The organism is Halobellus sp. LT62 (genome assembly GCF_037031285.1).
Classification (GTDB): Archaea; Halobacteriota; Halobacteria; order Halobacteriales; family Haloferacaceae; genus Haloquadratum; species Haloquadratum salinisoli.
In genome coordinates, this window is the sequence record NZ_JAYEZO010000001.1 from 1590422 (window position 1) to 1647050 (window position 56629).

Below are 56629 nucleotides of genomic sequence, written 5' to 3' on the forward strand. Positions count from 1 at the left end.
CCGCTTCGAGACGGTCACCGGATCAAAGTGGAGGGCAGCCGGGCTGACGGCGCTGACCGTGCTGATCCCGGTGCTGGTACTCGCGCTTTACGCAGGGATACGGATCCTTCTGCAGGTCAAGCAGCAGTTCGACGAGAGCGTGTTCTCGCTGCTCGTCTCCCGGGTCCTCGGTCTCGACGTCGAAGAGTCGAGTCCGGCGGCGCTGCTCAGGAATCCGCCGTCGCTCGATCGACTGACTGACCTGCTGTCCGGGGAGGCCCTCCAGCAGGGACTACAGGTCCTCGACCTGGTCTCCGGAACGATCCTCCTGTTGTCCCTCGCCGTGACACTGTCGTATGCCCTGCTCGTATACGACGAGGCGCTCTCGAGCGCGTTCGCGAAGCTAGTCGGCGGTCGGGAAGAGACCGTGTTCGCGTACGCCCTCACCGTGGACACCGACCTCGAGTCGATCTTCTTCGGGAATCTCCTATTCGTCCTCTTTATGTCCGTGGTGGCGACGACGGCGTACACGATCACGAACCTCGTCGCACCGCCCGAGATGCAGATCCCGATGGCGTTCACGCTGGGAGTGCTCACGGGACTCACCAGCCTCATCCCCATAGTCGTCAGCAAGGTAGTTTATATTCCGATCGTCGCGTACCTCGCCGTTCAGGCAGGAGGCCGGCAGTTTGTCTTCCTCGTCGCCCTCCCCGTCGTCTACTCCATCGTGCTCGATATCCTCCCGCAGTCGCTCGTCCAGCCCTATATCTCGGGTCGGCAATTGAACCCGATAGTCCTCCTCTTCGCCTACATTCTTGGTCCCATCCTGTTCGGGTGGTACGGGTTCTTCCTCTTGCCAATAATTTTCGTCCTAATGCTCGAGGTGATCCGGATCGCCCTTCCAGAACTCCTTCACGGCGAGCCCCTAGGACCGGAACCCGGACTCGCTGAAGAGACCGGTGCCGACGCGGAGGAAATGCAGGAAGACGATGCCGACACGGCTACGTCGGATACAGATGGAACGAGCACGACCCGGGGTTGACCACGTATCCTAGGGTCGCCGTCGTGAGTTCACTCCGTGGGATGCTCGCTACGATGTCCGGAGTGTATTCCACTAGCAGGCCCCACAGTCGGATATCGTGGTGAGGTACGCGACTGTCCAAGGATCGGAGGCTCCGACGTCTATCGCGAGCGGAATTCATCATCTCGCCCACCCGGAAGACGTGTCGCACCTAGCCTAGCGGAATTCGATACCACAGCGACTGCGAGGTCGTTGCCGTTGCGCCAGCGATGGGTGCCGGCGTACACGCGTTGGGGAGACCGATGTGGACTCGGAATTACCGCTGGTTCCTCCAGCGAGTCGAAAATATTAGCGGACCATACGAACACAATCGGATCGCACAGGTGTACCGACATTCTGACAACTCCCGGCGAGCATCCTCCAGAACCTCGCACAGCTAAAGGAATCTCGATGCGACCCGCGTTGTTGGCTATTTTATCTGGTGCTCGGATACTGGCTCGCGACGTTCTGCCGAGAAGCTCTACAAGATCTTCCTCCCGCATCCGTCCCTTGTCGATACCGTGGACCCCGGAGTTCTAAGAGCCGAACCGACGCCTGAAGAATCCCGCAAGCGGAACGAAGTACCTGGAGCCACCGACGGCCACGATCAGTCCGCCGACCGTGTTGAACACCATGTCTGTGACGATGTCGTCGACACCATAGACGACCAGCGGTGCCTCGATACCGAGTACCTGCGCTACCTGTCCGGACGAGAACTCGAGTAGTTCCCAGACGACGGAGACAGCGAGGACGAATACGACGATAAACACGGGCCGGAAGCTGGCCGGGACGTGAAGTTCCTCCGAGTGCTGTTCAAATCCGCGGAAGGTCGCGTATCCCAGCCCGGCGACTACAGTCGCTGAAACGGTGTGCGTCACGCTGTCGAACCAGGAGAACCACGAGTACGGCCCAAGCGAACCGACGCTATGGAGACCGATGGCGACGGTAATCCATAGGACCAGCGCGGGACTCATCGTGTAATCGTACTCCCGGCGGATCGCGGCCGGGATCAACGTAAGCGCCAGACCGAACGCCCCGTTGACTGCCATCCCCGGGCGTAGCGTGACTAGCCCGGCGAGGAAGACACCCGCCAGCACGAACTGCAGCAGCCGGGTCAGCAGGCGTTCTCTCCCCTCCGAGAGGCCGATAGACTCGGAGACTGTCATGATGCCTCCTCCGGGACGACTGGTCGGTGACGTGAACCGACGTGTTCGATACGGTCGAAGTACCACATAAAGAGTTCACCCATAACCAGACTGACAATTATGGCGGTGACGAGGCCCCACTGAAGGTCGGCCTGTGAGTGAATAAACGAGGTGCCGAACCACTGGTCCGAATAGTAGCCGGCGATCGTCCACCACGACTGGAAAGCGATAGTCGTCATAACGGCGAACAGCACTGCAAAGCGGCGACTCATCTCCACGTCGGTGAACGAGTCGAACTCGACGACAACCGCGAGCGCGACGGACGAGATGGCGACAAACCCGGTGACTTCCGGGGCGACGCCGAACGTCCGCGCGGTCACTCCGACGGCGACGACCAACCCGAGTGGCCACGGGAGCATCACCCGCCAGTCCCGCCGTAGCACCGCCGGAACCACGAGGATTCCGGCAGCGACCAGTGCGAGCAAACCCCAGAGTAGCGGCGTCATAAGGAGGCTAACGGCGGCAATCAGGATCACGACACCGACGAATACCCACCCAAGCGTTGCGTTCGTTGTCACGTTTTGTGCGAGCGAGTGTGTGATAGGCATTGGTAGCGGGGCCTTTTCTCACGTTCGACTAGTTCAGCGAAAAGATTCCACCCGACGCGGTCAGCCGCGCGACGGTGGAGAGCCGGAGCATATAGGCGGTCAACACGAGGTAGGGCGCGATGGAGACCGTGAACGCCACCGCCACGAACGGCTGTAGCAGCGGGATGCCGAACATCAACCCGCTTGGGAGGACCTGCCCGTTGACCGCGATAATCATCGAGGCGTTGAACAGGATGGCAGGGAGCGCGATAATCAGCAGCACCTGGGACAGCTTCGATACCTCCTTGGTATAATACAGCGTTTTGAAGTACTCCTTCCCGATGGCGAACAGTTCGAACGCATCGATCAGGTCCTCGAAACGCTCGGCTGAGGTATCACGAGAGGAAATAATCGTCCGGGATCCCTCGATATGTGAGCCGTAGTCGAATCCGAGTCCCTTCCAGAGGATGGCGAATTCGGCGCCGGACGTCTCATCGACTGCCCCGAGCTGGTCGGCGGCGTCCGAGACCAACCCCGAGTACTCGTCGATCTCGTCGACGAGTTTCTTATCGGCACCCTCCAACTCGTCCGCGAGCGCGTCCGCGCGGGTGCTGATGATCCTAGACATGACCTTGAGAAACGACCCGGGATCGGTCGGGTTCTCTCCGGGGACGGTCAATTCACTGAGGTCCCGGCGGAAGTTTATCGCGCCCTGAACGCGGTCCTCTTGATCGGTGACGGCACTCATGTCGTGTGAGAGCACGATCGAATTGATCGAGACGACGATGGAGACCAGGAGGATCATCCCGCTCAGGAATGTGTTGAGAATTGTCTGGATAGTAGAGGTGTCCATCAGCAGCGTCTGCATCTCGAAGGTCCACACCGTGGCGATACTCATGAAGGTCGCGAATACGAACGTAAGCAACGCTCCTGTCACTGCCAACCGGTCCCCCTCGAGCAAGAACCACCGCTTCAGGGCGAATCCGCTGCTCCGACTCGGGACCGGAAACCAGTTTCTCCAACGGCTGAACCTCTTGGCGATACTCATGACACCGGCCCCTGAGCGCTACGGCTGGGAGGACCGACCCGTGATCGATAATTCATACGATAAGGTACGGTCCACAGCCGCAAAATCTTGCGGGTATGTACTAAGGATGGCTGCGTACGTGGTGGCGTCGCAGGTCACGCGCCGCACCTCCCGTTCACCCGGCGGTGTCGAAGGTCTACGGCCTGTCACGGAAGAGCGCGAGATGCCGGAGCGCCATCCGATTTTCGGTACCGCCGGCGAGCGCGCCCGACAGCACACCGAGCGTGCTGATGAAGGCCCCGACACGGACGAGGTCGACGAGCCCGACCGTGGGCTCCTCGAGGCTCGGCCAGTTCGTCATCAGATTCGGCGGAAAGACGGCGAACTCGATCAGGAGCATAATCGACCCGACGAGGACGAAGAGCCCATCATCGCCGCGACGAGGATGAAGAACACAGTCACGTTCACCAGTGCCATATGCTCGGTGAACACCTGGCTGCGCTCTCGCGGGAACGTGAGGCGCTGAACGTACAGGAGATGGATTGCGGCAGCGATGACACTCCCTATCGCGAAGAGTGCGGCCGTGCGGTTGGTCAGGTTCAGCCCGACGTCCTATGCCTCGGCACTGAACACGAGGATCAGTGTCGGCGTCACGGCGGCCGTCGAGAGACGCGGGAGTGAGAACGGGAGCAGGGGGGCGCGACTCTGCAGCAGTGTCGCGGCGACGATACCCGGATTCCGCACGAGACTCACCGCGTGAAACGCCAGCCGTCGAAGCCGCCCTCGCGAGACGTCCGCTTGGGGAATGCGGGTCGCGATCCCTCTGAGGTGATCCGTGATGTCCGCATCGAACGGCGGGACGCTCCGTCGGGAGGGGTCGAACGAGAACGGAGCCATGACGCCGCCATCACCGTGGTCCGCACGAAACACGTGTCCCAGGAGGTGAACGAGGAGGGTCGCAGCGTTCCAGCGGACGGCCGGTGAACCGAGCGTCCTGACCGTCTCCCGGTCGTGGGTCCGAAGGAGTCGTCGTGTGGAGACGACAACGACGCGGGCGAGCGGGGAAGCGAGTCCCTCGACGGATCGCTCCTCCCGCGTGGTGAGGGGCACATCGGTCACGACGACGACCAGGTCGTACGGGCGTTTCGCCATGTGAAGCGCGGCTTCATCGAGGAACTCCGACGGCCGTCGGGGAGCACGGTCGGTGAGCGGGTCCGGATCGGCACAATGCACCCGCCAAGCTACGTCCGTGGCCGCCGCCAACTCGTCGACACCGTCGCGGGCCATCCGCTCGGCGAACGACCGGAGCGGCTCGACATCCCCACCAGGCGAGTGCGCAACGAGGATCCCCACGTCGATCGGTGACCCGGCCTCATCGTCGCTCCAATCATCCACAGTCGGCTGGTCGGGCTGATCCGCCTCATCGCCCCCAGGTACCGCACCGCCTGAGGAGTTCCGGTCGACGTCGGAGGACTCGTGATTCATCGCCTGAGTATCGTCCATTAACAGGCGATCTCAGAGATACGCATCGTCCCACTCGTCAGCCAGGTGAGCGTTGCCACAGTTCCCGCACTCGAGCCTGCCTTGTCCGTCGGCGGATACGTCAGTACTGCCGCACTGTGAACAGAAGTACCCGTACGCGTCCTCCTCGTCCTCTGTATGGGACACCGTGAAGAATGGGGCCTCCCTGCCGGGAACGCTCTCATCGCGATTGACGGACCGGGCAACTCCATCGACGGTAACGGATTCGGGGATCGGGACGGCGGGTTCGTTCGGCGTCTCTGTCCTTTGCCCCTCTGTGAACATAGTGACATCGAACTCCTCCCCGCCGAGCAGTATCTGGTCGTGGTCACTCTCTTTGAGGCCGAACCCTTTGAGGAAGTCGCCGCCCTCGACGGCTTCGTCGAGGACACACGCCGCAATCGACTTCTCGACAAACTCTTCGCGAACGCGATCGAGCAGCGCCGTGGCGATGCCCTTGCCCCGCGCCTTTGGATCCACGTGGAGCCACCGGATCGTCGCTTGTGTTCCGACTTCGACGGTGATGAACCCGTAAACAGTCTCCGTGCCGCCGATCGTCTCGTCGACGACGAGCACCGTCGTATCAGGATCGGTGAGCAGGTCGTTCAGTGACGTATCGTCGAATTCCTCTTCGAGTATCGTCTCGATCTGCTGTGGGCTGAGCGAGTACGACGATCGCAGCGAGTCGTCTGTGATCGCTTTGATCCGTTCCCTGTCGTCCGACTCTGCAGGGCGAACTTCCATGCAGTCTGTTATCGTTGAACAGGGATAAGTCGTCTGTTGTCTTCATCTTCCCGTCGAAAATATCGCGCTAAAAAGTGATCCGCAGGAGACGGATCGGTAACGTCCAGCGGGCGAGTTACCTACTCAGGTGAATCTCGTTGTCGGAGACGCTCTCGATCTTGGAGTTGTCGAGTCGGTAGCTCTCCTTGTCGCCCTCGCCCCACCCCAGTTTGGATCTGATTGTGTCCGTCAGCCCTGGATCGGGATCGACGTGTGCCTCGCCGTGTTCCACCTCGATGACGCGACCAATCTGCTCGCCGTTGTAATTTACCACGTTTTTCCCCTCGTCATCTTCTGTCAGCGTTACATCGTTCTGCATTGCGATCGAATCAATGGTGCTTCCGGACCTGAGGGTTCTGCTTGCCTGTGCCGGGTATCCATTAGGAATTAGCCTCCGGTCGGAATCTTCGGGATGAACCACGTTAGAAATCAGCCCTACCACCGCCGCCCACAGACAGAGCGGAGGAGCGAGGGGCAAGGAGAGAAATCAGATTCCACTGGAGCAGACGCGACGGCAGGGCTTTGACCGATTTTGTCTCAGTCGCGGCGTCCACTTCAGGGTCGTTTCCGCCCCGGTCGCTGTAATCTCTCTGCTTGATCGCCTCGTCGCCGACCATATTGAACACAGCCTGCCGGACACTCTCTGCGTCCTCATACTGGCGTTCCTGTTCCGGGGAGAGTACTTCACGGAGCGTGACCTGATCGCCGACGAGGTCAAGCACGCGGTCACCGCACCGAATGAGGAGCGTCTCGTGAGACAGCGGGTAGGACTCGTCCTCGAGGTCGCCAGTTAGCGCGCCGAATCCGATGCTATGCTCTCGGGTTTTGTCGGGTTCGTTCGCCAAAGTCGCCACTCGACAAGACGATGGGTAATGGTTTCTGCAGGCAGATGCAAGGTAGTATGGCTCGTTTCAGAGTCCAACACCCGTCATCGACCGGGAACCGTCCACTCCGTTTGCGGGAGGAACCACACAACGGTACCGGACCGAGATGTGACACCAGCTGCAGCCGACCAACCTTCACGCCCTGCGCCGATAGGAAGTGACCTCTGTTGTCCCCACCAGATTGAATACACGTTCGAACCTATTACACAGTGTGGACGATCAGGACCGAGTCCACAGTGTGTCGATCGAACCGGGAGAACTAGTGGACGACAGCAACAGGCGACTGGTGGGGCGCGTGAGTGGCCTCACCGACGGTGGGAACGAAGACCAGCACCTACCAAAGATCGCGTCTGCCGGATTCGTCAAGTACGACACTAAGAACGCGGTTGTCGATGCGACCGACGCGATAGAGTCCTGAGCTATGTACACACTCAGCACCGGCGTCGAAGTCGAACTGTGGGTTGTCGACGAGATAGGGCGACTGTGTGATGGGACTGACATAACCGATGCACACCGGCGGATAGAGCCCGAGTTCATCGACCCGCTCATCGAGGTGAAGACGGAACCGCATACCAGCGAGCTCGACCTGCGACGTGATCTCCGGTCGACGCTTCGGACAGGGATCCGAGCGGCGAAGGCCGTCGGTAAGCGTCTCGTTCCATTGGGGACGCCGTTGACTGCCTCAGACGCCGAAGCAAACTGCGACCGTGGACGGATCTTCGAGACCGTCTATGGCAGCGGCGTTCAGAGCGCGAAGAACTGTGCTGGGACGCACATCCACTTCGAGCAGGAGGCGGTCGTAGATCAGCTCAACCTCTTAACCGCGCTCGACCCGGCGCTTGCGTTAGTAAGTTCCTCACCCTACTACATCGGTGAGCGTGGAGCGAACTCCTCGCGCGCACTCGCATATCGGACGGGGTGTGGGGACGAATTCCGCTGTTTCACCGAACTGTGGGACTATGCGGATAGCCTCGAAGAATGGCGCGAGCGTGTCGACGAAAAGTACGATCGGTTCAAGCGGCTGGCGGCCGACCGGGGCGTGTCCCACGATACGGTCGAGACGCTGTTCGAGCCCGAGGATACGGTATTGAATCCCGTTCGGCTCCGAGAGTGTCAGCCAACAGTCGAGTGGCGGGCGCCTGACTCTACCCTTCCAAGTCAGATCTCACAACTCGCGTCTGACGTCGGGAACCTGATCTCGCACACTCGAACGGCCACCGTCGAGTACGGGACCCCGGAGGTCGGCGCTGACCGCATCCGACTCCCGGAGTTCGAGACCCTCCGTGACCTGAGTTGGCAAGCGATCAAGTCTGGACTCGAATCCCCGGACGTCAGGTCCTATCTCCGAAACTTGGACTTCGACCCTTCGGCGTACGAACCGCTCTCGACACGCTTGGACGGACCGCAACAGCTCAGTGACGCAGAGGCACGAGCGCGTCGGTTGCAACAGGCCGATCGACTGCAGGCGGACGTCCAGAAACTGACCCGCGGGGGGACCCGCTATTCGATGTACTCGGCCTGAGATGGCAGTAGTCGCGGCGACGGCGGTCGGATCGTCCCACCGGGACGTCTCCTTCTCGCCTAGCACCTGAGTCAACGCCTGCTCGGTACGGATCGTCTCGGTGAGTTCAGTCCTACGGCGTCGACATCTAGGGGTACGTCTGGAACTGCTCTTCCGATGGGTTGGCTAGGACGTGTCTGCTCCCGTTGAGGGGTGTGTTGCTTGGTCCCTCGTCGTTCGAAACGGAAGAACAACTGCGCGTCGAGTCCGGTCAGTACCTTCTGGAAGCCCTAGAACTTGCTGCGATGCGCGTCCTCGTCAGTGAGAATCGTCACGGCGATATCGAACGCGACGATCGGCTCCGAAAGTCCGCCTGAATCCAGTCATCACCTCGCGGTAAGCAAAGCCACACACCCACCGCGGGCTCGGATGGGGATATCCCGTGAAACAGTGCCGTTCCGGAAGCTGGCTCGATTTAATATCTCGATACAAAAAATATGATTACAGTATTCAACCGTAGGCTGCAGATCATAGATGGCGATTTTCCCCCCTTCGGCGACGTACGACTGGAGGCTCGCCTACGCTGATTATACTAAAGCACCCTCCAGACTGTGGATGTCTATGGAGACGATCGTAGACGCCAGGATCCCAACTGACCAGTTCGTCCTCGAGGAAGCCATCGAGCAGGTCCCAGACGTCGAATTCGAGTTTGTCCGTTTCGCCATCCACGGTTCGGCGTGTATGAAGTCGTTCCTCTGGGAATCGACGAGCCAGCCGGATCGACTGGACGCTGCCCTGCAGAACGATTCGTCCACAGAGCGCGTGAGTTGTGTATCCAGAGGTGACGGTCGGAGCCTGTACTCGATTGACTGGACGGAGCGTGCGGCATCCCTTATCGATGGTTTCGCCGGGACCGGCGGCTCGGTGCTCGACATCCGAGGCACGTCCGACTGGTGGATCTTCCAGATTCTGTTTCCCGATCGGGCGACGGCGTCTGAGACGTTTCAAGCTTGGTGTGACGACGGCATCAACCCGTCGCTATCCCGGGTAAGCAACCATTCGTGTCTGAGCGATAATCTACGGGGGCTGTCGTCGACACAACACAGCACCATCACCAAGGCGTTCCAGCGGGGTTACTACAACGTTCCACGGGGTACGACGCTGGAGGAGTTGGCCACGGACTTGGAGGTGTCGCACCAGGCCCTGTCCGAGCGCCTCCGCCGAGGCCACTCCCATCTCGTCGAACTGATGCTCTCGGAGTCGACGGTTGCAGTGGAACGTCGACCGTGAGCGTCCCGTCGTCCCGCCCCTGAAGCCGGCGGCAAGGTGGAACATCCAACGACGGGATCAGACGCGCCAGTGCGTTTCTCCGATGACCAGCCCGAGACTCGGGGCGGCAGAGTGGTGCCGGTATCGCTTACCCCGATCGAGATGACCCCAGCCTTGCTTTCGTTATGTGTACCGCCTGCGACCTCCTGTGGCGTGCCATCCAATGGCACACAATATCTCTCCACGACGAGTTAGGGATCCAAGAAATATGAGTTTCCAATACACTCACACGGCCGAAAACGTCGTCCGGATCGTGCGGGGCATCGTTCACGAAGCTCGAAATAAAAATCTCTCATTTATCGCAGGGAGTATTGCATATTCTGCGTTCGTCTCACTGCTACCCCTTGTGCTGCTATTGGTGATCGCGGCGTCTGCACTCGGTGGCGAACGTATGGCCAGCGACGTCCGAAGCGTCACGAAGAGTTATCTCACGCCGACTGGACAGTCCCTGTTGGCCGATAGTATCGGCCAGGCCGGCAGTCAAACTGGGCTCTCGATCCTCGGGATCGCCGTTCTCCTCTGGGGGGTGATGAGGCTTTTTCGTGCGCTCGATACGGCCTTCTCGGCAATTTATGGCACCCAGCGGAAGAACGACCTCCTCAATCAATTCAAAGACGGGCTTGTGGTACTGGTGGCTCTTGCTGTCGCGTTGCTAGCGGTGTTCGTGGCGGAGCTAGGCCTCCGTTTCGTCCCGAACCTTCCGTTTCCGAGGCTAGTGAGCGACGTGTTGTTGATTTTCGGCCTTTCGGTCGTGTTTGTTCCCATCTACTATGTGTTCCCTGACGTGGACCTCTCCCTCAAGATGGTTCTTCCGGGGGCTCTGGTTGCAGCTGTCGGATGGATATTACTTAAGGCTGGATTCGGCATCTACGTCGCATATTCATCGACACAGGACTTGTACGGTGTTATCGGTGGTGTTATTCTCCTGATCACATTTCTTTATTTCGGAGCACTAGTGATCTTGATTGGCGCCACTACGAACGTCGTCCTTATGGGCCGTCGCCCTAGTCTCTCCGTCGAGACGGCGACATCTCGTTGATAGTTCTCCAAGACGGACAACGACCGGCTGTTGCGATAGTGGACGTTGTCGCTGAACTTGAAGGAAAGCAAACAGACGAATCGACAACGATCTACGTCTGCATCGACGGGATGATCTCGGAGTTGTATTCGAGTCCGCCGTCACCAGCGGCACAGATGACAGTCGAATTCACGTACAGGAGAACCCATCGGACCATTCTACAGGACGGCCTGTCACGTCCGTCTTTGGTGTCCTCATCGCCGATCGTCTCGCTATCACGATTCGCAAATACGAACAAGAGACGGACCACGGAAATCAATTTACTACTCGAAGGCCAGTCTTATTATGTTTCGGGGGAGTCATAAGTTCGTGTTTAAACTGTTTCAGCCGCGTGCAGCCTGAAACCACGACCTAGGGGAGTTGGAAAAGAGCCTCATATGTCTCTGTGGGCACCGCCCCTAGACGAGCCGCGCCGTCGGCTCACCCAGTAGTGTCAGACTCCGACTCGCTCGCGTCGGACAGATCCTCGCCCTCGACCGGCGCCACCTCCGGGCTCGTCCCCTCGCTCTCGGCGATCAACGCCTCCGGTTGGATCGATTCTCCTCCAAGCAGTTCCGGTAGGACGATCCGAATGGCCTCGAGGACCAACACGAAGAGGATCGGCATCAGGAAGAAGCCGTACCAGCCGAACAAAATCGGACCCAGCAGGTACGCGAATACGAGCAGCACCGGATTGATCCGTCGCCCGGAGAGGTACGGTTGCAGGATCGACTGTGGCAGGATGTCCAAGACGAGCACGTAGACCCCAAGTACGATCGCGACGAACACCAAGCTCGCGTTGTCACCAGCACTGACAGCCTGGAACCCGAGAAGGGCGACAATGGGGACGTAGATGAGCTTGCCGACGACGATTGGGATCAGGCTCGCCAGCCCGGTCAGGAAGCCAGCCACCAGCACCATCGGGACCTCCAGATCCGCTGGCGCGACCAGGTTCGTCGCCGCGTAGGTCGCCGTCGCCAGAACAGCCATAGCGGCGCCGAACAGGAGGTTGCCGAAGAACACTGATTCCAAGTCGGCGTCGACAGCGATGGCATAGGCGTACGCCGTCGACTCCCGACCGCCAAGAAGCTCGACGAGTGTTTCAGAGACGCCAGCGTCGTTCGCAAGCAAGACGTACGCGAGCGTGGTCGCAAGGCCGAGCAGCAGCAGCCCCCCGATAACGCCTTGGAGCGCGGTCAGGGCCGTGCCGATGTTCGACCAGAAAGACCCGCCCATATCGAGGACCGACGTCGGGTTCACGAGCAGCGATATCAGCCACTCGCGCTGGGCCTCCGGGAGCGCGTCTATGCCGATGATCCGGACAATGAGTGATCCGATGAGTCCCCCCCCGTCGAACCGCTGCTGAACGGACTGCAACAGGCGGAGTCCGGCGAAGACGAATATCGCCAGAATCGGCACTAGGACGGCGAGCGCCGTGAGTACCGCCGCGAGTTGACGCGAGTTCACGACCGACCGGAGCCGGACGCAGATCGGCCGGGTGGCGTAGTAGCCGAACAGCCCGAGGACGATGAGTCCCACGAACGAGCTGACGACGTACGCGACCGCCACACCGAGAACCAAGACGAACCCCCACCAGCCGACCCGGCTCCGGGACGGCAAGCGCGCGGCGAGCTCGTCGCTCAGACTGCGATCCACGTCACCACCTCGGCGAGTTCGACAGCTACCGACGATCGGTCACCGTCACCGTCCTCGCGGAAGCCGATATGGCGGGTGACCGGGACCACGAGCGCGAGCCTGACGGCGACGCCCATCGTGGGAGAGAAGAATCGCCGTCGTAGTGGGCGCTCGGGCATTGATTCCCGGGATCGAGCGGTTTCCCACCCCCGCGACAGAAGGGGCGCGTCCCGCATCAGTCCTCTTGGACCTCCGCAAGCGCCTCGCGGGGGGCGCCACAGTCCGGGCACGACTCCGGAAACCCGTCCTCTAGCTCGCCCATCGTCCCGCACTCCGAGCAGCGCCACATCAGGTAGGCCTCGCCGAAGTCCCCATCCGGGATCGACTCTCCGTCGGCGTCGGCATCGGGATCGATCGCCTCGACCTCGAAGCCCTCCTCGCTCAGGCTGACAACCCGGCCCAGCAGCCGGCCGTCGTCGTCGTACACCTGTTCACCGGGACCGATAGACTCGAGAATGACTCGATCATCCGTCATATGGAAGATGACAACGCCAGCGTTCTTGAATTTATCGCGAAACGAGCCGCGCCTACGCCCTCGCTGTCTAGACCGGCCCCACGCCTGCGCGGACCGCATCCACACACTGGGTAGGTACCTGGCAGGTGCCTGCACAGAGGGTAAGTGGTTCCGGCACGATTCCGCGAGTGTGACAAGCGATCAGAACGACGACAGCCGGGAGCAGGGCGTGGAATTCGGCCCGCTCGCAGGCGAGATTGAGGACGAGACGTACCCGATCAACAAGGAGACCTTGCTGGAGCGGTACGGCGACCGTGAGTTGGATCTGGAGGGCGATACGACGACGCTCCGGGAAGTGTTGGAGCCGATGGGTGAGACCACCTACGAGTCCGCCGACGATGTGCGCCAGAGCGTCATCGGGATGGTCAGCGACGAAGCGGTCGGCCGGAAGAACTACTCGGACCGTGGTGGCAGCACGGACACCGAGGAGGGCGACGAGGCGTCGGTGTGAGTGGCTGGCTGGTCGCCCGCTTCGGCCTCCGTTCTCGAGATGACTGGCATCGACCACGACCCCAGCCCTAGGCGGGATCATCATAGGCGACCCCGGCTCGTACCTCGACCACACAACCGATGTCGTCGCCTTGGGCGTTCACCGCGTGTTCCCCCTCGTCGTCTATGAGGTTCGTGCTAGTCTGCATCGGGACCCGATGAAGGTGCCCCGGTCGTAGCATAATTCACCCTGTAGGTGCCGGGGACACGTAGCCCCACCGGGGCTCACCGTCGGCCGCCGGAGCACAGAGTCGACAGTTGCGCAAGCTTGCGCTTGCAAGCTGCCCGATTATGTTCGTCCGGCACCTATTTCGGCTGAGTTATGATCAAGCGCCTACTCAAGATCGCGTACTACGTGTCCAGCGTCGCCACCACCCTCCGCCTTCTACGGAAACTGTTCCGATCGGTCCGCGGTCGACCCAGCTAAGCGGCGCTCGATGGTCGAATCGAACTCTCACGCGGTTCGACACCCGTACGGCGTTCGGTCGGGGCGGACGAGAACCCACTCCGCTTTCGATCCGTCGGAAGCGCAGCCCCTCCAAGGACTTCCTGAGGCTGGGTCGTGTGTTTCCTCAGCGAATCCGACCGTAACGGGGTACTCGGGGACCTCATCGCATCGTTCAACGTCGCTGGCGGCGTACGCTTCCGGGGTTGGCGTCCGGAAGTGCTCGTCGTTCATACCACCGTCGTGGGGGTAGTGGGCCGGTAACCAAGTGAGTCCGAAACGTGGTATGAGCGGCTGTAACAGACACCGGCGGATACTGGACAGAGGTGGGCTCGCGTGAAGGGTTAGGAGAGCCACTAGGCGCTGGACATCGTCCAGCTGTTCGAGCCGATCACGAAGTGGAACACACAGATCACAGACGCCGACATCATCGCCGAACCCGTCCGGAAGGCGTTCAAACTCGCCGAATACGAGAAACCCGGCGCGACCCACCTCGAATTCCCCGAGGACGTCGCCGGGTCGGAGGCCGACGCCACCCCGATGGACTCTCGTGAGCGTGTCCGACTCGCGTCGCCGGACTCGGAACTGCTTCAACGAGCCCAGTCGTTCCTCGAAGAAGCCGAGCGGCCGCTGATCATTGCGGGGAACGGAGCAGTACGGACGGATGCCACGGCACGGCTCCGCGAGTTCGTCGAGACGACTGCTATCCCTGTCGCGTCGACGTATATTGGGAAAAGGGGCGATTTCGGATCGTTCGCCACAGTCGTTGCTCAGACAGTTGTGGCACGTTATTCGTGTCGCCGCCGACATTCGGAAGCGTACATAGCGGTTCGACTCCTAGAAAAACTCCGTCACGGACTACGTGCGCAACCGGCGTAGTATGCGTTTGAATCTGGTAGTCGGTTAGCTCAGAATGAGTGGTCCCATCGAGAGCGTCTGTTTGGCGAGCGTCGCGAGCCGTAGGATATAGGATGTGAACAGCAGAAATGGCAGCGCCGAGATGGCAAACGCGGCGCTAACAATCCAAAGAATGCTCTCGATGCCGAGGAACGTGCCGGTGAACGTTGTCGGGTCGACGAAGACGACCATTCCCCCCGCGACGGTGAGTGCAATCACTGCGGCGTACAGGATGGCTCGTGAGAGTTTCACCAGCGCCCACTGGATGTAGAGGTCTTTGACGTACTCGCGGACCACCCCGTACATCGTGAGCACCTCGAGCAAATTTCTGAACGCGCTCCGTTCCTCGTCGGTGAGGGAGTCTTCGTACTCCATCCCGAGCCAGCGAACGTCGTGCATCTTCCGATCGTAGTTATAATCGAGCGCGGGCGATAAGACGTCGAAGGTGCCGAAATCTGTGTCTTCGAGATGGTTACGTGCGTGGTCAGCGTTCTCCAACAGATCGGTGACGTACTCGTTTACCTTCTTGTAGAGCGTCTGGTTTTCAGTCTCGGAGAGTGTGTCTCGCAGAGTCTGTGCTCGCTGTTCGCTCGTTTCGATAAGCGCATAGAGGTAGGCCGCAGGGTCGGCGGGCGTCGTCATCCCGAGGAGGCTATCGGTGTTCTGGCGGAAATCCATCGTCACGTCCATCCGACTACGCTGGCTCCCGAGCGAGCCGATCTCTTGGGAAAGGACGAGCTGATTGATCGTGACGACGAGCGTCGTTCCTGTGATGATCGCGCCGACGAGACTGGCGAATACCGTCTCAACCATATCGCTCGACTGCATAGTCGAGAGCAACGACACCGGCTTCAGCACGCCCCAGATCATAAACACGAGGAAGATCAGGAACGCGAGCGCGCCAGCGACGACCCACCGGTTAGCCCCGAGCAGCAACCAGAACCAGTACTTGTTGACGCCCGTCCGTTCACGTAGCGTGCTGTCCGTCGAGAGGTCATTCATGAGAGACTGGGCGTTTGAACAGCAGTAGTTTCGTGCCGCCACCGTCGTAGCTGATCGTCCCCACAAACTCCCAGCCCTCTGCACCGAGGCGGTTGAGTTCGTCTGTTGGATCGACCGTCTCTCGCTTGGTCAATCCTTTTGGCGGATCGAGTGTCTTGTATTCCCATTGCTGATGCATTTCGGTACCCATAAGGTATTATCGGCTCTCACGGTGAAGACTCTGATGACAGGTTGTTTCCCGCCGTGTACTGATTGAGAACGGAGCGGTGTGCTCGTGCATCGTTGGCTATCATAATCATAATCGAGATTATCCTTGGATCGTCAGTGCCGCGTTCACCATCTTCAAACCGATCAATTCTCCGGTTTACTTCGTGCATCCGGCGGTTCTCGATGCTCTCGAAACAGACGCTCTCGATGGGACCACTCATTCTCAATTGAGCCGGCTCTGGTATTCGAGACTCGGGACGGGAACAATAGATCAAGATCCCAGACGAGCACCAAGCGGAGCTGTAACGCCTCAGCGTTGTGATCCGCGGAGGATCAGCGGCTCGATGGCAAGTGTCCGTTTCGCTATGGTGAGGATGCGAAGGACATACGAGACAAACAGCATGAATGGAACGAGCGTCACCGCAAACGCACCGCCCACGACGAGGATGATGTGATCGAAACCGAGTGTGCTTCCCGGGAACGTCCCCACATCGACGATTGCGACCATGATACCCGCAACGGCCACTGCCGGGACTGCAGCATAGAGAATCATCTGAGACAAGTTGATGAGTGCCCACTGGAAGTACAGCGTCTTGATGTGTTCGCGCGCCGGACCAAAAAGAGACAGCGCTGTTTTGAGGTCGTCAAGCAAACCGTGTTCTTCCTCACCGAGGCTCTCTTCGTATTCGTTCGCGAGTCGTTCAACTTGGAAAATTTTCCAGCTATAATTGAAATTCAGTGCGGCGAATACCACCTCGAACGAGCCGAACTGCGCACCCTCAAGTTGGTCACGTACCGTGTCAGCGTTCCCAGTGACGCTTTCAGCAAACTCCTCGACCTCTTCTCGGAGGTTCTCGTCATCATTCTTGCCAATAGACTCTCGAAGAGCCGTAGTCCGTTGTGCCGCGATTCCGATAATCTGCCGAAGGAATTCGGATGGATCGGCCGGACTCGGAGCCCCGATTAACTCTTCAGTGAAGTCCCGGAAATCCATCGAACTGGCCATACGCTCGCGTTGATCGCCGAGCGGGCCGTTCTCCTGAGTGAGGACGAGCTGACCGATCGTGACGACGAGTGTCGTCCCAGTCACGATAACCGTGATCATCGTCGAGAACATCGTGTCGATCATATCGCCGGACTCGATTTGCCGTGAAAACGGTGGATGGAGGACAGCAACGGCGATCACGAATGCGACGAACACGGCACTGGTCAGGACACTGGAGACGAGGAGGCGGTTCGCGTGAAGCAGCACCCACAGTTTTATCCGACTCTCTCCCGCGCGCTCACGCATCGTGTTGGCCGTACTGATGTCGGTCTCGTCAGTCATTCTGGGTCACTCGATTGGGCAGGTCGCTTGAAAACGAGGTACTTGGTGCCGCCCCCCTCATAGTCGATCGTTTCCACAAACTCCCAGCCCTCTGCACCGAGTTGGTTCAACTCCGCTTTCGGATCCTCTGCTTCTTTTTGGGTCTCATCGCGCGGCGGTCGAAGCGTCTCGTACTCCCAGTGGGCCGCTTCTGGTTCGGACATCACTACTAATAGGTACTGCAACCCTCTATATCCCGCCCACCATCGGCATGGGGAGAGAGAACATTTCTGATCGGAAATCTGAAGTAAGCAGACGACTACCGGTGAGAACGAACTTTTTTAGACAGGATTACGCGGGAGCAACCGGCCGCTGGCAACATCGAAGCCCTCGGAAGACTCCGGCTTCGACTCGGTGACCTCCTCTTTCGGGCGCACCGCGGGGACGGTAGGCCCGTAGTCGTGGACCTCTCTGACTACGCAGTGGGCCGCCACGGTCACATATTCGCGAACGTCGTCAGGTCCGGCGTGATGCCGTACTTCCTTGGGCACACCCCTGCCCGCCGACGCGAAAGCAAGCGATCACCTCGTCGAAGATCAGCAGGGTCCCGTGGTCATCGCACGGTGCTCGAAGGCTACCGCGGCAGCGCTAATGTACTTGGTTCGGAGCCACGTGCCGGATTCCCCGCGAGCGCAACGTACTGACGACTCAGATTTATGGTCGCGGTCGACGAACGTTGAGGTATGGCGGTCGACATTGACATTCCGGACCCGCCGGATCTCACGAACCGTCGGGTTCCCTCGGATCTCGACGCGGAATCTCTCGACAGTCCGAGCGACCTCCGCCGGGAGGAACTGGAGGGATTACTTCGCGACGGTGCGTGGGACGAGGCGTTCGCCGAGTGGTTCGAGTACACTGACCTCGCCGCGGCGGACGTCGCGACGCTCGACGAGCACGGCGTCTTCGAACAACTCGATTTCTACTGGGACCCGGTCGAGGACCACCTCCGTTTCGTGGTGCCTAGGGTACCGGAGTCGTTGGCGGGAACCGACCTCGAAGACGTCCTGCGGACTGAACTGAGCGACCTCGGGCAGACGGTGATCGAACTGCTCTTGGACGCCTACGTCGAATGGGACGAAACGGGTTCCCCGGCGGACTCGTGGCAGAACGACCCCGTTGACGGCGAGTCCCCATTCGAGCAGTAACTGACGAGTCGGCGTCGACGCCACCAAATTACTGGCAACGCAACACGATGTTGATTCACGTCGATATCCCGCTGTAACGGAATCGGTGGAACGGGTTGGCGGCGGAGAGGATCGATCAGTGCCGGGGTACCGGCCACTCCGGTCGATATGTCACCTCCCGCGGGTGAGGTTTTATCATCCTGTGCTTCGATCTCACACGTGATGGGAACGACAATCGAACTTAGTGATGAGCTCGCAGATCGCATCGAAGGACACCTCGAAGACGACGAGACGATTCCGGAATTCATCGAGGAATTAGTGTCCATCTACGAGCAGGAAGGTCGATTTCTGCAGGAGGGTCCGTAGCGCTCGTCGGCCGTGTCAATGCCACCGCACACGAGAAACTCCCGGCTTACTATCTCCTCTGCATTCGATATTCGGATATGAGTCAGTCGTCGACAGAGGTGTCTCGTCGCGGATTCATCCGCGCGGGAGCGATTGCGACTGCCGCGAGTCTCGGAGCCGGCGCGGCAACGGCACAGGAGGGGGCACGCCACACCATCGAGATGACCGACGATTTGGTGTTCGACCCTGAGGAGGTTACCCTCGCGCCGGGAGACACCGTCATCTGGGAGAACGTGGGCCAAGTCGGTCACTCGGTGACGGCCTACGAGGACGAGATCCCCGAGGACGCCGCGTACTTCGCCTCCGGCGGGTTCGACCAAGAGTCGGCGGCTCGCAGCGCGTACCAAGCTGGCGATCCCGATAGCGGTGACATCCTCGAAGGCGATACGTACGAGCACACCTTCGAGGTCGAAGGCACGTACGAGTACTTCTGTATCCCTCACGAGACAGCGGGAATGGTCGGGGCTCTCGAGGTCACGCCGGGCGGCGACTCCGACGACGGTGGCGGCGCTGCGGTCCCGACCGTCCCCGACGTGGCGAAGACCATCCTCATCGCGACGACCGGTGCATTGGTCGCCGTCGTCTCGCTGGCGTACTTCTTCTTGAAGTACGGCGGCGACTACGAACCGATCGATGAGGAAGGATAGCGTAGGTAGCACAGACTCGGGCGTACGGCGTTTCGCAGCGAGCACGACGCACAGCGTAATGTATCGGTTCTCTCTCAGAGATGGCGAGTCACTCTCGGAACATCGGTCGACAGTGTTAGTGTCGCCTGCCCCGTACGTTTCGATCCGGCCCCTCGATGACACTGACTCGGATGTGCACGCCGAGGGTCGCACAGCGTGTTAGTGAAACCAGCCGGAGGGAACTACGATGCCAGACACCAAAGACGGCCGGGACAAGAAAGGCAACGACGAGGAGGAACGCCAACGCCAGCGAGCGCTCGAAGAGGAGCTCGAATACGCGGAATCAGCCGCCGAGCGCCGCGAAAAACGGGATGAAGAGCTCACAGAGGAGGAACTCGCAAGCGACGAGTGAGAAGCGGACGCGGCTCACTCGTATCGAACGCTACTCCGGAGGAACGAACGCTCGAGCGGGTCGAACCGGCGATCGTCTCTCGCTACTGGGCGACTGTCTCAGATTTTTCATCCTCTGATCTCACTCTTCGGTCCGGAGGTACGTCTTCGCTCGCTCGTCGCTCACCTGCTCGAACGACTCGTAGAACTGCCCGACTGCGCCGAAGTGACTCGGAACCTCCACGCAGACGATTTCGTCTACTTCCGATCGGAGCCGTTCGATCGCCCCGCGCGGTGCGACCGGGACAGCGAGGATTACCCGTTCGGCCCCCGCCTCGGCCACTTGACGAATGCACGCGGTCGTTGTCGCACCCGTGGCGACCCCGTCGTCGACGATGAGCACGCGCTTGCCGTCGAGTTCGAGCGGCGCGCGGTCGTCACGGTACCGCTTCAGCTTCGCACCTGCGGCTTGGCGCTCCCGCTCGATCTGCTCGTCGAGGTACTCCTCGTCGACGCCGAGATCGTCGATCAGCGGATCGTTCAACCAGAGCGTTCCGTCGCTTGCGACGGCACCGATCGCGAGCTCGGGATTGTGGGGCGCACTGATCTTTCGCGCGACGACGATGTCGAGGGGGACGCCGAGGCGGTCGGCGACGACTCGTCCGACGGGGAGGCCGCCGCGCGGCACCGCGAGGACGATGTCGCCCGTGATACCGTCGTCCACGATCGCGTCGGCGAGTCGCGATCCGGCGTTCGTGCGGTCTTTGAACATTTCTCGATCGATTTCGCTCGATCCGTCACTCCACGTCGATATCGACGGTTCGGGCTTCTTCAACGTCGATCTTCGGAAGCGTCACGGTCAGGACGCCGTTTTTCATCCGTGCGGTGACTTCGTCTTTTTCCACCTCGTCGGGCAGGCGGATCGATCGGTGCATCGACTTCTCACGTCGCTCCTGTCGGAGGTAATTTTCCTCCGCTGTTTCAGTTTCCATATCGCGGTTCGCTTCGATTCGGAGGGCGTGATCCGTCACGTTGAGGACGACGTCCTCGCGCTCGAACCCGGGTAGATCGACGGTCACGACGAACTCGTCGTCGTGTTCGACGATGTCGACTGCCATCGACTCGAACTCCGTCGACCACCGTCCGAACGGGCCGTCCGATTCCCAGAACCGACCCGAATCTTCGAACTGTCTGCTCATCCGATCGAACAATTTTTCCAACTCTTCGAATGGGTTACTTCGTGCGCTCATAGTTGGGGACTCTCCCGATAATACTACGGCGACCAACCGCAAATATTCTCGGGTCACTACGATCCGTTCTTGGGATACTGTGACCCGTTGTCGGGACCTCCGCGATCAGTACGGTGGCGATTCACTTTCGATAACTCCGGCGAGGTTGTCGAGTTCGTTGGCAAGCAACACCACGAGGTCGTCAAGCGTCACGATTCCGGTGCGTCCATCGCTCTCGTCGGTACCGGCATTCGACGTACCGCGTGTTCGTGCATCTGTCTGATCGTCTCGAACATCTCGGCATCGTCCTCCGTCGACGGTTCGTCAGATGAACTGCTAATTTCATGTGCTAGACACTGCGGTTCCGACCCCTCCTTCCTCGATGCTGCCGCGATAGTATTCCTACTATCCATATGGAGCGATTACCGTTCAGATACGGCTCTCTTACTGGTAACAAAAGTACGTTTGTTATGGAAATAAGCGAGGGCTTCCATTCACTTCGATCGCACACGCTCTTGTTACTGGTACATCGTCGGTCCCCGAGGTTCTTCGAGTTCCGACTGTTGCGCCGCGGCGATCTGTTGGTAGTGGCGTGCGACCTCTTCCATCTGGGTCCGAATCTGATCGGCCTGCGCTTCCAGTTCCGTCGTGTCGATGTCGAACTCCACCAGCGGTTCGAGCGCGTTCTCGATTACCGAACGAGCGGCGGCGGGGTCAGGAAGGTACGGGTTCGACTTCACGATTAGAACTGCGGCCGGAACGCCGGCCTGATTGCACTCGGAGACGAGCGCGCCGGTTATCCCTCCGAGTAGTCCGAGGCCCGGCGCGGGTTCGATGTCGGCGTCTCGGAGCTGAGACTCGACGGCGTCTGTGGTGGCGATGCCCACGACATCGCCGATTTGCGCTTCCGTTTCCGCGGGCGCGCCGGCGAGAAAGACCGCCCGTTCGAACTCCTGTGCGAGGTCGTCGAGGATGCACCGACTCAACGCTCTGAACGACTGGCCGGGGAGTGCTACGTCACTCCGTAGGGTCATTACGTCCGGACCCTCGCCCGCATACACTCTAACGAGGTCTCGGACGCGGCCGTCTTTGAACGAGGTGATCGGCGGGAAATCCGCGGAGATGACGTTTCCGTGGTGTTCGAGATCGAGCTGTCTGGTGATGACGTCCGCGGCGATTGCTGCCACTAATCCGTGGCCGGGAAGGCCCTCGATCAACGTCGGTTTCGATGCGTTGAGCTGTGTGATTCTCTCGAATCTGACCGAACTGTTTTCCTTCGACATCGTATCAACGAAATCGGATTACTTCGTATTCAGTGTATCCGTCGTCTGAGCGATACTGTTTAGTTGAAGTGAAAGTGGAGGGTCGATACGGAGAAGACTGCGGAAGCCCCCGCTGTCTCGGTTTCTAGGGCTCGCTGTCACCGAGGGCCGAAGTTTTCCGAGATGATGAGAGCGCGGCCTCTTCCAATCCCACCCAGCAGCGGTTCTTCGGCCGGCTATCGCGTAACTAAACGCGACCGCCGTATCCGGAACCACAAGCTAGTGCTGTCGGTTTCGCATCGGAGAGTGGTTCCTACTGGTCGGGGGCGTATCGGAATCCACCGACGTCGCTATATGCCGAATAGCTCCCGAGCGTTTGTCTCGAATATCTTTTGCTTCTGTTCATCACTCAGACCTTCGACATTATCGACTGCAGCCGGGGCGTCGAAGTCTTGGTGCGGGCGATCCGAACAGTATATCACTTGATCTTCGAGGTCGGCGCGTTCGATGAGGTCGACGACGTCGACCATTTTGGTCGCCTCCTCGGGAAGCGGTTGGGTGCCGTAGTAGAACTCAGAGAGATACTCGCTCGGGAGTTGTGAAAGCTCGGCGAACTCGCTGGACCGTTCGAGGTACTCACGGTCTAGCCGCTCGCCCAGCGCGGGAATCCACGAGAGGCCGCCCTCCCAGAACCCGAAGTCGACGTCGTACTTTTCGGCGATCCCGCGTAGGATCAGGCTGTTCGCGTGCCACATCTTCGGGATCGTGTGCCCGAGCGTGTGGAACTCCGCGAAATTCTTCGGCTGCATTCCGGCGATCGGGAACCCGGCGACGATGCCCGTCGTCGAGTGCAGAATGATCGGCAGGTCGTGTTTCTCTGCGGCCTCGTAGATCGGTTCGTAGCTTTCGTGCCCCATCGGGAACGTGGGGCCGACGTCGGTGATCATCGCGCCGACGATGCCGTCTTCGTCGCCGTAGCGTTCGATTTCCTCGGCGCTTTCTTCGGGGTGGTTGCCGAATATGTAGAGCTTCGCGTAGTAGGTGCCGTCCCCGCGGGCGAACCGGTCGACGGTGAGGTCGTTGAACGCGCGCATATACATTACCTGCTTGTCCTGTGCGGGAATCGTCGTCATCCGGAACTGCCCGGGCGAAAAGACGACGGTATCGATTCCGAGCTGCTCACGAATGGAATCTACGTCCTCAGCTTGGGTGATATCCGGCGAGTGAATGTTGATTTCAGTCCGACCACCGGCGCTGCGGTCCCAGCCGTCCCACTGAATCGGACCCCAGTCTTTCGGACCGGCGAGATAGCCCTGTTTCTCGTTTTCGCGCATTTCATCGTCCGCGATGTACTCGCGGATGTCCGCTCCGGACTCGGCACTGTGCCATTCGCCATCAATCACCGTGTGACCCATACCCCTTCCCAAGGGGGTTCACAACTTAATATCCTCGGTTTCGAGTATTTCCACCGGGCATTCCAAGTTCTACTGCTTTCAGCCACCGCGTCGTGACACAGTGTCGCCCGCAGAACTCACACGCGGACGTGAATCTGATCGCCTTCGACGACCACGTCGTACGTTCCGACTGCGTCGTCTCCTTGGACGTGTTCTCCCGTTTCGACGTCGAACTGCCACCCGTGCCAAGGGCAGTACACGCAGTCGTCCTCGATGCGGCCCTGTCCGAGTGGACCGCCTTGGTGGGGGCAAACGTTGCTCAGGGCGAAGTACTCGTCATCGACGTGAAACAGCGCGATCTGTTCTCCCTCGACTTCGACTACCGTAGAGGTCCCGGGTTCTAGTTCGGCTACGGTCGCAACCTGATGGAGTGCGGTGTCGTCTGCGGTCTCCGTCATACACCCCCGTTGGAATCCATATATATTAGATTTTCTTTTGTGCTAATCGACGCCTCGAACGCTTCGTCACTCGATGGGTCCATATTTTCCGATTCTATCGGATAGTACTTCCACTGAAACAGATCTCTTCTTTTATCTGTCATCCTCTGACAGCAGCTATAGTGCCCGTATATCCCTTTGAAACTTTGATTCTCTCGGCTACTCTCTGGTTTTGCGCTGGGTTTGTTTACGATACTATCGGAACAATTTCGCTACGTCAGTGACAACAAGATATTACAAAAATAGAGATGTAAAGACGATAACGGTACCTGTGTCTCTCGGTATTCTCGTCCCGGTCCTATCCTGCTCGTGTTTGGTATCGAACGAACACACTGAATGATACGCTGCCCCCCAATGATACTGCCACGAAGTCACGTACTCACGCATTCGGCATTGTCGGATTATTCTTGGCAATCGCAGCCGCCGCGGTCGAGCAGCGCTGTGATCGAATAGCTGGCACCACAGTCCTCACAGAGTATCTGCACGTCGACGAGGACGTTGAAATCGCCGAGCGTGAGTCGGTCGGTCGCACGGAGTTGTTCGAGGTTGTTCTCGATGACGGCGACGAGACGACTCTGCAGGCGTTGGACCGTCGTACGGACCTTTTCGACCCGGTTTCCGGACGACCGCTCCTTCGAGGCCTCTCTGAACTCGGTGAGGTACGTGTAGACCGCTTGGTGAGACACGAACTCGGTTCGGGCCGTCTCGGGGTCGATCCCGTTACGTTCGAGGGTCGCTTCCGCGTCGATGCGCATACCCGCAGTCACGTCATCTTCGGTGAGTAGGCGATACAGATTCGCGACCTCACCATCGATCGGGTTCTCACCCGCTTGTTCCAACTTCGCGGCGAGTAACCGCCGGTTGAACCAGTCAGCGAGCGATCTGAGGCTTTGGCTCTCGTAGCCCTCGCCGATCCATCGGTCTTCGAGTTCTTGGCCGATGTTCTCCATCCCGTAGGTGTCGATGAGGCGGCCGACTTTCGAGCGAGTGGGGTCGGGCGTTTCACTCATACGTGGGCGTTGCTCCGAGCCTATGTAAATGTGCGAGTGATCTGCCGTGGGTACTGTATCGTTAGGCGTGAAATCGGCAACGTAGTTCGGAAAAAACCGTGAAATCCCCACTCAACGGCGGTTGTGTGGTACAATCGCGTAGCTATACGTGATCCTGTCGTGTGCCCCGTCGCCGTTTCAATACCTCCCAAAAACATAAAATAAAATTTGTATCTCTATAATTGATAATAAACGCGACGAGGGAATCAGCGTATTCGCTCTGTGATCTCCCTTCGACTTTTCTAACGGTACGCCGGTTGATCCCAATGTGCCGCTCTTCGCTTCACTTGTTAACGTACAAATCACGGTTTTCCCGTCCGAGGACGACTCTTTGGCTCGCGTTCGGGACCGTTCCCACACACGACGGGTAGGGTTTACTTTGGGGCGTCGAACCGGGCAGCAAATGCTTGGAGTCAATTTTCGGCAGTTTGCGGTCAACTAATCACGACCTAGATCACATCTAGGACGGGTTTGTACTGGTCTCACAGAGATGCCGGAGTTCGGAGACGGACTGTGCCTCGAAATCCCGATGGCTACGGTTAGCACTGCAGCAGTGTGATCTTTCGAAGTCGGTATGTACATTTCGACCCCGATCTGTTCCGATAAATAGTCAGAACCACATACGTTCGACTCGAATTTCCCCGTATATTGTTTATATAGTGGCTAACAACCCCTGCCCGGTTACCCGCTCTGTCCGTAGTCGCTGAACCGGTCGAACAGGTGCTCTAGTTCCGCGTCGGGCAGATGGACGGGTTCGCCGATGTTGCTTCCTTGGTAGTGGACGCGTGCACAGTATTCGACCATCAGTGCGACCTCGAAGGCGGCTTCGGCGTCCTCGCCGACGGTGATGACGCCGTGGTTCCCCAAGAGGCAGGCGTTGTGGTCGTCGCCCAGCGCTTCGACGGCCGCAGCCCCGAGTTCCTCGCTGCCCGGTTTGGCATACGGCGTGACCGGAACTTCCTTGCCGGCGAAGGCGATGAGGTAGTGCGTGGCCGGAATCGGCTCGTGGAGGCTCGCGAACGTGCTCGCGTACGGCGAGTGGGTGTGAACGACCGCGCCGACGTCGTCACGCTCGCGCATAATCTGCAAGTGCATCGGCTTCTCGGAGGACGCCCCCAGTTCGCCAGCGATCTGCTCGCCGTCGATATGAACGAGGGGGACGTCCTCGGAATCGATCTCTTGGTAGGGGATTCCGGAGGGGTTGATCGCGACGCGGTCGCCGTTTCGCGTGCTGATGTTGCCGCCGGTTCCCTCGGTGAGTCCTTGGGCCAACATCTCCCGGCCCAAGTCTGCGACGGCCTCCCGTTCGGTCTGGAGGTCGGTCGCCGGCTCCGCAATCGCCGTCTCGGTGTCGCCGCTCTGGCCGTACCCCTCGAAGATCTCGATGAGGTCGGCGACTTCCTCGTCCGCGAGGTACTCCGGATCGCCGGCGTTCAGCGCCTGGTAATGAACGCGAGAAACGTACTCGACCATCAGCGCGACCTCGTATGCGGCCTCGGCGTCCTCGCCGGTGGCGATGACGCCGTGGCTCTGCAGCAAACAGGCATTGTACTCGTCGCCGAGCGTATCCAGCGCCGCCTCCGCCAACTCGGCGGTTCCGTAGGTCTCGTACGGCGCGACAGGAATCTCGTCGCCGACGAAAGCGATGAGATAGTGCGACGGCAACACCGGTTCGTCGAGGCTCGCAAACGTGCTCGCGTACGGCGAGTGGGTGTGGACGACCGCGCCCACGTCGTCGCGCTCGCGGATGATCCCGGCGTGCATCCGGGACTCGCTCGATGGATCGGTATCGCCGGCGACCTGCTCGCCGTCGATGCCGATCACCGGGACATCCTCGGGGTCGATCTCGTCGTACGGGATCCCGGAGGGACTGATCGCGATCTGATCACCCTCCCGGACGCTGATATTGCCGCCAGTGCCTTTGGTGAGCCCCTGCTGGAGCATCCTGCGCCCGAGTTCGCTGACTGTTCGCCGTTTGTCGTCGAGTTGTGTGTTGTGTGCCATTCGTGGAATCTCGCGTTTATGCGTATCTCTTCGTCTACTGTTGTCCGACCGGAACGGATTCGTCGGCTCCCCTGTGGAACGATTCCTCACTCACGCCCTGTGATTTGAGCGTGTCGCCGGTTTCATCAAACAGGTGGACCACGCTCTCGTCAAACGCGACCGCCACCTGCGTTCCGACCTCAGGCGCGTACGCCGAATCGACGCGGGCGTCCCACATTTCGCCGGCCCCGTTCACGTCGAGCGTGAGGAAGTTGTCGCTGCCCATCGGTTCGACCACCTTGATCGTCGCGTCGAACAGTTCCGCCTGTTCCCACCCTTCGGGGTCCCGAACGACCTGCAGGTCCTCGGGGCGCACGCCGATCCGAATTCGGTCGCCGGGGGCGGCGTCGATCTGTTCGTCGATCCGTTTCGCCAACGGATATTCGGTCTGTTCGTCAGTGCTGACTAGCGTCGCGGTTCCGGCGTCGCTCTCGTAGGTCGCCGAGAGAAAGTTCATCGACGGCGACCCGATGAACCCGGCGACGAATTCGTTGGCCGGGTGATTGTACACCTCGTCCGGCGGGGCCGCCTGCTGGAGCCTCCCGTCGTTCATCACGGCGACGATGTCGCCCATCGTCATCGCTTCCGCCTGATCGTGTGTGACGTAGATCGAGGTGATTCCGAGTTCGTTTTGGAGCTGTGAGATCTCGGTCCGCATCTTGGTCCGGAGCTTCGCGTCTAGATTCGATAGCGGCTCGTCGAACAGGAACACCTGCGGTTGGCGCACGATGGCGCGGCCTAACGCGACCCGCTGGCGCTGTCCGCCGGACATCTGGTCCGGCTTCTCCGAGAGCTGGTCGCCGATGCCCATCATCTCTGCGGTCTCGCGAACCCGTTCGTTGATCTCCTGTTTCGAGAAATCACTGGAGTACTTCAGCCCAAACGCCATATTCTCTTGGACGGTCTTGTGCGGGTACAACGCGTAGTTCTGGAACACCATCGCGATGTCGCGCTCCCGGGGCTCCAGTCCATTGACGACGGTGTCGCCGATGGAGATGGTCCCCTCGGTGATCGTCTCAAGACCTGCGACCATCCGCAGCGTCGTCGACTTCCCGCAGCCGGAGGGGCCGACGAGGACGAGGAAGTCGCCGTTGTCGATCGAGAGGTTCAGGTCCTCGACCGCGACGATATGCTCGTTGTTATCATTGTACACTTTCTTCACGTCATCGAACGTGACCCCCGCCATCAGTCACCATCCCCACTGGCCTCGGCCGTGAGCACCTCGTCATTTGCGATGTACTTCGGCGTGCCCTCGTTCAGAAGTGCTTCGATATCGTCCGTCACCATCTTCGAGTGGCGGTCGATGACTTCCTCGGCAGCTCCGGCGAGGTGCGGCGTCGTGACGACATTCGAGAGTTCGAGCAACGGGTGGTCGTCGGGGAGCGGCTCCTCGTCGTACACGTCGAGCGCCGCACCGCGGAGCGTGCCCGCTTCCAGTTCAGCGAGGAGAGCATCTTGATCGATGATCGCCCCCCGCGCGGTGTTGATGAAGTACGTCGAATCGGCCATCAGATCGAACTCCTCGGCACCGATCAGCCCGCGGGTCGAGTCGGTAACCGGCGTGTGAACGGTGACCACGTCGGCCCCGCGGCAGAGATCGTCGATACCGACCTTCTCGACGCCCCACTCGGCCATCTGTTCGGCGTCGACGTAGGGATCGAACCCGAGAAGGTCCATATCGAACCCGGCCGCGCGCTGGGCTACTCGCTTGCCGATTGCGCCTAGGCCGACTATGCCGAGGGTCTTGTTCGCGAGTTCGGGGCCTTTGAGTTCGACGTACGGCGATCCCTTGGCGATGCCCCAAGTCACGTCTTCGCGTTCGCCACCGGACGCGGAGTCCGACTGTGGTTCGCCGGTGTAACTTCCCGTGTGAAGCAGGTGGTGGGAGTGTGCAATGTGCCGGGCGGCCGCCAAGATGAGCCCGAGCGTGAAATCTGCGACGCTGACCGCGTTGCGTCCCGGCGCGTACAGCACCGGGATCCCGCGTTCGGTCGCCGCGTTGATGTTCACGTTCGCGTCCGGACCGCCGCGGGGACACGCGATGATCCGTAGATCGTCGACCGCGTCGAGGACCTCCTCGGAGACGCCCTCGAAGCCGACGATGAGGATTTCGACGCCGTCGAGTCGGTCGATGAACTCCTCCGGCGGGAATCGGCCATCACGCTCCGCGATCGGGTGGTACTCGACGTCGAGTCCGATGTCGTTTTCGAGCCGGTACAAGCTGTCGTCGTTCATATTCGAGGTTATCAGCGTCTTCATAGATTTAGTGTCGTATCGTAGCGTAGCGTTCATTGTTTGACTGCTCCCATTGTGAGTCCCTCGACCAAGTGGTTCCGCAGAGCGAGGCTAATCAGAACGACAGGTAGGACGGTGACTGTGCCGGCGGCACCGAGCATCCCCCAGTTGATGGAGAGGTACCCCATCGACGACTGGATGACGAGCGGTGCCGTCCGCGTGCCGCCGCCGGTCAGCACCAGCGCCAAGAGGAAGTTGTTCCAAGAGAAAATGAACGAGATGAACGCCGCGGCGGCGATGCCGGGCATCACCAGCGGCACGACGATCTCGCGGAACGCTTGGATGCGGTTACATCCGTCAACCATCGCCGACTCCTCGAGCGATTGCGGCAACTCGTCGATGAACCCCTTCACGATCCAGATGATCATCGGGAGCGTGATGAGGAAGTGGACGATCATCAGTCCGACCAAGCTTCGATTGAGCCCGACGTCGCTGAAGAAGATGAAAAGCGGCACCATAATCGAGAGCGGCGGGATCATCCGGGTCGAGAGAATCCAGAAGCCGATGTGGTGACCGCCGTACACGTCCATCCGCGAGAGACTGTACGCCGCCGGAACGCCGATGACGATGCTGATCGACACCGCCCCGGCCGCGACCACGAAGCTGTTGAACAGGTACCGACCGAAGTTCTGCTCGGTGAAGAGCGTCACGTAATTCTCGATAACCGGCGTGAAGAACAGGAACCGCGGCGGCCAGTTCATAATGACCTCCTGCGGCTGGATGCTTACTGTCACCATCCAGTAGATGGGAAACAGCATCCAGAGGGCGACAATAATGCCCGCGCCGTACTTGATCGCGGTCGCGAGTGCCGCCCAGGGGTTCTCGGTCGCGAACGTCACTGTCGAGCCGATGTCCGGAAGGTTTCTCATACTCATTGCATACCCAGCCCCCTGATGATGCCCATCGTGATTGCGATCGTCACGACGAGCAGGATGATTCCGAGCGCGGCCGCTTGGCCGCCTTGGAGGTTGACGAACGCGACCCGGTAGAGGTAGATGTTCAGGATCTCCGTCGCGGTCCCGGGACCGCCGTTCGTCACCAGCCAGATGATGTCAAAGCTACGGAAGCTTCGCATCAGCCGGAAGACCACTGCGATTCCGATCATATATTTGATCTGCGGCAGCGTGATGTGTCGGAACACCGCGAGCCGGGGTGCCCCGTCGACGCGAGCCGCTTCGTACATCGTCTCGGGGATGGACAACAGCCCCGCGTACACGATCATCACGATGAGCGGCGTCCACTGCCAGATGTCTATCATAATGACCGTTGCCATCGCGACCGTCGGCGACGACGTCCAAGAGGGCGGCGACATCCCTAGGAAGTTAATGAGCATCCAGTTCACGACACCGATCTGACCGTTGAGCAGCAGCCGCCACATCAGTCCGGTCGCGATCGGCGTCATCACCATCGGGAGGATGAAGATCGTCCTGAATATCGGCCGCCAGTTGCTGGAGAGCGACCGCAAGTACAGCGCCAACGCGATGCCGAGGATCAGCTCGAGCGTTACCGAGACGCCGGTGAATACGACGGTCGCTCTGGCGGATCCGAGGAAACGATCGGACTCCACGAGCGCCTCGTAGTTGGCGAGCCCGACCCACGTCCGCGTGTCAGCCGCGAGCGGCCACTCGTGGAAACTCATCCAGATGCCCTGAATGAACGGATAGATCGCGAGGAAGGCCAAGATTGCGACCGAGGGGAGCAGAAACAGCCATTTGAGCGTCCGGTCGGAGATGTCGATCCGGTTCAGCAGTGGCTCTCGAGCGCCGGCTCTCCCCAACCGCGAACGCACGTATTTTGTTCCGAGCATAGTTGTGAGTGGAACCTAGTCGGATGCGTCCCCTCGAAGGGGGTTACAGGTACTCCTCCGGGATTTCCTTCGCGTACTCCGTAATCGGCGGAGCCGCGTCGTTGAGCGCCTCGGAGGCACTCTTGCTGTCGGTCACGGCACTGTTCATCGCGATCGCCCCCTCGGTCATCATATCCATATTCTGCGGCGTGTGGAGCGGAACCGGCGGCGGATCCGAGGGCACCATCTCCATACCCTGTCTGTGTGCCTCGTTCCAAGATTCCTTTGGACCCAGCTCTTGGTACTCGTCCTGCTCGAACAGCCAGTTGGAGCGAGCAGGACCGTAGACGGCCTGTCCCTCCCACTGCTGGGTGTTCGTGAGCAGCATCATCGGTCGCGAGAGCGCCCACTGCATAAAGAGCCACGCAGCACCGGGGTTTCCGGTGTACTCGCTGATTCCGAGCCCCCACTCCCAGGTACTCGCGAGTTGCGTCCCGTCGGGACCGGGAAGCGGCGGGAGCCACTCCGTCCGGTCGATCTGTTCCTGCGTCCAAGGACCGATCGCCGACGGGGTGTGCAGCGCCATTCCGACATCCCCGTTGCCCATCGCTTGGTTCGAGCGGTACCAATCGAAGTTTCCGATGTCGGCCGGGCCGTAATCGCCCATCATTTCCGCGAAGATCTCCAGCGACGCGATCCCCCGATCCGAGTTCAGTGCCGCCTCACGAGCGTCGTAATCGAGCCACTCGGCGTCGTACGATTTGAACACTGTCGCCCAGTTTGCCGACGACAGCGTCGTCGAACTCGCCCGCGATGCGATCCCCGCGCGGTCGATCTCGTCGGATTCGTGGATTGCCTGTGCGAGGTCACGGAGCTCCGGATAGCTGGACGGCGGCTCCATACCGACCGCCTCCACGGACGGTACGTCGTACGCCACTGCACCGTATGCCTCGACGCCGAACGGTAGCGATACCAAGTCGTCGTCGCCATACGTGAACGCGTTCAGCGCCGACTCCGGCCAATCTCCCGTCGCGAGCCAGTCCTGATCGGTCAGGCTCGAATCATTGATGTACTGGTTGAGGTCCTTGACCCAGCCCGCATTGTGGTAGCGGGCGCTAGGCCACAGCCCGAGGAAGAAGCCGTCGAAGACACCACTCTCGTTGTTGAGGTCGAGTGTGAGCTTCTGCCAGAGCTGGTCCTCCGGGAAGGTGTTATACGTGACTGAGATCCCCGTCAATTCCTCGAAGTACGGAAGCAGCGGTTCGGTGACTGAGGTGAACGGATGTACGTTCATCCCGAAGATCAGCGACGTGCCCTCGAACTGCTGCCAGTCTATCCCCGACTGCCGCGCGTATTCATTGATTCGCTGCCCCCACTCCTCGACAGCTTCCGACTGCGACGGGAGGCCGCTATCGCCGCCACCGCTGCCGGAGTCACCGCCGCCTTCGCTACTGTCCGTATCTGTCGACGTTGACCCGCCGCCTCTGCCGCCACAGCCGGCAAGCCCGGCCGCGGCGGAGACGCCGAGTGCCTGAAGCATTCTACGACGCGAGACTCGCTTGCGATTGTTGTCTACCATGTTTTCGACTCCTAAACAGGAATCTTGTCCCCGCTGATCGACTTCGCAGTCGTAGCGGTGCCTGTTCCTGCCTCGTCACCACCCGATGTAAGCAACCATAATAAATATTGCCCCAAAATAGGGATCGAATTTCGGATCGGGACCAGTCGGCCGGTAGCGACCGTGTGAGAGCGAACTTACACTGCATTTCGATTGTTCGTCAACTCCGAACAATTATGTGGGTTGGGCACAAGGCACAGACATATGAACGAGAACCCACCAGTCAAGGCGACAGCCACCAGTGCGCGCGTCATCGACGCCTTGCTCGACTTGGAGGGAGCAACAGTCACAGAGCTCACCGATTACCTCTCGCTGTCGAAAAGCTCCGTCCACAACCACCTCCAGACGCTCGTGGACCTCGGATACGTCGAACGGGACGAGTGGGAGTACAATGCGAGTCTCAGATTCCTCGAGGTGGGAACGACCGTCCGACACCGATACCGGATCTACCAAGCGGGGGCCGACGAGGTTCGGGCACTCGCGAGTGCGGGGTTCGCCGCAAACCTTGTCGTGGTACAGGACGAAGCGGCCGTCTGTATCGAGACCGCCACGCACAGTGACAGGGAACGGATCGTCGAGATCGGCGATCGGCTCCCGCTACACTGTTCAGCGGGCGGGAAGGCGATGTTGGCAGCGATGGACCACGAGGAACGCACGGCGGTCCTAGACGACATCCCGTTGGAATACCACACCGAAAGCACGCTGACCGACAGGTCGAAGCTGTTGAGCCACCTCAACGAGGTTCGGAGCCGGGGGCTCGCGCTGAACAGAGAGGAGTGGCGCGACGGCGTCCGAGGCATCGCCTCCGCGGTTTCCGCCCCCGATGACACGTTGCTCGGCGCTGTCTGCGTGACTGGAAGCGACGAACACCTCTCGGGCAAGACGCTCCAGCAGGACGCGTCGGGGCTCGTTCTCAGCTCGGCCAATCGGATTCGACGACGAATACGGCAGGAGTAGCGTCGTCTCGTTGCCTCCCCGACATTGATTATTCACTAATTCGGAATTTTTTGAGAGCCCAGAGTCGGACCAAAATAGACAATATGATTATTAATGATAATATGGCCGGATGGGCTCTTATTCTTCGGAATAAGTGAACAAATTCTCCAGTGCTACGGATCAAAGTGCAGGAGTTGGAATAGTACAGCGCACACGAGAGAAGCCGATGAAGAAATAACGAATGTACGTCCGTTAGTATACGTGTGAATATCCCTCCCAGAAGGGAGAAATATGAAACCGGATCTCACTCGTTTCGACAGAGAACGACGTGTGGCAGATTCACACGGGAGGTAATCGGGAGGAACAGTCGACAGGACAGTCCTGTTTGCGTGTGAGTCACATCAGTAATAATTATTCAGTAATAGTGAATAATTTTGGGTAGTGGACTCGAAGTGTCCGTTTGAGCTACCACTCGGCGACGCTACCGTCGTGGTGATACCAGATCGGGTTCTGCCAGTCGAGTCCGGGTTGGGATCGTTCTCGGACTGCGTCTCCGTCGATTTCGATGCCCAGTCCCGGCGCATTCGGGACCGTCACGTACCCGTTCTCGAAGCCGAAGACGTCCGGATCGTCGAGGTACGCGAGATGCTCGTTTTCGTACGGTGCGTGGATGTCGAGATTCTGCGCCTGCGCGATCGCGTTGTGAATCGACATATCGAGCTGGACGCAGGTCGCAAACGCAATCGGTCCCAACGGGCAGTGGAGTGCGACTTGGATGTCCGCCGCCTCGGCCGCGCTGGCGATCTTTTTCGTCTCCGAGATGCCCCCGGCGTGTGAGGGATCCGGCTGGACGATATCCACGAGCCCCTCGTCGATCGTGCGTTTGAACTCCCACCGGGAGTACATCCGTTCGCCCGACGCCAGCGGCGTCTTACTGTGGGCGGCAACGTCGGGGAGCGCGTCGAAGTGTTCGGGCAGCAACGGTTCCTCGTAGAACATCGCGTCGTACTCGTCCATCTCGGCCGCTGTCCACTTGGCCATCCCTTTCGTGACTCGACCGCGGAAGTCGACTGCGATGTCGATGTCGTCACCAACAGCGTCGCGCACGGCGCCGACACGCTCGCAGGCCTTCGAGACCGTCGCCGGGGAATCGATCCGCCGGAACTGTCCGATCGGTGCCATCTTGAGCGTGTTGTATCCGTTTTCGACTGCCATAATCGCCGCATCCGCCAGCTCGGCGGGGGTGTCGCCGCCGATCCACTGGTAGACCTCGATCCTATCGCGGGTACGTCCGCCGATCAGATCGTAGATAGGCGCGCCGTAGTGTTTGCCTTTGATGTCCCACAGCGCTTGGTCGATACCCGCGATTGAGCTCATCAGGATCGGTCCTCCGCGGAAGTGCCGACCGCGATACATCGCCTGCCAGTGCCGCTCGATATCCAGCGGGTCCTTGCCGATGAGGTAGTTGTCGATGATCTCAGAGACGGCGGTAACCGTGGTCCGGGCGTGCCCTTCTACGATCGGTTCCCCCCAGCCGACCAGTCCGGTGTCGGTTTCGAGCCGGAGGAAGACCCACCGGGGCGGAACCTCGAACAGTTCGTAGTTGCTGACTTCCATACGCCGTCAACGGCCAGAGCCGTCATATACATTTGGTCGTTATCCCGCTCCGAGCCCGAGAAATCCGACCGCATGCCCCCGGCATCGACAGCGTCGTTGCAGTCACGCCTCGTAGGAGAGCCCCGTCTCCTCCCGAAGCCGGTCGACAGTTCGCGCCCGCTGATGCCATACAGATCTCATTTGTTCGTATGTCTTATGGTAGGTGCCGTACCACTCGTCGTAAATCCGGACGTACCGGTCGCGCGGTTTCCACACCTGTTCGTACGTCGTCGTCTCCCGAACGGTCGACGCCAGATCATCAATCTCGCCGGCCCCGACGCCGGCCAAGAGCGCGACGCCCCGAGCGCCAAACTCATCGCCGGTCGGCACGGTAATCTCCGCGTCGATGCAGTCCGCAAACAGCTGGCACCACAGGTCCGATCGCGCGCCGCCGCCACTCATCCTAATCCGATCGGCGTCGGTCTCGATGTGCTCGTAGCAGTCCCGCATCGCGAGTGCGACTCCCTCGTAGACGGCTCGGAGCACATCCGCTCGGCTGTGGTTCGGCGACAGGCCGACGAACTGCCCGCGAGCGTCCGGATCGTTGAATGGACTCCGCTCGCCCGCTGCGCTCAGGTACGGATGATACAGGAGCCCTTTCGCCGTCGCAGGGACATCCTTCGCCGCGCGCTCGGCGTCCGCGAAGTCCCAGTCTGGCGTCAGTTCCGACAGCACCCAATCGAGGTTCGGGGTCCCCGCCATCGACGCCATCGCCCGGCAGTAGAGGCCCTCAGACAGCGCCAGCGTGAACCCGTGGCCCGTCAGTTCCTCGGGAACCGACGAAAGAAACGTCTGGTTGAGCGACGTGGTCCCGACCACCGAGGAGCTGTCCCCGGGCTCGACCACACCGCAGCCGATCGCGCTCGCCGCGACGTCGATCAACCCGGAAACGACGGGAGTTCCAACCGGGAGTCCCGTCCGGTCAGCCGCAACGTCGGTTACGGTTCCGATAACTTCGCTGCCGGGTGCCAGCGGGGGGAGCATCTCGGCTAATCCGGGAACGTCGACGAGGTCCGGGACCGTAGAGGAGTATTCCAACTGGTCGATGTCGAGGAACGGCAGCGACGCGTCGCTGTAGTCCATCACGCGTTCGCCCGTACATCGGTATTTGATCCAGTCTTTGCAGAACAACACCGTGTCGGCGTCGGTGATCGCCTCCGGTTCGTTGTCCGCGAGCCACTGGAGGATGGGCAGCGCGGCCCCCGCAAACAGGTCGCTGCCGGTGATCTGTCGGATCCGATCGGCCGTGCCGTCATCCTTCCAGTCGTTGAGATACCCCGCTGCTCGGCCGTCGGACCAGAGGATGGCGTCCCTGACCGGATCACCGTCGTCGTCAAGCAGCCAGCAGCCGTCGCCCTGCGCAGTCACGCCCAGGGCGACCACCTCGGCGTCGGCGAGGGATTCGACAACCTCACGGATCGTCGCGGCGGTCCGATCCCAAGTCGCTGCCATATCCTGTTCGATCCACCCGTCCCGCGGCGCTTCGAGCGGTGTTTTGCGCGTCGCTTGGGTGATCTCCTCCCCGTCGAGGGTAAACGCCGCGGTCTTGATGTTCGTAGTGCCCGCGTCGACACCCACCAGTACTGGCTCCATAGCCCTACAGTGAGCAAGTATTTACTATAAACTTTCCTTACGGACGAGGATCGACCGACGCTCACAGATCAACTAGCGATTGGGTTTCGGTACGAGGTTGTCGCCCGTGAACTGGACAAATTTTAAATACCATCTCGCGGCACAGGGGACCGTGTCGACACGAAAGCCAGTCATCGGCGTGACGATGGGCGATCCCGCCGGAATCGGTCCCGAAGTGACGCTCAAAGCCGTCGCGAGCGACCGCGTCCGGGAGGCCGCGACCGTCGTCGTCCTAGGCGATTACGACCACCTTGAGACGCTCGCAGAACGGTACGGGATCGACGTCGGTCTCCACCGGACCGACGGTAGCAACGAGATAACGGACGACGGCTTCGTCGACGTCATCGATTTCGACAACGTCGACGAGTTCGAGTTCGGCGATCTCCGCGCTGAGAACGGACGGGTGAGTCTCGAATACGTGGACAGAAGCATCGACCTCGCGATCTCCGGTGAGGTCGACGGACTGTGCAACGGGCCGATTCACAAACGGGCGATCGGAATGGCGGGCAGCGAGTACGCCGGGCACACCGATATGATGGTCGATCGAACCAACACGGAGAGCCACACCGCGCTCCTGACCGATGGCGAGATTTACGTGACCCACCTCAGCATTCACGTTCCACTGTCGGAGGCGATCGAGCGCGTCACCACCGAAAACGTCCTCGAATCCATCCGGGTCACTCACGAGAAGCTGCCCGAAGCCGGGATCAAGGACCCCTTGCTCGGCGTCGTCGGTATCAACCCCCACGCGGGCGACGGCGGCGTGATCGGAACACTCGACGACGAGGAGATCGCCCCCGCGGTCGAAGCGGCCCTTGAAGAGGGAATCGACGCGTCGGGACCGCTCCCGCCCGACAGCGCGTTCAACCGGGCACTCGATGACGACTACGACTGTCTGGTCGCGATGTACCACGACCAGGGGCACATTCCGCTCTTCGTCAATAGCCACGTCGACGGCGGCGGCGTCGGCGCGACGGTCCTCATCCTCGGACTCCCGTTCGTTAGGGCCACGACGCTTCACGGGACCGCCTACGACATCGCCGGTCGGGGAATCGCGGAGCCCGAAAGTATGATCACCGGAATCACGCTCGCCGCGGATGCGATCCGACAACGGTCCTGAGAGCCTCCTCCAGCGGCGCAACTGTTATAACACAGTCCATAATCAACGACGGTTATGGACGAGTGTCTGCTCGGCTTCGACATCGGGACCACAAACTCGAAGGGGCTCCTGATCGATCCCGATCTCAACGTGATCGAGTCGGCGTCGATCCCGCACGGGGTGTCGACGCCGGAGCCGGGGTGGGTCGAACACGACCCGACCGAGGTCTGGTGGGGTGAGTTCATCGACGTAACCCGGAAACTGCTGACGGAGTCGGAAATCACTCCCGAGCAGATCGCCGGGGTCGGGATCAGCGGGTTGGCACCGAGCGTGTTACCGCTCGACGAGTCGGGCGCTCCGCTTCGGCCCGGAATGCTATACGGCGTCGACACACGCGCCGGGGAAGAGATCAAACTCCTCAACGAGTGGATCGGTGAGGACCGAATCTTCGAGGTGTGCGGCAACTCGCTTTCGTTTCAGTCGGCTGGGGCGAAGATCCTCTGGTTGAAACGCAACGAACCGGAGATTTTCGAGCGGACGGAGACCATCGTCGACGCGGTCGGGTACGTCGTTTCCCAACTCGCCGACGAGCACGTGATGGACAACGCCGTGGCCTCTTTTTTCAGCCCTCTCTACAATCTCAGGGAACTGGAGTGGGATACAGAGATGTTCGAGCTGGCCGGGCTCGACCCCGAACTGCTGCCCGAGACGAAATGGTCGGCGGAGATCGCCGGCGCGGTCACGCCCGACGCCGCCGAACAGACCGGACTCGCGGTCGGGACCCCAGTCGTGACCGGCGCGGTCGACGCGATCGCGTCGCTGCTGAGCGTCGGCGGCGTCGATCCCGGCGACACCGTGTTTATGTACGGGACGACCGGCGTCGTCTACTCCACGTTCGCCGAACCGCGGACGGTTCCCGGATTATGGTCGACGCCGCACAGCGTGGAAGGCAAGTACGCGGTCGGTGGCGGGATGGCGACATCGGGTGCGATCACGGAGTGGTTCGCGGACCGGTTCGCGGGCGACGCGGTGCTCGACGATGGGGTCGGAAAGGCGAAATACGACCACCTCACCGAGGAGGCGGCGAAGATCGATCCCGGCTCGGAGGGACTCGTCGTGCTCCCGTACTTCAGCGGATCCCGAACCCCGCTCAACGACGATCAGGCTCGGGGGACGATCGCCGGGCTGACGCTCTCACACACGAAATACCACGTGTATCGAGCGATCCTCGAAGGAGTGGGGTACGGGTTCAGACACAACCTCGAAATGATGGAGCAGGGCGACGTGTCGATCGGACGGACTTTCGCTATCGGCGGCGGCGCACAGAGCGACCTCTGGCGACAGATCGTCAGCGACATCACGGGGTACGAACAGGAATATGTCAGCAATCCGCTGGGCGCGCCGCTGGGCAGCGCGTATCTCGCAGGGATCGGAAGCGGCGTGTTCGACGGATATGATATGCTCAAAACGTCGACGACGGTGGCGACCACGACGACACCAAATCCCGAGCGGACGGCGACGTACGACGAGTATTACGACGTGTACCGGGATCTGTATCCGGCGATGAAAGGCGAGATGCACCGGCTGGCGTCGCTAAGCAACAAATAACCCAGACCGGACTTCCGGTCGGTGGTAAGTTGAGAACGAGCGGAGCGATCTTCTCGTTTCTATCCAGAAATCACCCGCCTCATTTATTCGTCCGAGTGGATTGACACGGTGGTTGTGGAGCGAGAGCGGACACCCTGCGATCTCATTGTCAGCCCTATCTTGATGATATCGGTTTCGAATACTGTTTCTCAGCTTTAGAAATTCGGTATCAAACGGAGTCGAGCAGCAGTTCCTATTGAGTTCAGAAGACTGACTTACAGCCAGTAGGCGGTGCGATCACGGATCGCGTTGCTGTCGATCGAAAGGCGATCCGAGTCAACGATAAGAGTGCAGGCTGTACGCTGCTGTCGACCCTGAAACCAACAGAACTCTCCGCTCTCGACTCCCTCCGTGTACTAATCCCAATTGCACGAGAAATCCCCATTGAGCTAGCTGAGAAACACGATGTCGAAGATACCGTGTTTCTCGTCGATGATTCTGACGATCCTCACGGAGCACTCCACCGAGAAAACCTCCGTTTTATGTCGAGATCTACGGCGATCGAAGTAGTATTAGAAAACACATTTTATGAGATATAATAACGATCTTCCTCGATTCCAAACCATTTCAGTCACGTCACCCACCGACCGCGGAAACGTGGTTACAAGCCCAAGTTGGCTGGTGGGACCGTGCTTCAGTAGACACAACTCTCGATGTCCCGCGACCGCGCGAGATTCCGTCTCGTGGCCCTCGTTCGCTCCGCTCACGATGACGCCGCTGCAACCCTCCCGTCGCTCGCAAGCGCGAGTTCAGCCGCGTGATGGAGACTTTGACTGTGTGTTCGCCGCCGTCAACGGGGAGAAGAGCCGAACCGCATATGTCGCGAGCGGCTGCTACGACGAACTCCACCGAGCGTCGAATCGGATTCTCGAAGAAGCCCGCGACCACGACTGTACGCACGTCGCGTTTGAGAATCTGACCGACATTCGCAAGCGACTGGCTAGTGCAAAGCGATTCCACATATGGGCATTTCGACGCCTCTACCAGTACACCGAATACAAAGCCGAGATGTTCGGTATCGAGGTCGAGCAGGTGAGTCCTGCGTACACGTCTCAGCGGTGTTCGTCGTGCGGATTTACGCACGAGAACAATCGGCAGTCGAAGCACCAGTTCGTGTGTCAGAAGTGTGAGTACGAACTGAACGCGGACTATAATGCGAGCAAGAACATCGCTCGTAAACTTCTCAAACGTCTCCACTCGGGGCAGACGTCTTCGAGTGGAGGCGCACCCTGTCAGTGTGCGCTGAAGTCAGGGACGCTGAACCTGAACGGCGATTACACCGCCTCCGATTTTGCGTCGGCAGAAGGGGAGTCCACTGACAAGCCCACGACTTCAGTCGTGGGTCACTGACAAAGCGGTTCCCACGGCACGTACCTCGCCGGGTGCCGATGGACGCCACCTGAGTTCGGCGACAGAGCGGCGAGAACCGTACTACTATGTGGGCCCCACTAGGATCCATACACAGTTGATTCGGTGACGAAGCCACTACACGAACTCGCACTGGCGACGCCGACACTCCTCCAGCAGCTCCCGGTAGAGCTGCCTGTTTCTCCCGACGTGTTCGTCGTGCTCGCCGTCGTCGCCGTCGCACTCGCCCTGTTCGTTCTCCAGCCGGTCTCGATCGACACGACTGCCATCGCGTTGATGGTCGCGCTCATCCTCCTCGGTCCGTGGACGGGCGTCTCCCCGGAGGAGGGCGTGTCAGGCTTCTCGAACCCCGCGACGCTCACCGTGTTGGCGATGTTTATCCTCAGCGAGGGCGTTCGACAGACCGGCGTCATCCAGATCCTCACCCAGAAGATGGAGTCGTTCGCGGGCGACAGCGAATTCCGACAGCTCCTCGCGACGGTCGGGCTGTCCGGTCCGTCGGCGGGCTTCGTCAACAACACGCCCATCGTCGCAGTGCTCATCCCCGCCGTCACGAACCTCGCCCGGAAGACTGGGACCTCGCCGTCGAAGCTGCTGATTCCGCTGTCGTTCGCCTCGATGATGGGCGGGACGCTCACCGTCATCGGGACGTCGACAAACCTGCTTGCGAGCGATATCTGGGCGCAGATCGGCCCGACCGGCGAGCCGTTCTCCCTGTTCGAGTTCACACAACTGGGGGCCGTCGTACTGGCCGTCGGTATCGTCTATCTGCTGACCGTTGGGCGATACCTCACGCCCGCCCGGATCACCGCGGAGGGGTCCCCTACAGACCAGTTCGGGATGGCCGACTACCTGACCGACGTCGTCGTGCACGAGGACTCCGATCTCGTCGGATCGCAGGTGCGAGAGCTGCGTCGCGGCGACCTCGACTTGGACGTGTTCCAGATCGTGCGCAACGGCCGCAGCATCGTCCGCGGCCTCCCGAGCGAGCGGATCCGCGCCGGCGACGTCCTCTCGGTGAGAGCGAGCCAAGAGACGCTCGAACAGGTCATCGAGAACGAACACCTCGTCCTCCTTCCGGAACTCCGCGACGCCGCAGCCGACGAGGACGAACCGCTCCCCGAGGGGTTCGCGCCGGAACACCACGCGTGGAACCAGCCACCGGCAGTAGCCGGTGTCAGCCCGACGGCCGATGAGAACGATGAAGAAGCCGAAGGGGACGGAAACGGGAAAGCGGATGATACCGAGGTGGAGACTTCGCTCACGGAGGTTGTGTTACTCCCCGGACCGTGGTCGAACAGGCGAGATGGCGTCGCCGGCTTCGAGCGTGAGTTCGACGCGACAGTCCTCGCGATCCGCCGGGGCAACGAGGTGATCCGCCAGCGCCTCCGAGACGTCGACCTACAGGCCGGAGACGTGTTGCTCGTGCAGACGAGCGCAGACGTCCGAGACCGGCTTCGGGCCGACACCAACGTCGTCGTCTCCAGTGACGAGCGCTGGGAGGAGTTCGATCGGCGGCAGATCCCCATCGCGCTGGGGATCGTCGCCGGCGTCGTCGGACTGGCCGCCCTCGAGTACCTCCCCATTATGGTCAGCGCCCTCGCCGGTGTGGTGGCGATGCTCTTCTCGGGCATCCTCCGCCCTGCGGATGCCTACGAAGCCGTCGACTGGGACGTCATTTTCCTGCTGGCAGGGGTCATCCCCCTGGGCATCGCGTTCGAGGCCTCCGGGACGGCGGACCTGATCGCGACGGGAATCGTCGCCGGGAGCGCCGTGCTCCCTCCAATCGCGATGCTCGCGACGTTCTATCTCGGCACCGCGATCATCACGGAGATGGTGAGCAACAACGCCAGCGTCGTGCTGATGCTTCCCATCGCCGTCGAGGTCGCGGAACAACTCGGCGTCAACGCCTTCGCGTTCGCCCTCGCGGTGACGTTCGCCGCCAGCACACCGCTGCTCAGCCCGGTCGGCTACCAGACGAACCTTATGGTCTACGGGCCTGGCGGCTACAAGTTCACCGATTTCGCGCGCGTCGGTGCACCGCTCCAGCTCATCCTGACCGTTGTCACGACGGCCGGTATCGCGTTCTTTTGGGGGCTGTGACTCGACGGATGTTCGACTTGGACGTGCGCTACAGCTGCGCGTAGCAGCCGCCCCCTACAAGACCCCACACGCCAATACTGGAGTATGGTCGAGTTGATCTCTATTGGTGGGCTGTTGCTCGCCTTCTTCCTCGTCGTGATGAACGGGGTGTTCGTCGCCGCCGAATTCGCGTTCGTGAAAATCCGGCCGACCCGGGTGGCTGCGCTCGTCGACCGCGGGAAACCCGGTGCGGGGCTGGTACAGGACGCAATCGAGAACCTCGACGGCTATCTCGCCGTCAGCCAGCTCGGGATTACGCTCTCCTCACTCGGCCTCGGATGGATCGGTGAACCGGCTGTCGCAGCGCTCATCGAACCGGTTCTCGGGCAACTGCTGCCCGCCGGCGTGATTCATCTCGTTGCGTTCGCGCTGGGATTCGGCTTCATCACGTTCCTCCACGTCGTGTTCGGGGAACTCGCACCCAAGACCTTCGCCATCCAAGAGGCCGAGCGCGTGGCGCTCCTCGTTGCGCCGCTGATGAAATTCTTCTATTACCTGTTCTTGCCCGGCCTCATCGTCTTCAACGGCACCGCCAACTACTTCACCAGCCTCGTCGGCGTCTCGCCGGCGTCCGAGAGCGAGGAAACCCACTCCGAAGAAGAGATCCTGATGATCCTCACGCGCTCGGAGGAGACGGGACACGTCGACCTCGACGAGGTCGAGATGATCGAGAGCGTCTTCGAGCTCGGCGACACGCTCGCCCGCGAGATTATGGTGCCGCGCCCCGACGTCGAAACCGTGTCCGCCTCGATGGCGCTTTCAGACCTTCGCGCGGTCGCCGCCAGCGGAACCTACACTCGCTACATCGTCCTCGACGAAGCCGGGGACAAGCCAGTCGGGTTCGTTCACGCGAAGGACATCCTTCGGGCGAGCGAAAACGAAGTCGATCGCGACTCAGTCACCGCACGTGACCTCGCACGGGACGTTCTGGTAGTCCCGGAGACGCGACGGATCGACGCGATTCTCGCCGAGTTTCAGACGCACGGAGGCGGGCAGATCGCTGTTGTCATCGACGAATGGGGCGTTTTCGAGGGGATCGTAACCATCGAGGACATCCTCGAGGAGATCGTCGGCGACATCAGAGACGAATTCGACACGGCACCGCAGGGCCCCGCTATCGAGCAACGAGACGACGGAACGTACGTCGTCGACGGCGGCGTCCCAGTCCAAGAGGTGAACGAACGTCTCGGCGCTACGTTCGAGGTCGACGGGGTCGAGACGATCGGCGGATTCGTCTTTAGTCAACTCGGACGAGAGCCGGAGATCGGTGACCGAGTCGAACAGCAGGGGTACGTCCTTCGCGTCGATGCCATCGATGACGCACGAATCGAACGGCTGGTGATTCAGCCACCTGAGACGCCTCAGACGGAAACCACTACGAGATGAAGAGTGAGGCGGTGTGGTTCGAGTCAATGGTCCGCAACTCTAGCTGTACGCTGTGACCGGAACGCTCTGTGTTCTGGATTACTCACGAGAGCCCCGCTCTCCTGAATTCCATCGGTCCCGACACAAACGATCTGCTGCATCTGCGGCTGTTTCCGACGACAACGACCGCAGTAACTGAGATCTTGTTTCAGCCACCCTGAGCCGAAACCAGCCGAAAATTGGCTCCAAGCGTTCGCTACTTGGCTCAATGCTCCAAAGTGAACACGACCAGATGTCGAAGCCCACAACTCAAGTACCCGGAGGACGAACCGGGTTTCAATGCCAATCGTCGAAGTCACGCTGCCCGACGAACTCCTCAGCGAGTTCGAACAGCTAGTCGATGAAGAGTTCGTCACCGAAGAGCAGGCCGTCGAGGAGCTCCTCACGATGGGAATCGATGCCTACAACGTCGATATCGTCGACGACAGCGAGCCCGGCGACGACTTTATGCAGGGTGCGGAAAACAACCTCTTCGACACGGCGTCCGATCCCGGCGATCTCGACGACGACCGACTGTGAACCGCCTCGGGGTCAAGTGGTTTGAGAGACCTAGGGTCTCTCGTCATCACGAAACGGCTACGCCGTTTCGGACGACCCCGAGGCACTCGCCTTGTTTATTCCGTAGATCGCACCGAGTCGTCCGAGAGGCCGAAGGCGAGCGAAAGACTTCCCCTCGTCGGCGACGTTTTCACACTCCTCGTTTCGATGCCGTCGGCTGCCGCTACCTGCCTGTGAAACCGGTTTGCGGGTCGGTACGCTAGTCGTCGGCTGGTGTCGGCTGGCGAACGGACCCCGCCCGCCACGTGCCTCGCCGGTACCACGCGAAGGCGATAGTGGCACCGACGACGTTCGAGATGAGGAACGCCGACCAGATACCCTCAGCTCCGATACGCAGTGAGCTGAAATACGCCACCGGGATCCGGATCACTCCTAACATAAAGATCGAGATCGCGGCGGCGGTCAGCGTCTTCCCGGCACCGCGGAAGCTCCCCGAGTAGGCGCGCATCACGCCGATGAATCCGAAACTGGGCGCGACCCACCGGAGGAAGTTGCTTCCCTCTTCGATCACGGCCGGATCGTTCGTGAAGACGGCGATGATGGGCTCTGCGGCGAAGATCGCCACGACGCCGAGCACCGTGAGGACGACGAACATCGTTTTCGCGGCGAAATCGGCGGCCGTTCCGGCACGATCGGGTTTCCCGGCACCGATATTCTGTCCGGTCATCGTTTCGACGCCGCGTGCGACCGCAATCGCGGGCAGGAAGATGACGGAGAAGACGCGGACGCCGATACCGAAGGCGGCGACGACGGTCGTCGGAAACATCCCGACGACGATCAGCAGGAGGTTGACCGAGAGCGCACGTCCGGTCACTTCGACCGACGCGGGGAGGCCGATATCGACGAGCTTTCGGAGGTACCCGAAGTTCGGCCGCATCTGACTCGGGTGGATCATCACCCCGCGGACGCCCTGTAACATCACGACGATCCCGACGACGAACGCCAAGGCGCGCGAGAAGATCGTCGCGATCGCCGCCCCGGCGACTCCCGATCCCGTGTAGCCAGTCGATGCGAAAAGCGATGCTTCCACGCCGCGCAGGCCGAGCATCCCGAAGAGCGGGTTGCCGTCGAACCCGAAGATCAGGATCGGGTCGATCGCGATGTTCAGCACGACGGAGCCCAACATCACGAGCATCGGGGTGACGGTGTCGCCGTAACCGCGCATCAGCGCAATGAACACGAAGAAACCGAACATGAACGGCATCCCCGCGGAGATCACCTGCATATACCCCGCCGCGAGCGGTTGGACGTCCGGCGAAGCCCCGAGAAAACTAATGAACGGGCCGACGGCGAAGTATCCGACTACACCCAGTAGAATCGAGCCCAACGTGGCGAACGCCACGGTCTGAGAGGCCGCGTACTCGGCTTCGCCCTCTTCGCCCGCCCCGGTGTGCTGGGCGACGAGGACGCTCCCGGCGACCGAGAGGCCCATTCCCAGCGAGATGAGCAGGAATACCATCGGAAAGGCGAAACTGATCGCCGCCAGCGCCTCCGTGCTGTACTGGCCGAGCCAGAAGGTATCGGCGAGGTTGTACGCCGTCTGGAGGAGGTTCGTGATGACGATCGGCAAGGAGAGATAGAACAGCGGCCGACCGATGTCTCCGCTCGTCAGATTCAGCTCCTCCGGCCCCTTGAACAGCGAGCCGATACGGTTTCGGAGGCTCATTCAGTCGCGCTCCCGACTCCGGCCGCTTCCGCACCCAGTTCGATGTTGTCGGGCGCGACGTCCCCTGCACAGAGCGTCTCCGCGATGTACTCTTTCAGTGCGTCAGCGGACTCCTCGGGCGGGTGACCGACGCCGACGTGCCTCGTTTGGACGCCGTTGACGAACGTCGTGAGGAACGATGCGACCGCATCGGGATCGACGTCGTCGTCGAATCGCCCCGATTCGATACCCTCCTCGACGATATCTCCGATCGCGTTCGAGAACGACTCGTCGAACCGCTCCAGCCGGTCCCGAAACGCGGAATCGTACGGTGACTGGGCTTTGATCTCCAAGAGTGCGGTCTGAAACGCCTGCTCGTCTTCGCGGTCACTAATGAACGTATCGACCAGCATATAGAGACGTTCCTCGGCCGGATATCCCTCCGTACCGGAAAGCCGATCGGTGAATCGGTCGTAGAGGTGATCGAGATACGCCAACAGCAGGTCGTGCTTCCCGTCGTAGTGATAGTGAATCGAGGCCTTGCACAGATCCACTTCGTCCGCGATGTCCTGCATCGTTACGTCCGCGTACCCGTGCGTGCACAGCGCGTCGTGAGTGGCGTGTAGAATTTCGACCGCCGTGTCCTCAGTCATGTGTGGCGCTCCATTCGTTGTCGAAACTGACTGTCCGGTCAGTCAAAAACTGTTCGATCTCGAAGTGGTAGTCGTCTCAACCCCGGTCCGGTTCGCTGGCTCACTACGGAATGAGAACCGCCCGCGACTGCAGGGCTGAAACGCTACTCGGGCGTTCACTGCGCCCCGACTCACGAACTCGTGGTGATCCACCTCCGGACCGATCGCCCGGCCGGCGCTTCGGCCGGGGATTTATCGCATCCTGTCACAAGGTGTCCGTATGACCGGGAACCTCGTCGGGGCCGACGAAACGCTCTTTCGGATCGTCGAGGCGATGGCGGGGGCGGGTTCGATGGGTGTCACCGAAGTCGCGACTCGCCTCGATCTCACAAAGAGCACAGCGCACAGGCATTTACAGACGCTCGCGGCGCACGGATACGCGGTCAACGACGGGGGCACGTACCGTCTCTCTCACCAGTGGTTCCACCTCGGGACCGCCGTGAAATCCAGCGACCCGTTCTATCTCGCCTCCCGACGCGAACTCGTGGTGCTCGCCGATCGGACGGGGAAGACGGTCTGGGGGGCCGTCGAGGAGATGGGCGAGTTGATGTTCGTCAACGGAGCCGGCGCGCGTCCCACGCACAACCCCGATCTGCTGATCGGCAACTGGTCGTCGATCACGGAAACGGCCGCCGGGAAGGCGATTCTCGCCGCGCTTTCCGAGGAGCGGACCGCCGAGATCGTCGAGAACGCCGGCGGTGAGAAGTCGATCGAAGATATCCGAACCGAGCTCGAGTACGTCAGAACGCGCGGCTACGCCACCAATCTGGGCGAACGAATCTCGGGAATCTACGCGATGGGGATGGCAGTCGTCGTCGACGACAGCGTCTTCGGAGCGATCTCGTTGTCGAGTTCGTCGGACGACCTTATCACGACCGACCGCGAGGCGTCGGTGGCCGCGCTGTCGGAGGCCGTCGAGCGTGTCGAAGAGAACGTGAGCGAACACACCTGAGGACGGGGGTCGCTCATTCAACGCGCCACGCTCGACGGTTGAGCTCTCAAAGGGATTATCGTAACTGTCCATAGATTCTCGCCACGTGGGGTGGCGAGACTTCTATAGTAGCATTTGCAAGTCCTCACTCACTCGATCGCGCGACTGCGTGCGATCAGATGAGAGGTCAGTTGCAAATGCTACTATATGAGGATTTACGAGAATCCCTATCACTCCGCGCGCTCGCCGCCGGAGACGAACTCCTTGATCACCGTTCCCTCGGCGCGGTGGAGTTTCTCGCTCGTTGTCGATTTGGCGAGGCCCACCGCCTCCGCCAGTTCGGTGAGCGTGCTCGTCCGCGGCGTGTCGTAGTAGCCGCGCTCGACCGCCGTTTCGAGAAGCTCGTACTGCTCGTCGGTGAGAAGCGCTTGGGTGCCGATCGATTGCGTGATCCAGACGAGATCGAACGGGATGCCGAACTGTTCGAGGAGCGCGCCGAGCTCCGAGAGCTTCTCGCGGGGTGCGGTCAGTTCGACCGTCACCTCGCCGTCGACGATCGTTATCGGGAGTTCCAACGGGATCCCCGCCTCGCTCAGCGAGCGGATCAACAGCGGTTCGGTGGTCTCGAACTGCACGAGCGCTCGGGTGGCCTGTGCCTCCAAAACTGTGACCGAGGTCACCGTGTCGTAGTCGTCGATCGCGCTCACGATCGGTTCGATGTCCGCGGCGGTCACCTCGACGAGACCGACGCCGGTGTCGCCCGCGGGCATCGCCGCGAGCACCGTGAACTCGGCGTCGGGGTGGTCCGTCGAGAGCGCCGAGACCCACACCTGTTCGGGGAGATCCAAGGAGAGTTTCGCTCGGGGCATCGGTACACGATCGTTATTCGAGCGGAGAAAGTAAAGTACCCGCGAATATGTTCGGTCTATGCGCGCCCATCCGAGAATGGCCGCGTCGTGTTTTCTCTGTCGTCGTCTATGATCCGACTGTCCTATGACTCCGACGGAACCCAACGCGGACGAACGCGGTGCAGCGTCGCCGATCACCCGTCGTGGCGTGCTCCGGGCCCTCGGCGGCGTCGCCGCCACGGGAACGCTCATCGGCGGTGCATCGGTCGGCGCTCGCGCGCAATCGTCCGGAACGGATCTCGATTCGTGGTTCGAGAACACCTCCAACTACGACGGCGTCGTCGATCGAACCGACGGCGACGCGGTGACGGTCGAGGTCGGCGTGGACGCGAACGACGGCGCGTTCGGGTTCGGCCCAGCCGCGATACGCGTCGCTCCGGGAACGACGGTCACGTGGTCGTGGACCGGTGGCGGGGGATCGCACAACGTCGTCGACGTCGAGGGAAACTTCGAATCTGATCTCGTCGACGCCACGGATCACACGTTCGAGCACACGTTCGAGAGCGAGGGCACGTACACCTACTCCTGCGTCCCGCACGAGCAGATGGGAATGAAGGGCGCGGTCGTCGTCGGCGAAGGCGGCGGTGGAAGTGACGGAGGTGGAAGCGGTAGCGCCGGCGGAAACGGTGGCTCGGGCGGAAGCAGTGGCGAGAGTGAAGGCGAGTCTGCGGGCTCTGGAGCGGCGGTTGCGGCTCCCTTCGGCGACTCCGGAACCCGTAACCTCGGCGGCCTCGCGCTCGGTGGCGTTTTCGCGACTGCGCTGGCGTCACCGGGGCTCTTCGGTGCCTTCCTCTGGTTCAAACAGCGCGGCGACGAGTGAGCGCTGCGCACGGCAGACGGCTCGGAACCGCTGGTTCTCGCCCCGGAGGCTACTCCCCGCTCGTCTCGGATCTGACTTCGCCCCACATCTCCGACAGTTGGTCGGCGGCCGAGCGCGACGGCGGGACCACTGTCAGCTCTAGTTCGCCCTTCGAGCGCGTGACGACGACTTCCTCGAAATCGATCGAGTACCGCGCGGCGTCGGCGCGCTTACGCTTCCGGAGTAATCCGGCCTCGGCCATCGCTTCGAGTTTCTGATACGCGGTCGATCGGGGGATGTCGCACGCGTCAGCGATTTCGGCCGCCGTCTTCGCGTGATCGAGCGTGCGGAGGACGTCCCAGCACTGCTCGCTCGCGAGCGAGCCGAACACCGCGTCGAAATCCGGATCGAGTGCGTTAGAGAGCGGATTCGAGGTCATCTCAGATCGTGTTCTCCCCGAACGTCGTCGTTCGGTACGTCGGTTTCTCGTCGCCGTTTGTAAACACTCCGCTCCGGCCCCCGAGTCGCATTGCCGATTCTTCGCTCTCGACGGAGTTCCGATTCGCCCCGAATATGTTCGATCAGATCTGTCGCCGTTGGAACCGCGTTGACCTTATACGGGGCCTACCCGCCGAGGGAGAACTGCAATGGCTACCTACGGTGCACCCGGTTCGACGATGTCTCGTCGCGAGTTCCTCGCAGCGACTGGGAGCGCGGGACTCCTCGGCGCGGCAGGTTGTACGGCACCGACGAACGAGCGGACGCAGGCCGGGGTGGGAGCCGGCGCTACCGCGGCGGCGACACAGGACGAATCGCTTCCGTCGACCAGCCCGCCGGAGGTCGTCGACGTCGACGAACAGGGCGGGTCGGTGACGCTGAAATCTCGCCCCGCGCGCCACACGGCACATCCGTTGGAGACGATGGGCGGCCCGGTCGACATCCCGCAGGTGTGGGCGTTCCAGGCCGACGACGGCGATCCGAGCGTCCCCGGGCCGATCCTCCGGACGACTGAGGGGAACGATATGGAGGTTACCTTGGACAACACGGAGGGAATGCGGCCGCACACGCTGCACTTCCACGGGGTCCGGAAGGCGTGGAAAGACGACGGCGTGCCGACGACGACGGGGATTCGCGTGGATCCCGGCGAGGAGCACACGTACACGATCCCCGCGAACGTGCCCGGCACCCACCTGTATCACTGCCACTACCAGACGCACCGGCACATCGAGATGGGGATGTACGGGATCTTCCGCGTCGATCCCGAGGGGTACGAGCCCGCCGATCGGGAGTACTTTATGACCGTCAAAGACTGGGACTCTCGGCTCCCGCGGCAGATGGCCGGCGAGGACGTGAGCTACGATCCCAGAAATCGCAACCCCGACATCTTCACCGTCAACGGCAAGAGCGCGCCGCGGACGCTGCACCCCGAGGACGGCTCGCCCATCATCGTCAGCGAGGGCGATCAGGTCCGAGTCCACTTCGCGAACAACGGCTATATGAGCCACCCGCTGCACATCCACAACCACCGCTTCAAGCGGGTCGAGAAGGACGGCGGACGGATTCCCGAGGCCGCCCAACACGAGATGGACGTCACGAACGTCGCGCCCGCCGAGCGCCACACGATCGAGTTCACCGCGGACGCGGAGCCCGGGATCTACCTGCTGCACTGCCACAAGGTGAACCACGTGATGAACGGCGGCTTCTACCCCGGCGGGATGCTCGGCGGCGTCGTCTACGAGGCGGCGATGGATACGGACATCTTCGCCCAGCTGATGGAGTACGCCGGTTACGAGGGATAGACGGCTGAGGACCGTCGACGAATGCGACGTCGGCAAACATCCTTCGCCGACGTCGCGATCGGTGCGGGGTCCCACCGCGTCCGATCGGCCGAACATATTCGCCCCCACTGAGCCGCTTCGGGAACGGGCGGGACCGCTCTTTTGTGGGTCGCACCTACGACCCCGTGTATGCAGATACGACGTAAGACAATCGCGAAAGTGATCGCCGTCGTGTTCATTTTCAATCTCGTGGTGATGGGCACGGGGGCGTGGTTCGCGTATCAGGAAGCGCCACCGATCCCCGAAGAGGTCGTCGGCCCCGACGGCGACGTCGTCGTCACCGGCGAGGAGATCCGCGACGGCAAGCGGACCTTCCAACGGAACGGGCTGATGAATCACGGCTCGATCCTCGGTAACGGGGCCTACTACGGCGTCGACTACACCGCCGACGCGCTGGAGTTGAAAGTCCACCATATGCGTGATTACTACGCGCGGGAGCGCTATGGGAGCGCCTACGCCGACCTCAGCTCCGAACGGCAGGCCGCGATCGCCGACGTCGTGAAACAGGACCTCGATCTGTCCTACGAGGGCGGACAGATCGAGTACTCCGCGGCGGCGCTGTACGCCCACGAACAGGTGCGTGAGGAGTACGTCCAGCGGTACCACGAGGGCTCACACGAGCGCGGCGTGGGCGCTGGAACGATCGATTCGGCGTCCGACGCGAGGCAGTTCGCTGACTTCGCGATGTGGACCGCGTGGTTCTCCCACACCGACCGTCCGGACAGCAGCCACTCGTACACCAACGACTGGCCCTACCAGCCCGGCGCGGGTAACGACGCCACGCCCGCGGCGATGACGTGGAGCGTCATCGCGATGGTGTTGCTCGTCGCCGGCGCGGGGGCCGGGATCTGGCTCTACCGATCGGTCCAGCTCCCGGAACCCGAAGCGGCGGGCATCTCAGTTCCCCAACCGGGCGACGTCAGCGTCTTCCCGAGCCAACGCGCCGCGTTGCGATTCGTCCCCGTGGCCGCCGGACTGTTCCTCGCACAGGTCCTCCTCGGCGGCTTACTCGCGCACTTCTACATCGAGCGCGCCGGGTTCTTCGGAATCGAGGAAATCTTTGGGATTCATATCCTCCAACTGCTCCCCTTTGCCATCGCGAAGACGTGGCACATCGACCTCGGGGTCCTCTGGATTGCCGCGACGTGGCTCGGCGCGGGACTGTACCTCCCGCCGCTGCTTACCGGCCACGAGCCGAAGCGCCAGTCGACGTACGTCAACGCCCTGCTGGTCGCGATCGTCGTCGTCGTGGTCGGCGGCCTCGCCGGGATCTGGCTCGGCTCGAACGGGTACTTCGGCGATCAGTTGTGGTGGCTCCTCGGAAACGAGGGCCTCGAGTACCTCGAAGTCGGGAAGATCTGGCAGTTCGGCATCCTCGCCGGATTCGGCATCTGGGCGGTGCTGGCGATTCGGGGTCTGAAGCCGCTTTTGGACCGCGAACCGGTCTACGGGCTCGCACATATGATCCTCTATGCGGGCGGCTCGATCGCGCTGTTGTTCGTCGCCGGGTTCCTCTTTACGCCCTCGACAAACATCGCCGTCACCGAGTTCTGGCGCTGGTGGGTCGTCCACATGTGGGTCGAGGGAGCCTTCGAGTTCTTCATCGTCGCCATCGTCGGGCTCACGCTCGTCTCGATGAACCTCCTCTCGCGACGGAGCGCCGAGAAGGCGGTGATGCTGCAGGCGCTGCTCGTGATGGGGACCGGCGTCATCGGCGTCTCGCATCACTACTGGTGGATTGGAATGCCCGATATGTGGGTGCCGATCGGGAGCGTCTTTTCGACGCTCGAACTCATCCCGCTGGTGTTCATCCTCTACGAGGCGCTCGGCCAGTACAGCGCGATGACGGTCGAGGAGTTCCCCTACCGGCTCCCGTTCCTGTTCATCGTCGCCAGCGGCGTCTGGAACTTCGTCGGCGCTGGCGTCCTCGGCTTCTTCATCAACCTCCCGCTGATCAACTACTACGAGCACGGGACCTACCTCACCGTCGGCCACGCGCACGCCGCGATGTTCGGCGCGTTCGGCTTCCTCGCGCTCGGGATGGTGACGTATATGCTCCAGCTCTCGATCGACCCCGAGCGCTGGGACGGCTCGTGGCTCCGGGCGGCCTTCTGGTGCTGGAACGTCGGACTCGCGCTGATGGTGTTCGTCTCCGTCCTGCCGGTCGGATTCCTCCAACTGGAGGCGGTGTTCACGCAGGGATACGCCGCCGGCAGAAGCCTCGCCTTCTACAACCAACCGCTCGTGCAGAACCTCTTTTGGGCGCGACTCCCGGGTGATACGCTGATCATCGTCGGCACTGCGATCTACGCCGCCGACCTGCTCAGAAAGCGCTTCGTCCTCCGGCGCTCCGAGGACGACCCGTCAGTCGAGGATATGGCCGTCGCGGAGGGCGTCCTGAGCGACGACTGACGAGGGGGCGCTTCGTCTCGTTGGCGGTTCGTTATTGTGGCGGTTCCGACTGATTACCACCTACTCGGTTGATACTGGAGCATATGTGGCCTTCCGAGCGTACGACGGTGCTAACAAAACATCTGTACGACGCAGCCACAGTATGGCACTCATCGATTCGGCGATCGTGTTCGTCGTCAGTCTCCTCGTCGGCGGGCTCGGCATCTACGTCGGCGCACGCCTCATTACGGGCGAAGCCGACTACACGTACGCCATCGTGACCGCGTTACTCGGGGCGATCATCTGGGCGGTCGTCGGGTTCCTGTTCGGCTGGATCCCGCTTCTCGGGCCGCTGCTTGTACTCGTGGCCTACATCGCGGTTATCAATTACCGCTACCCGGGCGGGTGGGTCAAAGCCGTCCTGATCGCGCTGATCGCGTGGATCGCGACAATCGTGGTCCTCTACGTCCTCGCCGTCGTCGGACTCGCGGGCTTCGAGGCTATCGGAATCCCGGGTGCGTGACCCGCATAACATGTTTCCGGAGCGAAGCAGACGAGGCGGCCGACGGAGTGGTCACAGCGGTTCGGGGCCGACAACCGAATAGCGCCTCCACAGGTCTCTCGAGTGGTGAAGACCGCAACCCATTCTGATTCGGGCAGTCAGTAGAGACGTAACAAAACGTTCGGGTCGGAATATGTTCGCTGGGTGTACACGCACGAAATAATTGGCGCGCTGTTATACCCGATTCGGATCCCTTCGTCCAACTGGAGGATGAAGGCAGATGCTCGCTACGACCCGTCGACGGACGCTGAAAGCCCTCGGCCTTGGAGGGGCCGCATCGCTCGCCGGGTGCGTAGCTCCGCACCGACGGCGAACGAATCGCCGGCGACCGACGAAACGGCGGCGGCCGCGTCACAGCGCCCCGTCGACGTCGACAGGATCGCCGCCGACCCGACGGACATCCCCGACCCCATCGAACGCGACTCGCCCGCGGGGGTCGACGTGACGCTCCGCGCCGAGGAGGTCGTCGCCGAGATCGAAGACGGGATCACGTTCACCTATATGACGTACGACGGACGGGTTCCCGGCCCGTTAATCCGCGTCCGACAGGGCGATACGGTGAATCTGACGTTCGAGAACGGTGAGTCGAACTCGCTGCCGCACAACGTTGACTTCCACGCGGCCGCCGGCCCCGGCGGCGGCGCGGCGGCGACGACGACCGCCCCCGGCGAGTCAGCGGAGATCAGATTCAAGGCGACGTACCCGGGGGCGTACATCTACCACTGCGCCGTCCCGAATATGGATATGCACATCAGCGCGGGGATGTTCGGCATCATCCTCGTGGAACCGCCAGAGGGGATGCCCGAGGTCGACCACGAGGTCTACATCGGCCAGCACGAACTCTACACGAACAGGTCGACCGGCGGGGAGGGCCACCACGAGTTCGATACGGATTCGATGCGCAGCGAGGAACCAACGTACGTACTGATGAACGGCGAGAAGTACGCGCTGACGCCCGATCGATACGGCCCCGCGGTGACCGCCGGGACCGACGAGACCGTCCGCGTGTTCTTCGTCGACGGCGGCCCGAACCTCTCCAGTAGCTTCCATCCGATCGGTAGCGTCTGGAAGACGCTGTACCCGGACGGATCGCTCAGCACGGAGCCGCAGACGCACATCCAGACGCGGCTCGTCCCGCCGGGAAGCACGACGGTCGCGACGATGAACTCGCCGGTCCCCGGCGACTTCAAACTC

General features: G+C 61.1%; 55 protein-coding genes and 5 pseudogenes (2 of these 60 cut by a window edge). 26 read left to right on the top strand and 34 right to left on the bottom strand.

Annotated features, from left to right (window positions below; all coding sequences use genetic code 11):
* On the top strand, positions 1-1021 hold the 3' portion of the coding sequence (locus U5919_RS07765) for an AI-2E family transporter (RefSeq protein WP_336023292.1). It extends 143 nt beyond the left edge of the window; the window shows 1021 of its 1164 coding nt (coding positions 144-1164); the start codon falls outside the window, past its left edge; it ends in the stop codon at positions 1019-1021.
* A gap of 554 nt (positions 1022-1575) precedes the next feature.
* On the opposite strand, the gene U5919_RS07770 is transcribed toward U5919_RS07765, so the two are convergent.
* The 8 genes from U5919_RS07770 to U5919_RS07805 all read right to left on the bottom strand — a co-directional run bounded on the left by U5919_RS07770 (position 1576) and on the right by U5919_RS07805 (position 6947).
* Entirely contained in the window at positions 1576-2205 is a 630-nt protein-coding gene (locus U5919_RS07770; protein ID WP_336023294.1) for a DUF2238 domain-containing protein, read from the bottom strand.
* Entirely contained in the window at positions 2202-2690 is a 489-nt protein-coding gene (locus tag U5919_RS07775) for a hypothetical protein (RefSeq protein ID WP_336023295.1), read from the bottom strand. The genes U5919_RS07770 and U5919_RS07775 overlap by 4 nt, the downstream gene beginning before the upstream one ends.
* A gap of 130 nt (positions 2691-2820) precedes the next feature.
* Positions 2821-3819, bottom strand: a complete 999-nt coding sequence (locus tag U5919_RS07780; RefSeq protein WP_486617190.1) for a DUF7972 family membrane protein — start codon at positions 3817-3819, stop codon at positions 2821-2823.
* 175 nt (positions 3820-3994) lie between these two features.
* Complete coding sequence (locus U5919_RS07785; protein WP_336023298.1) at positions 3995-4198, bottom strand: hypothetical protein; 204 nt, start codon at positions 4196-4198, stop codon at positions 3995-3997.
* Between the two features lie 212 nt (positions 4199-4410).
* Entirely contained in the window at positions 4411-5301 is an 891-nt protein-coding gene (locus U5919_RS07790; protein ID WP_336023300.1) for a hypothetical protein, read from the bottom strand.
* A 12-nt stretch (positions 5302-5313) separates the two neighbouring features.
* Positions 5314-6063: a GNAT family N-acetyltransferase gene (locus tag U5919_RS07795; protein WP_336023302.1), complete on the bottom strand. Its 750-nt coding sequence runs from the start codon at positions 6061-6063 to the stop codon at positions 5314-5316.
* 115 nt (positions 6064-6178) lie between these two features.
* Entirely contained in the window at positions 6179-6421 is a 243-nt protein-coding gene (locus U5919_RS07800; RefSeq protein WP_336023304.1) for a PRC-barrel domain containing protein, read from the bottom strand.
* Between the two features lie 103 nt (positions 6422-6524).
* Positions 6525-6947, bottom strand: a complete 423-nt coding sequence (locus U5919_RS07805; RefSeq protein WP_336023307.1) for a DUF5789 family protein — start codon at positions 6945-6947, stop codon at positions 6525-6527.
* Between the two features lie 250 nt (positions 6948-7197).
* On the opposite strand from U5919_RS07805, the gene U5919_RS07810 reads away from it, so the two are divergent.
* The 5 genes from U5919_RS07810 to U5919_RS15810 all read left to right on the top strand — a co-directional run bounded on the left by U5919_RS07810 (position 7198) and on the right by U5919_RS15810 (position 11199).
* On the top strand, positions 7198-7404 hold the full coding sequence (locus U5919_RS07810) for a hypothetical protein (protein WP_336023309.1): 207 nt from the start codon (positions 7198-7200) through the stop codon (positions 7402-7404).
* A 3-nt stretch (positions 7405-7407) separates the two neighbouring features.
* Positions 7408-8508, top strand: a complete 1101-nt coding sequence (locus U5919_RS07815; RefSeq protein WP_336023310.1) for a glutamate-cysteine ligase family protein — start codon at positions 7408-7410, stop codon at positions 8506-8508.
* Positions 8509-9021: 513 nt separating this feature from the next.
* Positions 9022-9777, top strand: a complete 756-nt coding sequence (locus tag U5919_RS07820) for a helix-turn-helix domain-containing protein (RefSeq protein WP_336023311.1) — start codon at positions 9022-9024, stop codon at positions 9775-9777.
* A gap of 247 nt (positions 9778-10024) precedes the next feature.
* Complete coding sequence (locus U5919_RS07825; protein WP_336023885.1) at positions 10025-10855, top strand: YihY/virulence factor BrkB family protein; 831 nt, start codon at positions 10025-10027, stop codon at positions 10853-10855.
* Between the two features lie 38 nt (positions 10856-10893).
* On the top strand, positions 10894-11199 hold the full coding sequence (locus U5919_RS15810; protein ID WP_345786334.1) for a hypothetical protein: 306 nt from the start codon (positions 10894-10896) through the stop codon (positions 11197-11199).
* Positions 11200-11314: 115 nt separating this feature from the next.
* Here the strand turns inward: U5919_RS15810 and U5919_RS07830 are convergent, their stop codons facing one another.
* From U5919_RS07830 to U5919_RS07840, 3 genes are read right to left on the bottom strand one after another with little or no spacing between them, the layout of a single operon-like run.
* A complete protein-coding gene (locus U5919_RS07830) occupies positions 11315-12517 on the bottom strand; it encodes an AI-2E family transporter (protein ID WP_425604210.1) in 1203 nt (400 codons plus the stop codon).
* Positions 12514-12687, bottom strand: a complete 174-nt coding sequence (locus U5919_RS07835; RefSeq protein ID WP_336023315.1) for a hypothetical protein — start codon at positions 12685-12687, stop codon at positions 12514-12516. Before U5919_RS07835 ends, U5919_RS07830 begins: the two co-directional genes overlap by 4 nt.
* Before the next feature lie 56 nt (positions 12688-12743).
* Complete coding sequence (locus tag U5919_RS07840; protein WP_336023317.1) at positions 12744-13043, bottom strand: DUF7130 family rubredoxin-like protein; 300 nt, start codon at positions 13041-13043, stop codon at positions 12744-12746.
* 169 nt (positions 13044-13212) lie between these two features.
* Between U5919_RS07840 and U5919_RS07845 the strand changes: the two genes are divergently transcribed.
* Together U5919_RS07845 and U5919_RS07850 are read left to right on the top strand one after the other, a co-directional pair.
* The gene (locus tag U5919_RS07845) at positions 13213-13533 is read left to right on the top strand and encodes a DUF5789 family protein (RefSeq protein ID WP_336023319.1); all 321 of its coding nucleotides are present in this window, start codon (positions 13213-13215) and stop codon (positions 13531-13533) included.
* Between the two features lie 1023 nt (positions 13534-14556).
* Positions 14557-14895, top strand: coding sequence for a hypothetical protein (locus tag U5919_RS07850; protein ID WP_336023321.1), 339 nt, complete (start codon positions 14557-14559; stop codon positions 14893-14895).
* Between the two features lie 24 nt (positions 14896-14919).
* On the opposite strand, the gene U5919_RS07855 is transcribed toward U5919_RS07850, so the two are convergent.
* From U5919_RS07855 to U5919_RS15915, 5 genes and pseudogenes are all read right to left on the bottom strand, one after another.
* Entirely contained in the window at positions 14920-15915 is a 996-nt protein-coding gene (locus U5919_RS07855; RefSeq protein WP_336023324.1) for a DUF7972 family membrane protein, read from the bottom strand.
* Positions 15908-16105: a Sp36 family protein gene (gene sp36 / locus U5919_RS07860; RefSeq protein ID WP_336023326.1), complete on the bottom strand. Its 198-nt coding sequence runs from the start codon at positions 16103-16105 to the stop codon at positions 15908-15910. Before sp36 (U5919_RS07860) ends, U5919_RS07855 begins: the two co-directional genes overlap by 8 nt.
* Before the next feature lie 327 nt (positions 16106-16432).
* Complete coding sequence (locus U5919_RS07865) at positions 16433-17449, bottom strand: DUF7972 family membrane protein (protein WP_336023328.1); 1017 nt, start codon at positions 17447-17449, stop codon at positions 16433-16435.
* Positions 17446-17652 carry a Sp36 family protein gene (gene sp36 / locus U5919_RS07870; RefSeq protein WP_336023330.1) on the bottom strand — a complete coding sequence of 69 codons (207 nt, stop codon included), beginning with the start codon at positions 17650-17652 and terminating at the stop codon, positions 17446-17448. The genes U5919_RS07865 and sp36 (U5919_RS07870) overlap by 4 nt, the downstream gene beginning before the upstream one ends.
* Positions 17653-17927: 275 nt before the next feature.
* Positions 17928-18064 (bottom strand): annotated as a pseudogene (locus tag U5919_RS15915) (aminotransferase class III-fold pyridoxal phosphate-dependent enzyme); the annotation flags it as partial.
* 107 nt (positions 18065-18171) lie between these two features.
* On the opposite strand from U5919_RS15915, the gene U5919_RS07875 reads away from it, so the two are divergent.
* The 4 genes from U5919_RS07875 to U5919_RS07890 all read left to right on the top strand — a co-directional run bounded on the left by U5919_RS07875 (position 18172) and on the right by U5919_RS07890 (position 20055).
* Positions 18172-18633, top strand: coding sequence for a DUF7992 family protein (locus U5919_RS07875; protein WP_336023333.1), 462 nt, complete (start codon positions 18172-18174; stop codon positions 18631-18633).
* A gap of 201 nt (positions 18634-18834) precedes the next feature.
* Positions 18835-18978 carry a DUF7557 family protein gene (locus U5919_RS07880; RefSeq protein WP_336023336.1) on the top strand — a complete coding sequence of 48 codons (144 nt, stop codon included), beginning with the start codon at positions 18835-18837 and terminating at the stop codon, positions 18976-18978.
* A 77-nt stretch (positions 18979-19055) separates the two neighbouring features.
* Complete coding sequence (locus U5919_RS07885) at positions 19056-19664, top strand: plastocyanin/azurin family copper-binding protein (protein ID WP_336023339.1); 609 nt, start codon at positions 19056-19058, stop codon at positions 19662-19664.
* 226 nt (positions 19665-19890) lie between these two features.
* On the top strand, positions 19891-20055 hold the full coding sequence (locus U5919_RS07890) for a hypothetical protein (protein WP_336023342.1): 165 nt from the start codon (positions 19891-19893) through the stop codon (positions 20053-20055).
* Between the two features lie 120 nt (positions 20056-20175).
* Here U5919_RS07890 and U5919_RS07895 read toward each other — a convergent pair whose 3' ends face one another.
* The 6 genes from U5919_RS07895 to rdfA form a co-directional block, all read right to left on the bottom strand.
* On the bottom strand, positions 20176-20805 hold the full coding sequence (locus U5919_RS07895) for a phosphoribosyltransferase (protein ID WP_336023343.1): 630 nt from the start codon (positions 20803-20805) through the stop codon (positions 20176-20178).
* A 25-nt stretch (positions 20806-20830) separates the two neighbouring features.
* Positions 20831-21283 carry an archaeal heat shock protein Hsp14 gene (gene hsp14 / locus U5919_RS07900; protein ID WP_336023344.1) on the bottom strand — a complete coding sequence of 151 codons (453 nt, stop codon included), beginning with the start codon at positions 21281-21283 and terminating at the stop codon, positions 20831-20833.
* A gap of 497 nt (positions 21284-21780) precedes the next feature.
* On the bottom strand, positions 21781-22545 hold the full coding sequence (locus tag U5919_RS07905) for a proteasome assembly chaperone family protein (RefSeq protein ID WP_336023346.1): 765 nt from the start codon (positions 22543-22545) through the stop codon (positions 21781-21783).
* Positions 22546-22874: 329 nt separating this feature from the next.
* A complete protein-coding gene (locus tag U5919_RS07910; RefSeq protein ID WP_336023348.1) occupies positions 22875-23939 on the bottom strand; it encodes an amidohydrolase family protein in 1065 nt (354 codons plus the stop codon).
* 116 nt (positions 23940-24055) lie between these two features.
* Complete coding sequence (locus U5919_RS07915; RefSeq protein ID WP_336023350.1) at positions 24056-24376, bottom strand: Rieske (2Fe-2S) protein; 321 nt, start codon at positions 24374-24376, stop codon at positions 24056-24058.
* A gap of 440 nt (positions 24377-24816) precedes the next feature.
* Positions 24817-25425 carry a rod-determining factor RdfA gene (gene rdfA / locus U5919_RS07920; protein WP_336023353.1) on the bottom strand — a complete coding sequence of 203 codons (609 nt, stop codon included), beginning with the start codon at positions 25423-25425 and terminating at the stop codon, positions 24817-24819.
* 496 nt (positions 25426-25921) lie between these two features.
* On the opposite strand from rdfA, the pseudogene U5919_RS16000 reads away from it, so the two are divergent.
* Positions 25922-26008 (top strand): annotated as a pseudogene (locus U5919_RS16000) (DUF8140 domain-containing protein); the annotation flags it as partial.
* Positions 26009-26145: 137 nt separating this feature from the next.
* Here the strand turns inward: U5919_RS16000 and U5919_RS07925 are convergent.
* Genes U5919_RS07925 through U5919_RS07950 form a run of 6 tightly spaced genes read right to left on the bottom strand, consistent with a single transcriptional unit; the run spans position 26146 to position 33128 of the window.
* Positions 26146-27468 carry a class II aldolase/adducin family protein gene (locus U5919_RS07925; RefSeq protein WP_336023357.1) on the bottom strand — a complete coding sequence of 441 codons (1323 nt, stop codon included), beginning with the start codon at positions 27466-27468 and terminating at the stop codon, positions 26146-26148.
* A 34-nt stretch (positions 27469-27502) separates the two neighbouring features.
* Positions 27503-28693, bottom strand: a complete 1191-nt coding sequence (locus tag U5919_RS07930; protein WP_336023359.1) for an ABC transporter ATP-binding protein — start codon at positions 28691-28693, stop codon at positions 27503-27505.
* Positions 28693-29799, bottom strand: coding sequence for a 2-hydroxyacid dehydrogenase (locus tag U5919_RS07935; protein WP_336023361.1), 1107 nt, complete (start codon positions 29797-29799; stop codon positions 28693-28695). The genes U5919_RS07930 and U5919_RS07935 overlap by 1 nt, the downstream gene beginning before the upstream one ends.
* Complete coding sequence (locus tag U5919_RS07940) at positions 29796-30677, bottom strand: carbohydrate ABC transporter permease (RefSeq protein ID WP_336023362.1); 882 nt, start codon at positions 30675-30677, stop codon at positions 29796-29798. Before U5919_RS07940 ends, U5919_RS07935 begins: the two co-directional genes overlap by 4 nt.
* Positions 30674-31609: a carbohydrate ABC transporter permease gene (locus U5919_RS07945; protein WP_336023363.1), complete on the bottom strand. Its 936-nt coding sequence runs from the start codon at positions 31607-31609 to the stop codon at positions 30674-30676. Before U5919_RS07945 ends, U5919_RS07940 begins: the two co-directional genes overlap by 4 nt.
* A 43-nt stretch (positions 31610-31652) precedes the next feature.
* Positions 31653-33128 (bottom strand): ABC transporter substrate-binding protein, encoded by a 1476-nt coding sequence (locus U5919_RS07950; protein ID WP_336023364.1) that lies wholly within the window; start codon positions 33126-33128, stop codon positions 31653-31655.
* 282 nt (positions 33129-33410) lie between these two features.
* On the opposite strand from U5919_RS07950, the gene U5919_RS07955 reads away from it, so the two are divergent.
* Positions 33411-34163 (top strand): IclR family transcriptional regulator, encoded by a 753-nt coding sequence (locus U5919_RS07955; RefSeq protein WP_336023365.1) that lies wholly within the window; start codon positions 33411-33413, stop codon positions 34161-34163.
* Positions 34164-34607: 444 nt separating this feature from the next.
* Here the strand turns inward: U5919_RS07955 and dgoD are convergent, their stop codons facing one another.
* Positions 34608-35759, bottom strand: coding sequence for a galactonate dehydratase (dgoD, locus tag U5919_RS07960; RefSeq protein WP_336023367.1), 1152 nt, complete (start codon positions 35757-35759; stop codon positions 34608-34610).
* Positions 35760-35861: 102 nt separating this feature from the next.
* Positions 35862-37391 (bottom strand): FGGY-family carbohydrate kinase, encoded by a 1530-nt coding sequence (locus U5919_RS07965; RefSeq protein WP_336023370.1) that lies wholly within the window; start codon positions 37389-37391, stop codon positions 35862-35864.
* A 151-nt stretch (positions 37392-37542) separates the two neighbouring features.
* On the opposite strand from U5919_RS07965, the gene pdxA reads away from it, so the two are divergent.
* The 6 genes and pseudogenes from pdxA (at position 37543) to U5919_RS07995 (ending at position 45630) form a co-directional block, all read left to right on the top strand.
* On the top strand, positions 37543-38550 hold the full coding sequence (gene pdxA, locus U5919_RS07970) for a 4-hydroxythreonine-4-phosphate dehydrogenase PdxA (protein ID WP_336023371.1): 1008 nt from the start codon (positions 37543-37545) through the stop codon (positions 38548-38550).
* Positions 38551-38604: 54 nt separating this feature from the next.
* Positions 38605-40137, top strand: a complete 1533-nt coding sequence (locus U5919_RS07975; RefSeq protein WP_336023372.1) for an FGGY-family carbohydrate kinase — start codon at positions 38605-38607, stop codon at positions 40135-40137.
* Between the two features lie 876 nt (positions 40138-41013).
* Positions 41014-41526: pseudogene (locus U5919_RS07980) on the top strand (RNA-guided endonuclease InsQ/TnpB family protein); the annotation flags it as partial.
* A 189-nt stretch (positions 41527-41715) separates the two neighbouring features.
* Positions 41716-43647 carry an SLC13 family permease gene (locus tag U5919_RS07985; protein WP_425604211.1) on the top strand — a complete coding sequence of 644 codons (1932 nt, stop codon included), beginning with the start codon at positions 41716-41718 and terminating at the stop codon, positions 43645-43647.
* Positions 43648-43731: 84 nt separating this feature from the next.
* The gene (locus U5919_RS07990; protein ID WP_336023377.1) at positions 43732-45072 is read left to right on the top strand and encodes a hemolysin family protein; all 1341 of its coding nucleotides are present in this window, start codon (positions 43732-43734) and stop codon (positions 45070-45072) included.
* A 318-nt stretch (positions 45073-45390) separates the two neighbouring features.
* The gene (locus tag U5919_RS07995; RefSeq protein WP_336023379.1) at positions 45391-45630 is read left to right on the top strand and encodes a DUF7120 family protein; all 240 of its coding nucleotides are present in this window, start codon (positions 45391-45393) and stop codon (positions 45628-45630) included.
* A 238-nt stretch (positions 45631-45868) separates the two neighbouring features.
* Here U5919_RS07995 and U5919_RS08000 read toward each other — a convergent pair whose 3' ends face one another.
* Together U5919_RS08000 and U5919_RS08005 are read right to left on the bottom strand one after the other, a co-directional pair.
* Complete coding sequence (locus U5919_RS08000) at positions 45869-47335, bottom strand: MATE family efflux transporter (RefSeq protein ID WP_336023381.1); 1467 nt, start codon at positions 47333-47335, stop codon at positions 45869-45871.
* Positions 47332-47967 carry a TetR/AcrR family transcriptional regulator gene (locus tag U5919_RS08005; protein ID WP_336023383.1) on the bottom strand — a complete coding sequence of 212 codons (636 nt, stop codon included), beginning with the start codon at positions 47965-47967 and terminating at the stop codon, positions 47332-47334. Before U5919_RS08005 ends, U5919_RS08000 begins: the two co-directional genes overlap by 4 nt.
* A gap of 259 nt (positions 47968-48226) precedes the next feature.
* Here U5919_RS08005 and U5919_RS08010 point away from each other — a divergent pair, with 259 nt between their 5' ends.
* A complete protein-coding gene (locus U5919_RS08010) occupies positions 48227-48958 on the top strand; it encodes an IclR family transcriptional regulator (protein ID WP_336023385.1) in 732 nt (243 codons plus the stop codon).
* A 209-nt stretch (positions 48959-49167) separates the two neighbouring features.
* On the opposite strand, the gene U5919_RS08015 is transcribed toward U5919_RS08010, so the two are convergent.
* Positions 49168-49806, bottom strand: coding sequence for a helix-turn-helix domain-containing protein (locus U5919_RS08015; protein WP_336023387.1), 639 nt, complete (start codon positions 49804-49806; stop codon positions 49168-49170).
* 280 nt (positions 49807-50086) lie between these two features.
* On the opposite strand from U5919_RS08015, the pseudogene U5919_RS08020 reads away from it, so the two are divergent.
* A pseudogene (locus U5919_RS08020) lies at positions 50087-50665 on the top strand (halocyanin domain-containing protein); the annotation flags it as partial.
* A gap of 49 nt (positions 50666-50714) precedes the next feature.
* On the opposite strand, the gene U5919_RS08025 reads toward U5919_RS08020, so the two are convergent.
* Positions 50715-51083, bottom strand: coding sequence for a DUF7342 family protein (locus tag U5919_RS08025; protein WP_336023392.1), 369 nt, complete (start codon positions 51081-51083; stop codon positions 50715-50717).
* A gap of 208 nt (positions 51084-51291) precedes the next feature.
* Here U5919_RS08025 and U5919_RS08030 point away from each other — a divergent pair, with 208 nt between their 5' ends.
* From U5919_RS08030 to nirK, 4 genes and pseudogenes are all read left to right on the top strand, one after another.
* Entirely contained in the window at positions 51292-52443 is a 1152-nt protein-coding gene (locus U5919_RS08030) for a multicopper oxidase domain-containing protein (RefSeq protein WP_336023394.1), read from the top strand.
* 168 nt (positions 52444-52611) lie between these two features.
* On the top strand, positions 52612-54894 hold the full coding sequence (locus tag U5919_RS08035) for a nitric-oxide reductase large subunit (protein ID WP_336023396.1): 2283 nt from the start codon (positions 52612-52614) through the stop codon (positions 54892-54894).
* Between the two features lie 142 nt (positions 54895-55036).
* Positions 55037-55396 (top strand): hypothetical protein, encoded by a 360-nt coding sequence (locus U5919_RS08040; protein WP_336023398.1) that lies wholly within the window; start codon positions 55037-55039, stop codon positions 55394-55396.
* Positions 55397-55655: 259 nt separating this feature from the next.
* Positions 55656-56629: pseudogene (gene nirK, locus U5919_RS08045) on the top strand (copper-containing nitrite reductase); it runs 102 nt beyond the window's last position.

What these genes read in the sequence shown, in the direction of transcription:
- U5919_RS07770 (WP_336023294.1), bottom strand. Translation starts at nt 2,205, where the DNA reads ATGACAGTCTCCGAGTCTATCGGCCTCTCGGAGGGGAGAGAACGCCTG.
- U5919_RS07775 (WP_336023295.1), bottom strand. Translation starts at nt 2,690, where the DNA reads ATGACGCCGCTACTCTGGGGTTTGCTCGCACTGGTCGCTGCCGGAATC.
- U5919_RS07780 (WP_486617190.1), bottom strand. Translation starts at nt 3,819, where the DNA reads ATGAGTATCGCCAAGAGGTTCAGCCGTTGGAGAAACTGGTTTCCGGTC.
- U5919_RS07785 (WP_336023298.1), bottom strand. Translation starts at nt 4,198, where the DNA reads ATGCTCCTGATCGAGTTCGCCGTCTTTCCGCCGAATCTGATGACGAAC.
- U5919_RS07790 (WP_336023300.1), bottom strand. Translation starts at nt 5,301, where the DNA reads ATGGACGATACTCAGGCGATGAATCACGAGTCCTCCGACGTCGACCGG.
- U5919_RS07795 (WP_336023302.1), bottom strand. Translation starts at nt 6,063, where the DNA reads ATGGAAGTTCGCCCTGCAGAGTCGGACGACAGGGAACGGATCAAAGCG.
- U5919_RS07800 (WP_336023304.1), bottom strand. Translation starts at nt 6,421, where the DNA reads ATGCAGAACGATGTAACGCTGACAGAAGATGACGAGGGGAAAAACGTG.
- U5919_RS07815 (WP_336023310.1), top strand. Translation starts at nt 7,408, where the DNA reads ATGTACACACTCAGCACCGGCGTCGAAGTCGAACTGTGGGTTGTCGAC.
- U5919_RS07820 (WP_336023311.1), top strand. Translation starts at nt 9,022, where the DNA reads ATGGCGATTTTCCCCCCTTCGGCGACGTACGACTGGAGGCTCGCCTAC.
- U5919_RS07825 (WP_336023885.1), top strand. Translation starts at nt 10,025, where the DNA reads ATGAGTTTCCAATACACTCACACGGCCGAAAACGTCGTCCGGATCGTG.
- U5919_RS07835 (WP_336023315.1), bottom strand. Translation starts at nt 12,687, where the DNA reads ATGCCCGAGCGCCCACTACGACGGCGATTCTTCTCTCCCACGATGGGC.
- U5919_RS07840 (WP_336023317.1), bottom strand. Translation starts at nt 13,043, where the DNA reads ATGACGGATGATCGAGTCATTCTCGAGTCTATCGGTCCCGGTGAACAG.
- U5919_RS07850 (WP_336023321.1), top strand. Translation starts at nt 14,557, where the DNA reads ATGGACTCTCGTGAGCGTGTCCGACTCGCGTCGCCGGACTCGGAACTG.
- U5919_RS07855 (WP_336023324.1), bottom strand. Translation starts at nt 15,915, where the DNA reads ATGAATGACCTCTCGACGGACAGCACGCTACGTGAACGGACGGGCGTC.
- sp36 (WP_336023326.1), bottom strand. Translation starts at nt 16,105, where the DNA reads ATGGGTACCGAAATGCATCAGCAATGGGAATACAAGACACTCGATCCG.
- U5919_RS07865 (WP_336023328.1), bottom strand. Translation starts at nt 17,449, where the DNA reads ATGACTGACGAGACCGACATCAGTACGGCCAACACGATGCGTGAGCGC.
- sp36 (WP_336023330.1), bottom strand. Translation starts at nt 17,652, where the DNA reads ATGTCCGAACCAGAAGCGGCCCACTGGGAGTACGAGACGCTTCGACCG.
- U5919_RS07875 (WP_336023333.1), top strand. Translation starts at nt 18,172, where the DNA reads ATGGCGGTCGACATTGACATTCCGGACCCGCCGGATCTCACGAACCGT.
- U5919_RS07880 (WP_336023336.1), top strand. Translation starts at nt 18,835, where the DNA reads ATGGGAACGACAATCGAACTTAGTGATGAGCTCGCAGATCGCATCGAA.
- U5919_RS07885 (WP_336023339.1), top strand. Translation starts at nt 19,056, where the DNA reads ATGAGTCAGTCGTCGACAGAGGTGTCTCGTCGCGGATTCATCCGCGCG.
- U5919_RS07890 (WP_336023342.1), top strand. Translation starts at nt 19,891, where the DNA reads ATGCCAGACACCAAAGACGGCCGGGACAAGAAAGGCAACGACGAGGAG.
- U5919_RS07895 (WP_336023343.1), bottom strand. Translation starts at nt 20,805, where the DNA reads ATGTTCAAAGACCGCACGAACGCCGGATCGCGACTCGCCGACGCGATC.
- hsp14 (WP_336023344.1), bottom strand. Translation starts at nt 21,283, where the DNA reads ATGAGCGCACGAAGTAACCCATTCGAAGAGTTGGAAAAATTGTTCGAT.
- U5919_RS07905 (WP_336023346.1), bottom strand. Translation starts at nt 22,545, where the DNA reads ATGTCGAAGGAAAACAGTTCGGTCAGATTCGAGAGAATCACACAGCTC.
- U5919_RS07910 (WP_336023348.1), bottom strand. Translation starts at nt 23,939, where the DNA reads ATGGGTCACACGGTGATTGATGGCGAATGGCACAGTGCCGAGTCCGGA.
- U5919_RS07915 (WP_336023350.1), bottom strand. Translation starts at nt 24,376, where the DNA reads ATGACGGAGACCGCAGACGACACCGCACTCCATCAGGTTGCGACCGTA.
- rdfA (WP_336023353.1), bottom strand. Translation starts at nt 25,425, where the DNA reads ATGAGTGAAACGCCCGACCCCACTCGCTCGAAAGTCGGCCGCCTCATC.
- U5919_RS07925 (WP_336023357.1), bottom strand. Translation starts at nt 27,468, where the DNA reads ATGGCACACAACACACAACTCGACGACAAACGGCGAACAGTCAGCGAA.
- U5919_RS07930 (WP_336023359.1), bottom strand. Translation starts at nt 28,693, where the DNA reads ATGGCGGGGGTCACGTTCGATGACGTGAAGAAAGTGTACAATGATAAC.
- U5919_RS07935 (WP_336023361.1), bottom strand. Translation starts at nt 29,799, where the DNA reads ATGAACGCTACGCTACGATACGACACTAAATCTATGAAGACGCTGATA.
- U5919_RS07940 (WP_336023362.1), bottom strand. Translation starts at nt 30,677, where the DNA reads ATGAGTATGAGAAACCTTCCGGACATCGGCTCGACAGTGACGTTCGCG.
- U5919_RS07945 (WP_336023363.1), bottom strand. Translation starts at nt 31,609, where the DNA reads ATGCTCGGAACAAAATACGTGCGTTCGCGGTTGGGGAGAGCCGGCGCT.
- U5919_RS07950 (WP_336023364.1), bottom strand. Translation starts at nt 33,128, where the DNA reads ATGCTTCAGGCACTCGGCGTCTCCGCCGCGGCCGGGCTTGCCGGCTGT.
- U5919_RS07955 (WP_336023365.1), top strand. Translation starts at nt 33,411, where the DNA reads ATGAACGAGAACCCACCAGTCAAGGCGACAGCCACCAGTGCGCGCGTC.
- dgoD (WP_336023367.1), bottom strand. Translation starts at nt 35,759, where the DNA reads ATGGAAGTCAGCAACTACGAACTGTTCGAGGTTCCGCCCCGGTGGGTC.
- U5919_RS07965 (WP_336023370.1), bottom strand. Translation starts at nt 37,391, where the DNA reads ATGGAGCCAGTACTGGTGGGTGTCGACGCGGGCACTACGAACATCAAG.
- U5919_RS07975 (WP_336023372.1), top strand. Translation starts at nt 38,605, where the DNA reads ATGGACGAGTGTCTGCTCGGCTTCGACATCGGGACCACAAACTCGAAG.
- U5919_RS07990 (WP_336023377.1), top strand. Translation starts at nt 43,732, where the DNA reads ATGGTCGAGTTGATCTCTATTGGTGGGCTGTTGCTCGCCTTCTTCCTC.
- U5919_RS07995 (WP_336023379.1), top strand. Translation starts at nt 45,391, where the DNA reads ATGCCAATCGTCGAAGTCACGCTGCCCGACGAACTCCTCAGCGAGTTC.
- U5919_RS08000 (WP_336023381.1), bottom strand. Translation starts at nt 47,335, where the DNA reads ATGAGCCTCCGAAACCGTATCGGCTCGCTGTTCAAGGGGCCGGAGGAG.
- U5919_RS08005 (WP_336023383.1), bottom strand. Translation starts at nt 47,967, where the DNA reads ATGACTGAGGACACGGCGGTCGAAATTCTACACGCCACTCACGACGCG.
- U5919_RS08010 (WP_336023385.1), top strand. Translation starts at nt 48,227, where the DNA reads ATGACCGGGAACCTCGTCGGGGCCGACGAAACGCTCTTTCGGATCGTC.
- U5919_RS08015 (WP_336023387.1), bottom strand. Translation starts at nt 49,806, where the DNA reads ATGCCCCGAGCGAAACTCTCCTTGGATCTCCCCGAACAGGTGTGGGTC.
- U5919_RS08025 (WP_336023392.1), bottom strand. Translation starts at nt 51,083, where the DNA reads ATGACCTCGAATCCGCTCTCTAACGCACTCGATCCGGATTTCGACGCG.
- U5919_RS08030 (WP_336023394.1), top strand. Translation starts at nt 51,292, where the DNA reads ATGGCTACCTACGGTGCACCCGGTTCGACGATGTCTCGTCGCGAGTTC.
- U5919_RS08035 (WP_336023396.1), top strand. Translation starts at nt 52,612, where the DNA reads ATGCAGATACGACGTAAGACAATCGCGAAAGTGATCGCCGTCGTGTTC.
- U5919_RS08040 (WP_336023398.1), top strand. Translation starts at nt 55,037, where the DNA reads ATGGCACTCATCGATTCGGCGATCGTGTTCGTCGTCAGTCTCCTCGTC.